48 protein-coding genes (2 of these 48 cut by a window edge) are annotated in these 57,671 nt (G+C 42.6%); 21 read left to right on the forward strand and 27 right to left on the reverse strand.

Annotated features, from left to right (window positions below; genetic code table 11):
• From AK823_RS06510 to AK823_RS06525, 4 genes are all read left to right on the forward strand, one after another.
• Nucleotides 1–72 carry the final stretch of an acyl-CoA dehydrogenase family protein gene (locus tag AK823_RS06510; protein WP_068039123.1) on the forward strand. The gene continues 1,164 nt to the left of window position 1, outside the view, so the window shows 72 of its 1,236 coding nt (coding positions 1,165–1,236); its start codon lies beyond the left edge, outside the window; it ends in the stop codon at nt 70–72.
• A 187-nt stretch (nt 73–259) separates the two neighbouring features.
• The gene (locus AK823_RS06515; protein WP_068327477.1) at nt 260–1,522 is read left to right on the forward strand and encodes a phosphotransferase family protein; all 1,263 of its coding nucleotides are present in this window, start codon (nt 260–262) and stop codon (nt 1,520–1,522) included.
• Between the two features lie 32 nt (nt 1,523–1,554).
• On the forward strand, nt 1,555–2,307 hold the full coding sequence (locus AK823_RS06520) for a histidine phosphatase family protein (RefSeq protein WP_068327480.1): 753 nt from the start codon (nt 1,555–1,557) through the stop codon (nt 2,305–2,307).
• 219 nt (nt 2,308–2,526) lie between these two features.
• Nucleotides 2,527–3,396, forward strand: coding sequence for an SDR family oxidoreductase (locus AK823_RS06525; RefSeq protein ID WP_082785655.1), 870 nt, complete (start codon nt 2,527–2,529; stop codon nt 3,394–3,396).
• A gap of 179 nt (nt 3,397–3,575) precedes the next feature.
• Here the strand turns inward: AK823_RS06525 and AK823_RS06530 are convergent, their stop codons facing one another.
• The 4 genes from AK823_RS06530 to AK823_RS06545 form a co-directional block, all read right to left on the reverse strand.
• Nucleotides 3,576–5,267, reverse strand: coding sequence for an AMP-binding protein (locus AK823_RS06530; RefSeq protein WP_068327483.1), 1,692 nt, complete (start codon nt 5,265–5,267; stop codon nt 3,576–3,578).
• 445 nt (nt 5,268–5,712) lie between these two features.
• Nucleotides 5,713–6,507 carry an iron export ABC transporter permease subunit FetB gene (gene fetB / locus AK823_RS06535; protein WP_068327486.1) on the reverse strand — a complete coding sequence of 265 codons (795 nt, stop codon included), beginning with the start codon at nt 6,505–6,507 and terminating at the stop codon, nt 5,713–5,715.
• Between the two features lie 93 nt (nt 6,508–6,600).
• Complete coding sequence (locus tag AK823_RS06540) at nt 6,601–7,458, reverse strand: ATP-binding cassette domain-containing protein (RefSeq protein WP_068327489.1); 858 nt, start codon at nt 7,456–7,458, stop codon at nt 6,601–6,603.
• Nucleotides 7,459–7,467: 9 nt separating this feature from the next.
• Nucleotides 7,468–8,025: a thioesterase family protein gene (locus AK823_RS06545; protein WP_228138927.1), complete on the reverse strand. Its 558-nt coding sequence runs from the start codon at nt 8,023–8,025 to the stop codon at nt 7,468–7,470.
• Between the two features lie 272 nt (nt 8,026–8,297).
• Here AK823_RS06545 and xthA point away from each other — a divergent pair, with 272 nt between their 5' ends.
• From xthA to AK823_RS06560, 3 genes are all read left to right on the forward strand, one after another.
• Nucleotides 8,298–9,122, forward strand: a complete 825-nt coding sequence (xthA, locus tag AK823_RS06550; RefSeq protein WP_068327495.1) for an exodeoxyribonuclease III — start codon at nt 8,298–8,300, stop codon at nt 9,120–9,122.
• 75 nt (nt 9,123–9,197) lie between these two features.
• Complete coding sequence (gene argJ / locus AK823_RS06555) at nt 9,198–10,421, forward strand: bifunctional glutamate N-acetyltransferase/amino-acid acetyltransferase ArgJ (RefSeq protein WP_068327498.1); 1,224 nt, start codon at nt 9,198–9,200, stop codon at nt 10,419–10,421.
• Nucleotides 10,422–10,773: 352 nt separating this feature from the next.
• Nucleotides 10,774–11,172, forward strand: coding sequence for a DUF4377 domain-containing protein (locus tag AK823_RS06560; RefSeq protein WP_068035642.1), 399 nt, complete (start codon nt 10,774–10,776; stop codon nt 11,170–11,172).
• A 125-nt stretch (nt 11,173–11,297) separates the two neighbouring features.
• On the opposite strand, the gene AK823_RS06565 is transcribed toward AK823_RS06560, so the two are convergent.
• The gene (locus AK823_RS06565; protein WP_275477976.1) at nt 11,298–12,734 is read right to left on the reverse strand and encodes an L-serine ammonia-lyase; all 1,437 of its coding nucleotides are present in this window, start codon (nt 12,732–12,734) and stop codon (nt 11,298–11,300) included.
• Nucleotides 12,735–13,423: 689 nt separating this feature from the next.
• Between AK823_RS06565 and AK823_RS06570 the strand changes: the two genes are divergently transcribed.
• On the forward strand, nt 13,424–14,743 hold the full coding sequence (locus AK823_RS06570) for a solute carrier family 23 protein (protein ID WP_203226603.1): 1,320 nt from the start codon (nt 13,424–13,426) through the stop codon (nt 14,741–14,743).
• A 63-nt stretch (nt 14,744–14,806) separates the two neighbouring features.
• Here AK823_RS06570 and AK823_RS06575 read toward each other — a convergent pair whose 3' ends face one another.
• Entirely contained in the window at nt 14,807–15,739 is a 933-nt protein-coding gene (locus tag AK823_RS06575; protein ID WP_068327505.1) for a DMT family transporter, read from the reverse strand.
• A gap of 506 nt (nt 15,740–16,245) precedes the next feature.
• On the opposite strand from AK823_RS06575, the gene AK823_RS06580 reads away from it, so the two are divergent.
• Nucleotides 16,246–17,436 (forward strand): WG repeat-containing protein, encoded by a 1,191-nt coding sequence (locus AK823_RS06580; RefSeq protein ID WP_068327507.1) that lies wholly within the window; start codon nt 16,246–16,248, stop codon nt 17,434–17,436.
• A gap of 156 nt (nt 17,437–17,592) precedes the next feature.
• Here AK823_RS06580 and AK823_RS06585 read toward each other — a convergent pair whose 3' ends face one another.
• Both AK823_RS06585 and AK823_RS06590 read right to left on the reverse strand, forming a co-directional pair.
• A complete protein-coding gene (locus AK823_RS06585) occupies nt 17,593–18,483 on the reverse strand; it encodes an alpha/beta hydrolase (protein ID WP_227514147.1) in 891 nt (296 codons plus the stop codon).
• A gap of 277 nt (nt 18,484–18,760) precedes the next feature.
• Nucleotides 18,761–18,925: a rubredoxin gene (locus tag AK823_RS06590; RefSeq protein ID WP_058368698.1), complete on the reverse strand. Its 165-nt coding sequence runs from the start codon at nt 18,923–18,925 to the stop codon at nt 18,761–18,763.
• Between the two features lie 284 nt (nt 18,926–19,209).
• Between AK823_RS06590 and AK823_RS06595 the strand changes: the two genes are divergently transcribed.
• Nucleotides 19,210–19,779 carry an adenine phosphoribosyltransferase gene (locus AK823_RS06595; protein ID WP_068327510.1) on the forward strand — a complete coding sequence of 190 codons (570 nt, stop codon included), beginning with the start codon at nt 19,210–19,212 and terminating at the stop codon, nt 19,777–19,779.
• A 133-nt stretch (nt 19,780–19,912) separates the two neighbouring features.
• Here the strand turns inward: AK823_RS06595 and AK823_RS06600 are convergent, their stop codons facing one another.
• On the reverse strand, nt 19,913–20,851 hold the full coding sequence (locus AK823_RS06600) for a transaldolase (RefSeq protein ID WP_068035654.1): 939 nt from the start codon (nt 20,849–20,851) through the stop codon (nt 19,913–19,915).
• 498 nt (nt 20,852–21,349) lie between these two features.
• Between AK823_RS06600 and pheA the strand changes: the two genes are divergently transcribed.
• The 6 genes from pheA to AK823_RS06630 all read left to right on the forward strand — a co-directional run bounded on the left by pheA (nt 21,350) and on the right by AK823_RS06630 (nt 28,667).
• A complete protein-coding gene (gene pheA / locus AK823_RS06605) occupies nt 21,350–22,531 on the forward strand; it encodes a prephenate dehydratase (RefSeq protein WP_068327513.1) in 1,182 nt (393 codons plus the stop codon).
• Between the two features lie 191 nt (nt 22,532–22,722).
• Nucleotides 22,723–23,847: a histidinol-phosphate transaminase gene (gene hisC / locus AK823_RS06610; protein ID WP_068035659.1), complete on the forward strand. Its 1,125-nt coding sequence runs from the start codon at nt 22,723–22,725 to the stop codon at nt 23,845–23,847.
• Between the two features lie 190 nt (nt 23,848–24,037).
• On the forward strand, nt 24,038–26,380 hold the full coding sequence (locus AK823_RS06615; protein ID WP_068327514.1) for a bifunctional prephenate dehydrogenase/3-phosphoshikimate 1-carboxyvinyltransferase: 2,343 nt from the start codon (nt 24,038–24,040) through the stop codon (nt 26,378–26,380).
• A gap of 308 nt (nt 26,381–26,688) precedes the next feature.
• Nucleotides 26,689–27,651: an EamA family transporter RarD gene (gene rarD / locus AK823_RS06620; protein WP_068327518.1), complete on the forward strand. Its 963-nt coding sequence runs from the start codon at nt 26,689–26,691 to the stop codon at nt 27,649–27,651.
• 64 nt (nt 27,652–27,715) lie between these two features.
• Nucleotides 27,716–28,126, forward strand: a complete 411-nt coding sequence (gene folB / locus AK823_RS06625; protein WP_068327521.1) for a dihydroneopterin aldolase — start codon at nt 27,716–27,718, stop codon at nt 28,124–28,126.
• A complete protein-coding gene (locus AK823_RS06630) occupies nt 28,116–28,667 on the forward strand; it encodes a 2-amino-4-hydroxy-6-hydroxymethyldihydropteridine diphosphokinase (protein WP_068327525.1) in 552 nt (183 codons plus the stop codon). The genes folB and AK823_RS06630 overlap by 11 nt, the downstream gene beginning before the upstream one ends.
• A 129-nt stretch (nt 28,668–28,796) precedes the next feature.
• On the opposite strand, the gene AK823_RS06635 is transcribed toward AK823_RS06630, so the two are convergent.
• The 7 genes from AK823_RS06635 to dnaE all read right to left on the reverse strand — a co-directional run bounded on the left by AK823_RS06635 (nt 28,797) and on the right by dnaE (nt 36,927).
• A complete protein-coding gene (locus AK823_RS06635) occupies nt 28,797–29,531 on the reverse strand; it encodes a glucose 1-dehydrogenase (RefSeq protein ID WP_068327527.1) in 735 nt (244 codons plus the stop codon).
• 262 nt (nt 29,532–29,793) lie between these two features.
• Nucleotides 29,794–30,240: a PACE efflux transporter gene (locus AK823_RS06640; RefSeq protein WP_068327530.1), complete on the reverse strand. Its 447-nt coding sequence runs from the start codon at nt 30,238–30,240 to the stop codon at nt 29,794–29,796.
• 53 nt (nt 30,241–30,293) lie between these two features.
• Complete coding sequence (gene cysE, locus AK823_RS06645) at nt 30,294–31,190, reverse strand: serine O-acetyltransferase (RefSeq protein ID WP_068035674.1); 897 nt, start codon at nt 31,188–31,190, stop codon at nt 30,294–30,296.
• A gap of 152 nt (nt 31,191–31,342) precedes the next feature.
• A complete protein-coding gene (locus AK823_RS06650; RefSeq protein ID WP_068327533.1) occupies nt 31,343–31,786 on the reverse strand; it encodes a YtoQ family protein in 444 nt (147 codons plus the stop codon).
• A gap of 101 nt (nt 31,787–31,887) precedes the next feature.
• Nucleotides 31,888–32,760, reverse strand: a complete 873-nt coding sequence (locus tag AK823_RS06655; RefSeq protein WP_068327535.1) for an RNA methyltransferase — start codon at nt 32,758–32,760, stop codon at nt 31,888–31,890.
• Entirely contained in the window at nt 32,760–33,158 is a 399-nt protein-coding gene (locus AK823_RS06660) for an Hpt domain-containing protein (protein ID WP_082785656.1), read from the reverse strand. Before AK823_RS06660 ends, AK823_RS06655 begins: the two co-directional genes overlap by 1 nt.
• A 55-nt stretch (nt 33,159–33,213) precedes the next feature.
• Entirely contained in the window at nt 33,214–36,927 is a 3,714-nt protein-coding gene (gene dnaE, locus AK823_RS06665; protein WP_068327538.1) for a DNA polymerase III subunit alpha, read from the reverse strand.
• A gap of 414 nt (nt 36,928–37,341) precedes the next feature.
• On the opposite strand from dnaE, the gene AK823_RS06670 reads away from it, so the two are divergent.
• Nucleotides 37,342–38,472, forward strand: a complete 1,131-nt coding sequence (locus tag AK823_RS06670) for a restriction endonuclease (protein ID WP_068327541.1) — start codon at nt 37,342–37,344, stop codon at nt 38,470–38,472.
• 120 nt (nt 38,473–38,592) lie between these two features.
• Here the strand turns inward: AK823_RS06670 and AK823_RS06675 are convergent, their stop codons facing one another.
• The 5 genes from AK823_RS06675 to AK823_RS06695 form a co-directional block, all read right to left on the reverse strand.
• Entirely contained in the window at nt 38,593–40,041 is a 1,449-nt protein-coding gene (locus AK823_RS06675; RefSeq protein WP_068327544.1) for an alanine/glycine:cation symporter family protein, read from the reverse strand.
• An 89-nt stretch (nt 40,042–40,130) separates the two neighbouring features.
• Nucleotides 40,131–41,627 (reverse strand): aldehyde dehydrogenase, encoded by a 1,497-nt coding sequence (locus tag AK823_RS06680; RefSeq protein ID WP_068327548.1) that lies wholly within the window; start codon nt 41,625–41,627, stop codon nt 40,131–40,133.
• Nucleotides 41,628–41,738: 111 nt separating this feature from the next.
• Complete coding sequence (dapA, locus tag AK823_RS06685) at nt 41,739–42,605, reverse strand: 4-hydroxy-tetrahydrodipicolinate synthase (protein ID WP_068327551.1); 867 nt, start codon at nt 42,603–42,605, stop codon at nt 41,739–41,741.
• A gap of 104 nt (nt 42,606–42,709) precedes the next feature.
• Nucleotides 42,710–43,957: an FAD-dependent oxidoreductase gene (locus AK823_RS06690; RefSeq protein ID WP_068327561.1), complete on the reverse strand. Its 1,248-nt coding sequence runs from the start codon at nt 43,955–43,957 to the stop codon at nt 42,710–42,712.
• 113 nt (nt 43,958–44,070) lie between these two features.
• A complete protein-coding gene (locus AK823_RS06695; protein ID WP_068327563.1) occupies nt 44,071–45,105 on the reverse strand; it encodes a proline racemase family protein in 1,035 nt (344 codons plus the stop codon).
• 308 nt (nt 45,106–45,413) lie between these two features.
• On the opposite strand from AK823_RS06695, the gene AK823_RS06700 reads away from it, so the two are divergent.
• The gene (locus AK823_RS06700; protein WP_068327565.1) at nt 45,414–46,226 is read left to right on the forward strand and encodes an AraC family transcriptional regulator; all 813 of its coding nucleotides are present in this window, start codon (nt 45,414–45,416) and stop codon (nt 46,224–46,226) included.
• Nucleotides 46,227–46,265: 39 nt separating this feature from the next.
• Here the strand turns inward: AK823_RS06700 and glcF are convergent, their stop codons facing one another.
• The 5 genes from glcF to AK823_RS06725 form a co-directional block, all read right to left on the reverse strand.
• Nucleotides 46,266–47,477 (reverse strand): glycolate oxidase subunit GlcF, encoded by a 1,212-nt coding sequence (gene glcF / locus AK823_RS06705; protein ID WP_068327568.1) that lies wholly within the window; start codon nt 47,475–47,477, stop codon nt 46,266–46,268.
• A 12-nt stretch (nt 47,478–47,489) separates the two neighbouring features.
• Nucleotides 47,490–48,548, reverse strand: coding sequence for a glycolate oxidase subunit GlcE (gene glcE / locus AK823_RS06710; RefSeq protein WP_068327571.1), 1,059 nt, complete (start codon nt 48,546–48,548; stop codon nt 47,490–47,492).
• Complete coding sequence (locus AK823_RS06715; protein WP_068327574.1) at nt 48,545–50,026, reverse strand: FAD-linked oxidase C-terminal domain-containing protein; 1,482 nt, start codon at nt 50,024–50,026, stop codon at nt 48,545–48,547. Before AK823_RS06715 ends, glcE begins: the two co-directional genes overlap by 4 nt.
• A 52-nt stretch (nt 50,027–50,078) precedes the next feature.
• Nucleotides 50,079–52,007 carry a gamma-glutamyltransferase gene (gene ggt / locus AK823_RS06720; protein ID WP_068330197.1) on the reverse strand — a complete coding sequence of 643 codons (1,929 nt, stop codon included), beginning with the start codon at nt 52,005–52,007 and terminating at the stop codon, nt 50,079–50,081.
• 426 nt (nt 52,008–52,433) lie between these two features.
• Nucleotides 52,434–52,958, reverse strand: coding sequence for a Spy/CpxP family protein refolding chaperone (locus AK823_RS06725; protein ID WP_068327577.1), 525 nt, complete (start codon nt 52,956–52,958; stop codon nt 52,434–52,436).
• Nucleotides 52,959–53,230: 272 nt separating this feature from the next.
• Between AK823_RS06725 and AK823_RS06730 the strand changes: the two genes are divergently transcribed.
• Nucleotides 53,231–53,917: a response regulator transcription factor gene (locus tag AK823_RS06730; protein WP_068327579.1), complete on the forward strand. Its 687-nt coding sequence runs from the start codon at nt 53,231–53,233 to the stop codon at nt 53,915–53,917.
• Nucleotides 53,918–53,931: 14 nt separating this feature from the next.
• Nucleotides 53,932–55,605 carry an ATP-binding protein gene (locus tag AK823_RS06735; protein WP_068327581.1) on the forward strand — a complete coding sequence of 558 codons (1,674 nt, stop codon included), beginning with the start codon at nt 53,932–53,934 and terminating at the stop codon, nt 55,603–55,605.
• A 101-nt stretch (nt 55,606–55,706) separates the two neighbouring features.
• Here the strand turns inward: AK823_RS06735 and AK823_RS06740 are convergent, their stop codons facing one another.
• Nucleotides 55,707–56,363, reverse strand: a complete 657-nt coding sequence (locus tag AK823_RS06740; RefSeq protein ID WP_068327584.1) for a hypothetical protein — start codon at nt 56,361–56,363, stop codon at nt 55,707–55,709.
• 343 nt (nt 56,364–56,706) lie between these two features.
• On the opposite strand from AK823_RS06740, the gene AK823_RS06745 reads away from it, so the two are divergent.
• Nucleotides 56,707–57,671, forward strand: the 5' portion of a protein-coding gene (locus AK823_RS06745) for an acyl-CoA dehydrogenase family protein (protein WP_068327588.1). The gene runs 187 nt beyond the window's last position; the window shows 965 of its 1,152 coding nt (coding positions 1–965); its start codon is at nt 56,707–56,709; the stop codon falls past the right edge of the window.

Genomic DNA, 57,671 nt, shown 5'->3' on the forward strand with positions numbered 1-57,671 from the left:
CCTGACGAAGTGCACAAAACTATGATTGCCAAATTAGAACTAAAGCGTCAAGGGTTTCGCCTTAAACGCTAAATAATAATTCGCGAGTAATTAAAATAGCCTAAGCAGGAATAAGTTTAATTTAAGAACAATAGATGACCGACTTTGAAATAGTTTCTTGAAACCATTTAAGTTTAAAATAATTTTCAAGGTCGGTCTTTCTTAAAAATATTATTATTAATAAGTGGCTACTAAGCGACCACATGATAAGGAATATCACATGGCAACAGATAACAATAATATGACGACCAATAATAAGGTGTTAGATAAAGGCGGACCAGTACGAGAAGGTGAGGCGCTTGATGCACAAGCAGTTAGTGACTGGTTGCGTGCTCAGGGTGTGGATATCACAGGCGAGCCTACCGTTACGCAGTTCTCAGGCGGTGCTTCAAATTGGACATATCGTCTACAATATGGCGGTGATAAAGGCCAAGATCTCATCTTACGCCGTCCGCCAAAAGGTACCAAAGCCAAGTCTGCCCATGATATGGTACGTGAATATACCGTACAGAATGCGCTGATGGATGCTTATCCTTATGTACCAAAGATGGTAGCTTTGTGCACGGATGAAGATGTAATCGGAGCAGATTTCTACGTCATGGAACGTATGGAAGGTATTATTCCGCGTGCCAATTTACCAAAAAAGATTGAACTTAATCCTACGCAGACGCGTGAGCTATGTACCAATGTGATTGATGCCTTGATTGAGTTGCATCAAGTTGATTATCAACAACATCCTGACTTAGTAGCGCTGGGTCGCGGTGTCGGCTACTGCGAGCGGCAAGTCAGTGGCTGGGATAAGCGTTATGTGAAAGCCAAAACTCTTAACGTGCCAAGTTTTGCGCTAGTGCGACAATGGCTTGGAAAACATACGCCTGCCGACAGCACTACTTGTGTTATTCATAATGATTGGCGTTTTGACAATGTTATCTTAGATGCCGCTGATCCTACCAAAGTTATTGGCGTGTTAGATTGGGAGATGGCTACTTTAGGCGATCCATTGATGGACTTGGGTAGCGCATTGGCTTATTGGATTGAAGAAGATGATAATATCATTATGCAACAGTCACGCCGTCAGCCGACGCATTTAGAAGGCATGATGACACGTGATGAAGTGGTTAAATATTATCTTGAGCGTACTGGTCTACAGATAGAAAACTGGACGTTTTATGAGGTATTTGGGTTATTTCGCTTAGCGGGTATCGTGCAGCAAATCTATTATCGCTATTATCATAAGCAGACGCAAAATCCTGCTTTTAAAAACTTCTGGATTATCGTCCATGTCCTGCATGCTAAGTGTCTGAAGCTGATTGCAAAGCATGAAGGCGATGCGCTATTTATGACTCATGTACAGCCACATTTGCAAGATATGGGCATGGATGCTGCTACCATCGAGCAGTTACCAAGCCCTGTACGAAACGTTATTAAAGGTATATTGCCAAAAGGCTATTTTGATCAAAAAGCTAATTCATCTGAAAAATAAAACTTTAGAATATAATAAAAGGTAATAGTGTTATGACAACTATCCTGTTGGCACGCCATGGTCAAGCATCGTTCGGACAAGAAAACTACGATCAGCTCTCAGAGTTGGGTAGTACGCAGGCGCGCTTGCTTGGTCAGCATTATGCGACCACACAGCGCCGTATCGATGCGATATTTACAGGCAGCCTATCACGGCAACAGGATTCTGCACGCTACTTTTGGGAGACCTATCATCTTTCTGTAGCTGCTAGCGATGCTAAACCTGCATTGGATCTGTCGGCTCCTGATAGCTATGTCATCGATGCATTCAATGAGTTTAACCATAAAGATGTCTTTATCAAGTCTGACCCGGCTTTTACTACTCAAGAAGCTGTTGCCCAAGAGCTTGCTAAGTCTGATACACCAAAGGCTCGTTTAGCTGAATTGTTTAATCTTGCAATGCAGCGCTGGCATGCTGGCGATAATGATTCAGACTATCTGGAAAGTTGGCCGCAGTTTAACGTACGTGCACAACAAGCACTTGAGCATGTACGCACGCAAGCTACGCAACTGAGCCATTTAGAGCGTGATAGCACTATACTAGTCTTTACTTCAGGTGGAGTAATCGCTGCTATTACTGCTCATTTATTGCAGCAAGGCAGTCAGACGGCCTATCAATTGAATAGAAGTCTTGTCAATACAGGCGTTACCTCTATTACCTTAAAAGAGCAAGCCCCGCGTTTACTATCTTTAAATGAATATAGTCATTTATTTGCTGATGGTAAGCGCTATGTTACTTGGCGCTAATCGCGTTTTATAATTGGTTTTGAGGACTCTAGTTACTACGGTAAGTATAATAAAGATATAAATAACTGAATAGTTTAGCCAGTTGAGCTATAAACGCGTTATTACTTGTTTTGATACACAACCGGCACCCATCTGCTCAAACATATCTACTATAATAGGTATTTTTTAGAAACACTCTTTTATATTTATATTAATGCACTGATAGATAAGGGACTGCTTATGCAAAATAAATTAATAAGCCTAGTAACGCAGACGGCTAAGCAAGGCAAGGATCAGGCATTAAGTGCCATTCAACCGGCACGCTATTTAAAAAGTTTGACCACATCTCAAGTTGGAAAAGGTAAAACTGTTTTGATTACAGGTGCCAGTTCAGGTCTTGGCGAAGGGATGGCACGGTTATTTGCAAAGCTGGGCTACAATTTAGCTATTTGTGCTCGTCGTACCGATCGTTTGGATCAACTTAGAGCTGAGTTGACAGAGCTGTATCCTGAGATAAGAGTGGCTTATCGTGTCCTAGACGTCACTGACTATGACGCAATATTTAAAGTGTTTGATGCTTTCGCTGAAGATTTTGGTCACATAGATCGGGTAGTGGTCAATGCTGGAGTAGGTGAGAGTCGCCGTATTGGTAAAGGTCGTTTTGAGACCAATCGCCGTACCGCTGAGATCAACTTTGTCTCTGCATTGGCACAGTGTGAAGCTGCGATGAAAATCTTTCGCGCGCAGAATAATGGTCACTTAGTAGTGATATCTAGTATGTCGGCGATGCGCGGTTTACCTAAGCATATGACTACTTATGGGGCGAGTAAAGCAGGTTTGGCATATTTAGCTGAAGGTATTCGTGCTGATATGCTACTGACTAAATTGCCTATTAAAGTCTCTACTATTTATCCAGGCTATATTCGTACTGAGATTAATACCAATGCCAAACCGCTACCTTTTGAAGTCGATGCAGATACTGGTACTAAAGCTATCGTGGCTGCCATTGAATCTGGTGTTGCACAAGCATGTGTACCAAGCCTACCATGGTCAATCGTAGGGCAGGCGATGAAGCATTTGCCACTTAATGTAGTCAATAAAATAAGCTAGTCGGTTAACTGTTAAATAACACTTATTTAGACAGTAAAAAACCCTCTGCATTATCGTGTAGAGGGTTTTTTTATAGCAATTTTTTATAAAATTTGATCTTCATCAAGCTTTGTAATTTTTAGCCTGAGTTTTAAAAATATGCAGCAATGCATTGCATTGTACGCATAGCTTAGATTGGCTTAGGCATTGTCTGATACATGCTTTTCACGTAATTTCTGACGTAATACTTTACCAACGTTACTTTTTGGTAGTTCACTAACGAATTCGATATGGCGCGGACATTTATAACCCGTTAAATTATCTAGCGCAAAATCTTTAATCACATCTGCAGTGACATTATTGTCTGCTGGTACGATATAGATCTTGACGGCCTCACCTTGCTGCTCATCAGGAATGCCAATCACGGCACAATCGACAATACCATCACAATCAAGCATGACCGACTCAATCTCATTAGGGAAAACATTGAAGCCTGAGACCAAAATCATATCTTTTTTGCGATCAAGCAAAGTAAAGTAGCCTTTTTCGTCCATACTGACGATATCACCAGTACGAAAATAGCCATCTTTGGTAAAGCTCTCACTATTATCATGATTGAAATAACCAGAGGTCACATTAGGACCTTTGATACACATCTCGCCTGCCTGATGCACACCAACGCGTTTATTTTCATCATCGACTATAATAATATCAACGCCAGGACCTGGAACGCCAATTGTTCCATTAAATTTACGATCTGTCACTACGTTAGCTGTACCTACAGCAACGCCTTCCGTCATGCCCCAACCTTCAATCATTGCGCAACCTGTGGTTTCTAACCAGCGCGCTGCTGTTTGCTCAGTCGCTGCCATACCACCTGCCTGCGTGATACGTAGTGAGCTAAAATCTAGCTGTTTAAAGTTCGACTGATCGAGCAGTCCTTTAAATAAAGTATTGACCGCAGGGAAGATATGGAAGGGCTGCTTTGATAAGGTTTTGATAAACCCTGGCATATCGCGCGGGTTAGGTATCAATATAAAGGTATAGCCCGAACGCATACCTAATAGGCTGAGCATAAAGGCAAAAATATGATAAAGCGGTAGAGCCATAACCATATTGATATACACCTCGTTCATATTTGAGGTGACAGGGCGGTACCACGCTTCTGATTGTAGGGCAGCTGCTATGATATTGCGCTGGGTCAATACTGCTCCTTTTGATAATCCCGTGGTGCCACCGGTATATTGTAAAATGGCTTTTTGTTCTGATGCCATTGTTGGTGCTTGAAATGGTAACGCTTTACCTTTTTTAAGGACATCAGGGAACTTGGTTACTTCATGCTTAGGATCGTTAAGCTTATATTTAGGGACTAAGCGTTTAACCTGACGAATAACAGTATTGACCAACATGCCTTTTAGACCCATCATGTCGCCCATTTTTGATAGGACAATACGATTGATAGCGGTCTCATCCACCACTTGTTCAAGAGCTTGAGCAAAATTATCAACGATAAATATGACTTTAGCGCCTGAATCATTTAATTGATGGCGTAATTCACGTCCAGTATATAAGGGGTTGATAGGGGTACAAACATAGCCTGCGCGCAAAATACCAATCATAATTGGCAAATACTGCGGTACGTTTGGCATCATTAGCGCCACAAGACTGCCTTTAGGTAGACCTTGCGCTTGCAACCATGCAGCGACTGCCAATGATGCTTTATCGATATCGTCATAAGTATGAGTAACGCCCATGCAAATACTCATAGGATGCATACGATAGCGATTAAAACACTCCTCATATAGCTCTATTAAGTTGCCATATTTATCAGGGTCAATCGTTTTGGGTACAGTACTAGGGTAATGATCCAGCCAAGGTTTATTCTCTGTCATTTTGAGCGTCCTTAAAATGTATCGATTGCTATAGGGAGAAGGCTTAGAAGAGAGCAGTTCTATCCCTGTCAATAATACAAATTAGCGCTGATGCGACCAATATGGCGCTGATTGCGATAATATCCTTATTTTTTGACGGGCTGCTAAGATACTTTAGTCGTTATATAACCTGAGCTTAGTTTTCTAAAATTTATTATATAAAAACTGTCATATAAAAATTCATTAAGTAGATTCGACTATTAAGTAAACTTGGTCTCTGAGGAAAAATACAATCGAGTTTTATTATCATTACTAAAATTAGTATTGAAATAATGTAGTTGTATAATTTAACATTAGACTAACATAGCTGTAATTGATGTTTATATTGCGGTAGGAATACTAAACAGTATATAAAAAAAGTAGACAATTATATTTATATATGGTGCAAGATAAAGAAGACCAATGGTCACTGGGGTAGGATGAATTGCTTTCTGCGGTTAAAGAAACGTCTATAAATGAGAAGTGCGCTTATCGTACAGCCAAGTGTACTGCTTACACAGATTAAAAACATGGTCACTATCTGATAGCGTACGGCCTGGGTAGGATCTGCGCCAGCGAGTATCTGACCAGTCATCATACCTGGTAGACTGACGATACCGACGACTAGCATAGAATTAAGAGTGGGAGTCATACCATTGACGATTGCAGCACGTATCTGCTCGTGCACAGCTTCAAACGGATAGGCAGATAAGCTCAACATCATCTCAATACGTCCCTGCTGCTCGTGAAACGATTCGACAAGTTGATTGCTGGTCAAGGAGATAGCAGTCAGAGAATTACCTAGTATCAGACCCAATATTGGAATAACAAATTGCGGTGTATACCATGGCTCTACCCTCAAAATAAGGCCAATGGCGATGATGGTAACCAGTACAGCTGATGTGCCGACTGCAATAAGAGTGTCAGTAAACAAACCTTTATAAGTGCGTTTGACTCTATTTTTAGCAGCTATTCCTGCGATGAGAGTCATGATGGTTAAAATTAATAATACTTCATACCATTGTTCACGCGCAAAAATCCAAGCGAGTATCAGTCCAATAAAGCTGAGCTGGACTACTGTACGAATAGCCGCGATTAAAAGTGTTTTAGTCAGTTTTAGGCGTAGTCGCCATGACACGATTAGCACAATGACAATCAAGCTGCTGGCAAGTGCAATGTCACCGTAAGTCAGTAAGATTTGGATATCATCTGTACGAATCATATGTGCTCGTCATAAAATCAATTAATGGTGAACAGGAGAGAGCGAATAAAGGTTGGAGCAGTCAGGCTTATAGAGAGTAAGTTAGTTATGCTATTAAAATATCTCAGTTAACACGCCTGCTTGCATATGCCAATGCTTATCTGCTAATGGCATAATATCTTGCGTATCATGAGTTATCCATAATAGAGTGCGTTGAGGTTTTGATTGTAACCAGCTGATTAGTAAATGTACAAGCTTCGCTGACGTATCAGCATCTAAAGCCGCCGTAGGCTCATCTAATAGCAGTACTTGTGGATTTAACTGTAATAAGCGCAGGGTATTAACCAATTGTCGCTCACCACCTGATAAATGACTGGCCTCCTGCTGTAAAAAGTCTGCTGTACGCTCTAGATACGCAAGCTGCCCTATATGCCAGTCGATATCAAATTGGTTATGCTGATGCGCTTGTAGTCGGTAAGGCATTTGCAGATTTTCAAGGACGCTACCTTCTAGTAGCTGTGGATGCTGAGCAAGTAGAGCAACTTGCGCGCGCCACTGGGTAGGTGAGGTACCATGAATGCTACGATAGTCATTGCTATTATCCCTACTAGCACCTTTATGTTTGCTACCATTTTGGCATAACCAAACATCGCCTGTGGTGATGGGTGATAGTCCGGCTAGAGCTCTTAATAATACAGATTTACCACTTCCAGAATGGCCGGTTAATACTGTCACTTGTCCTTCTTGTAAGGTGCCACTAACGCCAGTTATCAACTCTCGTTTATGAGTAGATAGAGAGTTGTCCGAGCCTGATTTAAGTTTGCTTTTTATCGCCGTCAGCCATTTTTTAGGCGTTGCAGGCTCACTAGCTACAGCAGCACTTTCTTCACCGCTCGGACTTACCATTGTAGAACGTTTGCTATATACCCAGATATTTTCAAAGGTGAGCAAAGGCTTGTTATTGACAGTCATAGGTAGATATCATTGCTCATTAGCGTGGTGGGTAATAGCTTGCTGAATACTATTTTGAAGATTCTTTGGTACTCTTATTGGCCGTATGGGCGCAGCACTAGCTGGGGTAGTAGAGTTAGTAGTTGGATCTGTTGGTTCTGGTTTTGTCTGATTTTGGACGCAAGCAATGACGATTTTAGCGCTGCTTAATAAAGTTTCTGCAGAGGTACGGTTTTTTTGATCCGCCTCCTCTGCCACACGACGATGAATACTTTGATAGAATACAATACTGGCAGGTTTTAGCTCAACTTTATCAATGCGTACATCAATGATTTCATCTAAGAATATAGCTTTTTTATACTGTAATTGTGCCTGACTCACTACAAAATGCTGAATTTGGCCATCATCAGAATGCATAAAATAGCCATTTAATCCAAGCTTGCTGAACCAGTCGCGGCGGCAGTTTTCAAAAAATACTAAGTGATTGGCATGATAGACTATACCGCCAGCGTCAGTATGGTTGATATATACATGGTAATCAGTAGAAAATAGCGGTGTAGCTGTAGAATTTGATGTTTCTGTAGTCATAATTTGGCTCATATAGTTTGGCTGATAGAATTGTTCAATAAAAGTGCTTCAATACTTACTAATGCATACAATATAAAAATTATTAGGATCAAAGTATTAAATTGGTGTTTATGTCATAACGACCAATAAAGTAAGATTTTCCACTGTAGCCTAAGATTTGAGATCACGCAACAGATGAGACAGCTTAGGTCTGTTATCATAGCTATTTATTACCGCATTATATGCAGAAATTTATCAAAAATAATTAAACTCGAATCAATATAGGATATCGCATGACCCGTTTTGTTAGTTTTAATATCAATGGTATTCGCGCTCGTCAACATCAGCTTGAGGCGGTGCGAGAAGTAATCGACCCTGATGTGATGGGGTTGCAAGAAACTAAGGTTCATGATGACCAGTTTCCCCTTGAAAATGTAGAGAGCCTTGGTTATCACATTGAGTATTTTGGGCAAAAAGGACATTACGGGGTGGCATTATTATCTAAGGTTGCGCCTATATTTGTACAAAAAGGTTTTCCTGGAGAAGATGAGGAAGCGCAAAAACGCTTTATCCACGCACGCTACGAATTGCAAGGACGCGAGATTGATGTGCTTAATGGTTATTTTCCGCAAGGTGAGAGCCAAGATCATCCGACTAAATTTCCAATGAAGCGCGCCTACTATGCTGATTTGATAGCTTATATTGATACGCTAAAGGCAGAAGGGCGCTCGCTTATTATCATGGGCGATATGAACATTGCGCCAGAAGATATAGACATTGGCATCGGTGAGGCTAATGCTAAACGCTGGCTCAAAAATAGAAAAACTTCATTTTTACCAGAAGAACGTGAATGGTATACAGAGCTGATGTCACGTGAGCTGACTGATACCTATCGTCTACACTATCCTGAAAGCACTGAGTTATATAGCTGGTTTGATTACCGTAGTCGCGGTTTCAACGATGACCCCAAGCGTGGCTTACGTATTGATCATATTCTATGTACCCCTGACTTAACTAGCCAGTGTGTCGATGCAGGTATCAGCTATGAGTTACGTGCAATGGAAAAACCTTCAGACCATGCACCCATCTGGTCAGCGTTTGATTTAGGTCAAGACTAGTGCGTGCGCAAAAGTAATACTGATAAATGCATCTCTAATAAATAACTCTAAAAATTAATTAATAAGGATTGAGCTATGGCTGTCGGAAACGTTGCAGTACCCAATACTATTTATCCCATTGACGGTATCAAATTAAGTGCTACCGCAGCGGGCGTGCGTTATAAAGATCGCGATGATTTAGTGGTAATCAAAATTATTGAGACTGCAACCAGCGCAGTTGTGACTACTAAAAACACATTTTGCGCTGCACCCGTACGTGTATTGCGCGAGCACTTTGCCAAGACCAGTCCGCGCTATTTAGTGACCAATACAGGTAATGCTAATGCGGGTACAGGTGCTGATGGCAAACGTCGCGCAGAAGAGATTTGTGCTGCCTTAGCTAGTAAAGCTGGCGTAGATACCAATACGGTATTGCCGTTTTCTACTGGCGTGATAGGCGAGCCGTTAAATAGTGAAGCGGTCATTGCAGGGCTAGATAAGGCTTTAGCCAATTTAGGTGCTGATAACTGGTTGGCAGCAGCTAACGGAATTCGAACGACTGATACTATCCCTAAGCTGGCTAGCCAAAAAGTAGATGTTGCAGATACTAGCTATCATATCACTGGTATCTCAAAAGGTTCAGGCATGATTCGTCCTAATATGGCGACGATGTTAGGTTATGTCGCAACCGATGCCAATATCACTGCTGACCTATTGCAAGAAATGCTGATTGCTATTAATGAGCAGTCTTTTAACCGCATTACCGTCGATGGTGACACCTCGACCAATGATTGCTGCGTATTGATAGCAACAGGCGCTGCCAGCTCACAGGTAATCGACAGCCCTGAACATCCGCATTATCAGTCTTTATTTAGCGCTCTAACTGAAGTGTTTGTACGTTTGGCACAATTAATTGTGCGTGATGGTGAGGGTGCAACGAAATTTATGACTGTAAAAGTTACTGGTGGAAAAACGACTCAGGAATGCTGCGATGTGGCTTATGCAGTCGCGCATTCACCATTGGTAAAAACAGCATTCTTTGCGAGCGACGCTAACTGGGGGCGTATCTTAGCGGCAGTTGGTTATGCAGGTATTGAGGATTTAGACACAGAGCAAGTCGATGTATATCTAGATGAAGTTATGATTTGTCAAAACGGTGGTGTAGCGCCTAGCTATACGGAAGAAGCGGGCAAGACAGTCATGAGTCGCCCTGAAATTACCATTCATATTGACTTAGCACGTGGCGATGCTAGCGATACTGTCTATACTTGTGATTTATCCTACGATTACGTCAAAATTAATGCTGACTATCGTAGCTAGTTTGAGTCTTTCACTAAAGTATGTTTCGTTATCAAATACCAGTCATAAGAAAATACCACAATCAGCAGTTAGTACGATTAGTTAACATCAGTTGCAAATACTGACGTTACGTTACAAAGCAGTTATAGAGGCAGAGCTTACTCACGACCTATACTAATTGCAGTACAACAATAAGCAGTACTGCCTATGTTTGGCTATCTAATTTAGCTTTTACTTAGCAGTACTCATTATTAATGCATTTATCTTGAGATGATATATCGTACCTCCTTATTTATATTAATAACAAATAAGAGGTGGATATTGAATTGATAAGGTAGTAACGATTTAACTATAATTAATTGGGGATATAATAATGAAAAAGTTAGCAATTGCAGCATTTGCAGCCACTTTTGCATTGGCAGGTTGTTCTACGATGGGTTTAGATGACGAGCGTACCATGGTTGTAGAAGGCCAAGCGGTAAATGTCAAAGTAGTTAATATTCCAAGCTTCAAAGTAGAAATCGCACCACGTAAAGCGCTTTGTGAGCGTATGGATACTACTGGTAATACAGTCGAAACTCAGTGCCTACAATATCGTCAGAGCTATCAGAAGAACTACAACACGTTAAACGGTAACATCCAAGGTTTTACGTATGAGCCAAACTATCGTTATATGCTAGATGTACGTCAAGAAGCGCTTGCTGATACCGCGTCTGGTGTGGTTAAGCCTGTTTGGATCTTGAATGAAGTAATTTCAAAAACTGCTGAATAATCATTTCTGATTGCAGTTATTGAATGGTTAGTAAGATTTCATAGAAAAAGCCTCTAATTCGTTAGAGGCTTTTTTTGTGGCGTTTATCGAGCTTCGATTATAAGCTTCGATGCTAAAATTTTATTTTAACACTGGCTATAGTTAACACTGACGCCGTGGGTGGCAGTAGGTATACGATTGTCGGCATAAACAGCTAGGCCGCCGCGCGCTGTTTCTTTGTATTTATCCGACATATCAGCACCAGTTTGTTTCATCGTTTCGATAGCTTTATCTAGTGAGACAAAGTGCTGACCGTTACCACGGCAGGCAAGACGAGCAGCATTAATAGCTTTTACTGCGCCCATCGCATTGCGCTCGATACAAGGTACTTGCACTAGACCGCCAACAGGGTCGCAAGTAAGACCTAAATTATGCTCAATCCCAATCTCAGCGGCATTAAGACATTTGGCAGGGTCACCGCCCATAATCTCTGCCAATGCAGAAGCGGCCATTGCACAAGCAGAGCCAACTTCGCCTTGACAGCCAACTTCAGCACCAGATATTGAAGCGTTTTGTTTGATTAAACTACCAATTGCGGTAGAGTTTAATAGAAATTTGCGAGCACCTTCTTGACTGTAGCTCGCCAAAAAGTCGCGATAATAGCACATGACGGCAGGAATGATGCCAGCAGCGCCGTTGGTTGGAGCCGTTACGACATTACCGCCATTGGCGTTTTCTTCATTAACTGCTAGGGCATATAAATCAACCCAATCCATTGCTGCAAGCTTATCGTTTTTTGTACTCGGCTGATCTTTTTCTGCACACAGCTGTAAGTGCAGCGCTTGAGCACGGCGTTTAACATCTAAGCCGCCTGGTAATATACCGCTGTTTTGACAACCTTGCTTAACGCATTCTTGCATCACTTCCCAGATAGAATCTAGATAGGCAAAAATTTCTTCTTTATCACGATAATGGCATTCGTTTGCTAATACTAGCTCACTAACACTTAAGTCATGTTGACGACATTGCTCAAGAAGCTCTGCTGCCGTATTAAAAGGGTAAGGGACTATATCAATCGTTGGTGTACCATGATCCTCATCTGGATTATGAGCATCATCGTCATTAATAACGAAGCCACCGCCGACTGAGTAATAAGTTTGCTGGTAATGAGTATCGTCTGCCAATATGGCACGAATCGTTAGCGCATTAGGATGGTAGGGTAGGACAGTATCATCGTACCAGTAGATATCACGCTCTGTGTCAAAGGCAATGACGTGCGAACCTGCAACATTCAGCTCTTTATCTGAAAAAATCGGCGTAAGATATTGGCTGGTCAATCGCGTATCAATAGTACTTGGGGTGTGTCCAAGTAAGCCTAAGAGAATGGCTGTATCGGTAGCATGACCTTTACCTGTCGCAGCGAGTGAACCATATAGTTCAATCTCTAATCTCTTGATATCAGTCAACTCAGATTGCTTACTCAAAGAAGCCAAAAACAAGTTAGCTGCTATCATAGGACCTACGGTATGTGAGCTTGAAGGGCCAATACCAATTTTAAATAAATCAAATACACTAATCATAATAAGTTACCAAAACAGTAAAAGTGAGTGAGCATGGTTTTTCATTTTAAAAACCTAACCTTTTAAAAACATTGCATTCTAAATAGCTTTATAACATAAACGCATTTGCAGCCTAATTCATAGTGCTAGCATAATAGATATGACAGGCAACAATAGATGTAGGGTACTGCTTAATAAGTTTGGAGCATCGTCTATGAAAATTTTTAAACGCAGTAGTACGGATGACGGGAGAATAATAGCTTTTGTTTATTATTAAATTCCGTTATGATGCTCGGCATCGACGCTTATGTAACATCCTGTAAATGGTTGCAGCTATCATAAATATCAAGAGGCGAGCAACCGATGCGGTAGATTTAGTAGAACATATCTGGACTCAGACATCTAGCAAAATATGACAAATTTGTATAAACAAATTCCCTTTATCAATTATTTTGATGATGAGAGTTGAGCTGAATAATTATCGCTAGATGAATTGGGTAGTATGGTGCGATATACTGGATAGGATGGTGTTTGCGTCATTAATTCTTTATTCATCCTTTTTAGCTATTATTCTCGGCCACATAGGACACGCGCGCATGGCAACCCCCTCAGAAGACCCCTCTAAATCAAAGCACTCCTCTCAATCAAACAATAGCTCGCAAGAACAGAATCCTTTAACGGCGCTAGAAGCAGCTGGTATAACTCCCCCTACTATGAAACTAACAGATAATCCAGACTTTGATAATGGGCGTTGGTTCCCTACATGGCGACCTTACCGTGGCGATCTTGACCACAATCCTGTCGGTATTAACGAGTATCTACCACCTTCTAAGAGTATCTTGCTTGGTATTCAACATACCTTTGCTATGTTTGGCGCGACCGTCCTTGCGCCGCTATTAATGGGTTTTGATCCCAACCTAGCTATTTTGATGTCAGGTATCTGTACGGTGATGTTCTTTATGATTACCGGTGGGCGCATGCCTAGTTACCTAGGCTCAAGCTTTGCTTTTATTGGTCCAGTAATTGCTGTCACTGCTTATGCAGGCGTAGGCTTCAATAGCAATTTAGATGTCGCTTTGGGCGGCATTATGGCCTGTGGTATTATCTATGCGCTAATAGGTTTATTGGTGATGAAGACTGGTACGGGATGGATTGAGCGCCTGATGCCACCTATCGTCACTGGCGCGATTGTAATGATTATCGGTCTTAATCTAGCACCAGTTACTATCCAAGGCGTATCGGCCAATCAGTTCGATGCATGGATGGCGGCACTGACTGTGCTACTAATCAGTAGCGTGGCAGTATTCACACGCGGGATGCTGAGACGTTTGTTATTATTGGTTGGTTTGGTATTATCGTATATCGCCTATTTTGTGATGACGAACGTGCTAGGTTTTGGCACGGCGATTGATTTTACTAGTGTGGCTGCTGCTTCATGGTTTGGTTTGCCAAGTATTCATGCACCGCGCTTTGAGATGAGCGCTATTATCTTGATTGCACCTGTAGCATTTATTCTTGTCGCTGAAAACCTTGGACACTTTAAAGCAGTAGAGGGAATGACCAAATCACGCGTTACTCCTTATATGGGTCGCGCGTTTTTTGCTGATGGCGTGGCAACGACATTCTCAGCAGGCTTTGGCGGTACTGGTGTAACGACTTATGCTGAAAACATCGGCGTAATGGCAGTAACCAAGGTTTATAGTACGACTATTTTTGTCATAGCGGGTCTAGTCGCTATTTTACTAGGACTATCACCAAAGTTTGGCGCTATTATTCAGACTATTCCTCCAGCATTATTGGGCGGCGCTTCTATCGTAGTGTTTGGCTTGATTGCTATTGCTGGCGTGAAAATTTGGATAGACAGTCATATTGATTTTAGCAAAAACAGCAATCTAATTATTGCTGCGGTCACTGTGATTATGGGTACAGGTAACTTTAGCCTGCACCTAGGTGGTTTTGATTTGGGTGGTATTGGTACGGCAACTTTGACGGCTATCGTGCTTAATGCATTGTTTAACAGCCAAAAAGATTAAGACGTAGCTCATTATTACTTAGCTATTCTTACACTTAGGTGTCTTTACATTACCTAGCAGCCTTTACTTATATTTACGTTTATAAAATCTTGAGAAAAAACGATAACGACGCAGCGCGCGTGGCTTAGGTTTGACTGAACCTAAGTAAATGGCGAACATAGTCAGTAGCGCGCCGCTCCATTGTAAAGTGTTAATAGGTTTGTCCAGCCAGCTATAATCAATAATCAAAGCGGCAACCGGTTCAGTTAATAGCAGCAACCCGGTCAGTGCTAATGACAGTTTAGGAATAGAGTAGGCAATCAGTCCCCATGCCACGCATTGCATCACCGCGCCGTAGACCAACACCCAACCAAGCTCTGACCACGTGTTAGGCATTATATTGCCCATATCAAAAACAAACATTGGCACTATCATAGCGAACACTCCACCAATGCTAATCAATTGCATTAATACAAATATGGGCGTTGGTTCTGTGTCGTGAGTCTTACGAATAAAGGTCATGGACGCCGCTAGCATGGCACCTGATACAATCCCAGCAATAAAGCCCCAAGTAGCGTCACTATTGTGGGCAAACTCAGGGCTACCAATCATTGCCACTCCCAGCATCGCTAGGCACAGACTCAGCAATTGCAAGATTGACTGGCGCTCGCTAAAGTATAAAAAACCAATTGCAGCTAAAAAGAAAATCTGCAAACTATTAAGTAAGGTTGAAATACCGGGGCCAACAGCATAAATACTCTCATGCCAAAGCGCTAAGTCTAATCCTAAAAATACTCCCGATAATAAGCCGTAAAAGATTGCACGCCTTGAACGTGGCATCCGCTGACCAGTCAATTTAGCCAATACCGCAAATATGACACCTGAAATAGCAAGACGCCAAAACGCCATTGCCCAACCGCCAATATCGACATGGGCTACGATTAGGCTTCCTAAGCCAAAAATAATACAACCAATCGTTAAGCCGATGGATGCACAACGTGAAGAGGCAACAGCCATAAGTTGTCCTTATACCGCGATTATGGGTTCAGATAGGCAAATAAAAGTAACGCTCAGGCTATCGTGACTGTAGCGAAGAATTCTAAATTTACAGATTAAAAGAACAAGATTAAAACATTGAGCTTATAGTGGTGTTATGAACTAGGTATATATTTAACAACGGACTAAAAAGCGGTTTTAGGATGTACAATTGTAAACGGTTTAGGCAGTGAGATAAATACCATAAGCACTGATTAAAAATAACGACAATGCTTAGCTGTGAATGTTCAGCACGCCTTAATACATGACAGAATTTTGACAGTGTATCTATATCGCAGTTACATCCTTACAGGACTAGTGTTGGTTAAAACGGTCCCATTTGCTAATGTAATAGCTTGTAATCACAACTATTAATCGCTTATTATCCTATTGTCTTTCGCACTTCTATTTTTTGCACGTTTTATTGTCATTACTCGCCTTTGATATTAATTGTCATCGGCATTAATACTTTCAGCTTAGGTTTGAATATGTCTCAAAGATCTATACAGAAATGGCCAATAGCAGGGCAAATATTATCAAAACGCCAGTCTCTGCCGCTATTAGTATCTACTTTATCACTATTACAAGCGCCACGACTATACTTGATGGCTGGTGTATTGTTAAGTACGATATTTGTTATGCCGACAGCCGAAGCAGCCAGTTGTAAAACACCCAAAAGCTACTATAAAAACGTTGCTTGTACAGCTGCTAGTGGTTATTTCTTGGCGGTAACAGATTTTGGAGCACCGGTTGCATTAATCGATAATAAAGGCAAAAGGGTCGTTGATCTATCACGCTATCAAAAGGTCGATGCTGATAAGTTGTCAAGCGGTCTATTGCCTGTACTACGCCACGGCCGTGTCGGTTACATTAATATGCAAGGTCGTGAGGTCATTCCTACTATTTATGATATGTTCAAGGGTAATGGCGGCTGGGCGCGTCCAGTATCTGAAGGACGTATCGTTGTAAAAAGGAATGGCGACTATGGCGTGATCGGTACAGGCAATCAGACGATTGTACCATTTACATCTACGATCACTGACATTGATGATTATCGAGGCGGGGTAGCACGCATACGTAGAAACCAGTCAACGAGCTGGCTGGACAAAAACGGCAAAACTACTAGTGACCCTAATGCGAAAAATGAAAATAATGAGGCTATGTCTGCTTCAAATAACGCATCACCAAATAATGCAGCGTCGAATAATGATCCAATGTCTGCTGCTCAAATAAAGTCACCAAGATCTACGCCTTTTACAACCTTGCAACCGGATCAGCAAGATGGACGCTGGGGGTTTGTTGATGATAAGAATGTCACTATGATTACTTATTCATTTGACGAAGTACGCCCGTTTTCTGAAGGTTTAGCTGGCGTGCGTGTAAATAATAAATGGGGCTTTGTGAATTTAGGTGGTGAGTTGGTTATCCCATTTCGATTTGATAATGATGGCCTGATTACGGATAGTGTTGATAGTACTAAAAACAAGAGTAGTATTGAGACCGAAACTGATAATGAAAACCTAAATGTTAGTGAAAGCGAAGATAGTATCAGAAGCACAATTAATACTGAAAGCGAGTCTGCATTCATATTTAAAGACAATAAAGCTTGGGTAGGTAATCTTCAAGATGGCAGTAAAATTTGTATTGATAAAGAAGGTAGCAACGTTAGCTGTGGATAAATCTGTATCAATCAAATATTAGCTGATGTTAGGGAGTATTTAATACTCTCAAATCTTACAAAGCAAAAAAGAGTTTAAAATGCATAACTAGTTTATGCATCTTAAACTCTTTTTTTTATTTATCTGTATTTCTAAAAACAGCTCTTTGAAGTCTATTTAACCTAGTAAATGGTTACGAATCAAATCAACGAGATAGGGCTGATAGTACGCTGGAATATCATGTGCCATACCTTCGATTAAATGAAACTTAGCATTGGGAATGGTTTTGGCCACTACGCGACCTTGCGAAGCGGGCAGTAAGCCATCAGCGCTACCATGAATGACTATAGTCGGAGCTTTAACTTGCTTACTAAAGCGGCTAATAGAGCCTGATGCCAAGATAGCATTCAGTTGTTGCACAGTGCCCAACGGATGGAAATTACGCTGATAGCGAATCTTGGCAATTTCACGTACCGTGCGCACATTAACATGTCCTGGCGTTCCTACCGTCTTCATAAACCAAACGCTATGACGCACGATATCACGTTCTGAGTGACTCTCAGGACGATTAATCAAGGTATATAACTGCTTAGGCTTAGGAGGTTTTAAGAAGGCGCGGTTGGTTGTCGTAAACATCAGTGCCAAACCCTGCACCAAACTTGGATAACGCGCTGCAACAATCTGTGCAATCATGCCACCCATTGAGGCGCCAAGTAAATGCGTGCTACCGAGATTCAAGGCTTTAATCAGACGTGCGGTATCCTCGGCCATATCGGTCAAATTATAGGCAACCTGTTGGCTCTTATTGGACAGGCCAGTTTGCAGACGCAGCATCATTTTAAGTTGGCTAACACGCGGTAGACCTTCAATCTGAACTTTAGAAGACAGACCAATATCACGATTATCAAAACGAATCACAAAAAACCCAGCATCGATCAGACGTTTAATAAAATCGTCCGGCCAAAACACCATCTGTGAGCCAAGGCCCATAATCATAAGTAGCGGCGGATTCTCAGGATTACCGCCAGCTTCGACGCATAGGTTGATGCCATCACCGATATCTAGCATTGCTTGATAAAGATGATCACTGAGATCTGATACTCGCCAATTATGCTTGCCAAGTTTTTCCCAAACAGGTGTAGGATAGCTAGATGTTGCATTACTAGTTACGTTACTAGATGCTATATCAACAGGTGCTAAAAGGTTGCCAGAAATCTCGGGCAAACCTGTCACCTCAGATTCGCCTATAGCTTGTGTGCCTGTAGGCTCATGCTGGCTGGGATGTTTTGGGTCATTAGAGTAATTTGAATTCGTCATGAGATATCCTAGTTAGAGTTCAGTGAACCTAGACTTCCATCATCTCAAAATCCAACTTACCAACGCCGCATTCAGGGCATGTCCAGTCATCAGGAATATCGTCCCATTTGGTACCAGGCGCAATACCTTCTTCAGGGCAGCCAAGCTCCTCATCATAGATCCAGCCACACACAATACATTCATAACGTTTCATACATAATCCTATCAATTGTTACTAATTTTATAGCTTGTTAGCAGCCCGCAAAAACGCACGTAGTTTATCATATAACGACACTTTACGTAGTTAAGTTTACACTTGTATATTGAGATAAGTAAGCATTTATCAAGTTATAGATTGCTTTTTATTGCATTTAATTGACTGTCCTCTATCGAGTTTAACCGTCAGAATAAGCCTGACTATGCTATGATAGCCGCCGCTAACTGCTGAATTTCACGCATTATTTATTGCCGTTATATCATTTTAAATGAAGGGTTATTATGAGCGCTATCGCCGCCACTACACCAGCTAACATCCAATCTGAGCAGTTTAACGTGCTTAATACTGACCATCCATTTTGGCAAATTATACGTACTGTACCTGACTTCCCAAAAGTTGGCATTGATTTTTATGATATTACACCGTTACTGCGCAGTCATATCAATGAGGTCATTGATGCGTTGCTAGCAGCGTTGCCTGAAGGACTGATGGACGAGGTGGATTGTTTAGGTGCTGTCGAGGCACGCGGTTTTGTATTTGCAAGCTTGCTTGCTGGTCGCTTGGGTAAAGGCATGATATTGCTACGCAAGCCAGGTAAACTACCACCACCAGTTGCAAATAAAGCATATGCGCTAGAGTATGGTAAAGATACCCTAGAGATGCAAAATAACTTGCCACCTGAGCGCGTACTATTAGTTGATGATATCTTGGCAACTGGTGGTACGCTAACGACCGCTTATGAATTGTGTAAGTCAGCTGAGCATACGGTAGTAGGCGCGTTAGTATTACTCGATTTGGTTGATTTGCATGGTGAGTTTCCAGTGCCTGTTTATACAGTTTTAAGGGCTTAAATATAGCTCTTAAAATACGCAAAAAGCGCTCCAACTTAATTGTCAGGGCGCTTTTTTTAAATGATACAACAAGATAGATTTTTAATTCAAACAGTATTAAATTATGGTGCTATTTTTTATTTAATAACTAACTTTAGCGCATTGCCGTTAGGGTTTGAGCTAACTCATCACGTGCACCGATAAAACCATCAATGCCTTTTGGCAGTAAGTTCTGAGTGACTTTATCTTGTTGATAAGCATTACTAAACTCTTCATGGGTTAGGCTTACCTTTTTCATCGCATCCAAATCCATTGACATGCTAGGCGATAGCTGGCGAGTAACAGTGACGTCCATTGCGGCGAGCTCATCAATAAGGTTTGGTGCAATAGTTAATAAATCACAACCTGCTAGCGCGATTATCTGCTCAACCGAGCGAAAGCTTGCACCCATGACTTGAGTATCATAGCCGTGCTGTTTAAAATATTGATAAATGAGCTTCACTGACTGTACGCCCATATCATCAGAGACAGGTACATTTTGGCGACTTTGCTGGCGTTTTTGCCAATCTAAAATGCGGCCAACAAAAGGTGAAATTAGCGTCACGCCTGCATCAGCACAAGCGACGGCTTGGTGTTGGCCAAATAACAAAGTCAGGTTGCAATGAATACCTTGCGTTTCAAGGTAGCGCGCTGCCTCAATCCCTTGCCATGTGGCAGCCATTTTAATCAATACACGCTCAGAATCGACGCCTGCTTTTTGGTAAGCTTCTATAAACTCTAGCGCTTTATCAATGGTCGCTTGCGTGTCATAAGATAAACGCGCATCGACTTCTGTAGATACGCGACCTTCAATCAATTCTAAAATATCACAACCAATTTTAATGGTAAGTGCGTCAATGACTGCATCTACGTTACCATCATGCCGACTCATTGTCTCTGAGAGCATCGCTTGGTTGTCAGGATTAATAAGTGCTTTAGTTATGAGGCTTGGATTGGTGGTCGCATCGATCGGTTTTAGTCGCGCAATGGCGGTAAGGTCGCCTGTATCTGCGACAATAGTGGTCATGGTACTAAGTTGTTGTAATGCGCTCATCATACATCCTTATGGAAACGGTTAACGGTGGCTATTCTCATAATAGCGATACGGCCAATATCTAGTATGAAACTGTAGCATAGTTTGCTGCGTAATTTCGAATGATAGTGAGTTTTAGGCTATTGTATTGAACAGATGTGCTCAAAAATTACAGGCGGGGTTACTCATTATAAGAATTTTGCGCCATTTAGCTCATTTACGCATGGGCACTTTGCATGGTTTTTGCTATAGTAGAGGCGGTCATCTGATTACCTATCAAATATACTCATAGTTAACTTGTAAAAGGTCTGCTATAAAGGCTAAGTTATACAAACCGAATTATAAAAACTGAGCTATAAATATAAATAAGTTATCGTTAATCGTATATGGCGATAAGGTCAGATGAAAGGTAGAGAAAAAGATAGGGAAGAGATACCTCAAATATATTAGTAAAATGCTAAATTCGTTAGCATTTGAGATATTAGTGATACATAACAGTTATAAAAAGGATGGGCGGTAATGAGTGAGCAGTCATCAGATCAAAACATGGACAATCTAAACCCAACTGCCGCAGGCGCTAACGATACCTCGACTGATCAAGAGTTTTTAAACCATCTGCGCCAAAGTATCGACGCGGTAGACTCTGAAATTCATACGCTGATTAATGATCGTGCCAAGCTGGCTCAGCAAGTGGCAACTGTTAAAAAAGAGCATGTGGCAAAGAGTGGTGTTGCCGCTGATCGCAACCCTATCTTTTATCGTCCTGAACGTGAAGCACAAGTATTAAAAGCCGTCATGGAGCGTAATACTGGCCCAATCGCTGACGAAAAGATGGCGCGTTTGTTCCGTGAAATTATGTCAGTTTGCTTAGATTTAGAAGCGCCACAGCGCATTGCTTTCTTAGGTCCAGTTGGTACTTTCACTCATGCTGCTGCTCTAAAGCACTTTGGTAAAGCTGCTGATACGGTACCAATGACGACTATTACTGATGTGTTCCGTGAAGTTGAAGCAGGTACCGCTATGTATGGCGTGGTACCCGTTGAAAACTCCTCAGAAGGTGTGGTCAACCATACCTTAGATGGTTTTTTGTCTTCAACGTTAAAGATAATTGGTGAAGTTGAGCTGCCCATTCATCAAAACTTCTTAGTCGCTGAACACACCAAAGTTGAGAGCCTAAGTCGTATTTACTCGCATCAGCAGTCGCTAGCGCAATGCCGACATTGGCTCGATGTAAATTTCCCTAATGTTGAACGCGTTGCAGTATCGAGCAATGGCGAAGCTGCTCGTCGTCTCAAAAACGAATGGCATTCAGCTGCCATCGCGGGTGATGTAGCCGCTGCCGAGTATGATTTACATAAGCTTTACTCAAATATTGAAGACAACCCTAGCAATACCACACGCTTCTTAATTATTGGTCATGAGGCAATTGCCCCATCAGGACAAGATAAAACCTCTATTGTGGTCTCAGCTTATGATAAAGCTGGTGCATTGATCGAAATACTTAAGCCGTTGTCTTATCATGGTGTATCAATGACCAGTATCGAGACCCGACCTGAACGTCCTAACAAATGGGCCTATGTCTTCTTTATTGATATGGATGGTCATATCCAAGATCCAAATGTTAGCGCTGCTATTGCTGATATCCGTCCGTTGGTGAAGGATGTGCGTGTACTAGGCTCATATCCGAAAGCAGTGCTATAGTTTCTCCACTATAAAAGAGTTACAGCGTTAAACTCGCTTGAAATGTTACATGTACATTTGCAATTGGTCGCCTTGTAACTCTTTTAAATTGAAGAAACTATATAAGCTAGGTTAGGTAAACCACTCTTTGTTATTAGTTCATCATTGGTATTAATACGTAATAGATGAGTCACAACATCTAAGGATAGATCATGCAGTCTACTAAATCGACAGTGTTAGAATTATCACCCTTGACTCCGGCTTATGACAGTATCTTAGAGCTGGCACCGTATCAAACTGGTAAGCCAGTTGAAGAGTTGACTCGCGAATATGGCGTTTCTGATGTGGTAAAGCTGGCTAGCAATGAAAACCCAATAGGATGCTCGCCACAAGTTACGCTAGCTATTACCGAACAGCTAGGAAAGCTGGCACGTTACCCAGACGGAAATGGTCATTATTTAAAGCAAGCGCTTTCTGACTTCACTGATGTAAATATAGAGTGTATTACTTTAGGCAACGGCTCTAATGACTTGCTTGATATTTTGGCACGCAGCTTTGTCAGTGCTGATGATGCGGTAGTGTATAGTCAGTATGGATTTATCATCTATCCGATGGTGACAAAAATGCAAGGGGCGACAGGTATAGAAGTACCTGCGCATCGCTTTGGCCATGATTTGGATGCCATGCGTCAAGCAGTAGAAGATAATCCTAATACCAAGATGGTTTTTATCGCCAATCCCAATAACCCAACAGGCACTCTGCTTCAGCATAGAGAACTGCATAAGTTTGTTGCAAGCGTCCCAAGTTCGGTGTTGGTAGTATTGGATGAGGCCTATATCGAATATAGCCCTGAAAGCAATAACCGTGCGCTGTTAGATGAGTTTGACAATGTGGTTATTGTGCGTACTTTTTCTAAAGCTTATGGGTTAGCAGGTTTGCGCGTTGGTTACGCACTCAGCTCAGCCGCCGTGGCTAATTTGCTCAATCGTATCCGTCAACCGTTTAATGTCAGCCGCGTTGGCTTAGCGGCTGCTGTAACGGCTCTTTGCGATCAAGGTTTTATTGAAGAGACGATTAAAACCAATCAAGAGCAAATGCTTTGGTTAGAAAAGCAATTTGACGCGTTGGGACTGGCATTTATTAAATCGCATGCCAACTTTATTATGATTGAGATTGAGGATGCTGCTGATATCTATCAAGCATTACTTGAGCAAGGTGTCATCGTACGCCCACTTGCTGGTTATGGTCTCAATGACTGGTTACGTATTACTGTAGGCATCGCAGAAGACAATCTACGCCTCATTGATACTTTACGCTCCATCTTAACCAATGACTAGGTAAATACAGTTTACGTAGTGCGTTTTGAAATTTAATAAATAGTCTTTATAGCTTCATGATTAAATGTTCAATTCACTCTAATTATTAATTAAAAATATTATTTCTGTCATTCAATTTTTATAACGCTAATCTAAGCCTATGATTAAACTTGCGTAGGTGCATGGATTGGTTTGTTCAACGAGAAAAGCCGTGAATAGCCAGCAAAAAAATCAGAATAATAACAAACAACAGCATTTAAATGCTCAGTCGCCCTTATTTAAGCAAGTTTGTGTGATTGGTCTAGGGCTAATCGGTGCCAGCCTTGCTCAAGCAATCAAAGATAATGGTCTCAGTGAGCGTTTGGTGGCAGTAGATAGGCATGCGCCAAGTTTAGAGGAAGCCATTCAACATGGATTACTCGATGCTGGTAGCTCTATACTTGGTGACGTGGTTAATGGTAGTGATTTGATAGTCATTGCCGTACCGGTACAGGCGGTACAAGCGGTATTTGTTGATATTAAAAACGCAATGGATAGGGGTCAGCTCGCCACAGATTGCATCATCACCGATGTTTGCAGTACCAAAGTCAATATCATTGAGGCGGCTAAAACTGTATTTACAATACTGCCTACAGGTCTTGTGCCTGCGCATCCGATTGCTGGTGCCGAAAATTCAGGGTATCATGCTCGCCGCGCCACACTATTCATTAACCATAGCGTCATTATTTGCGAGCTACCAACGACGAGTCCTGTCGCAGTTATTAAACTTCGTCAGTTATGGGAAGCAGTAGGCGCCACGGTCATGGCAATGGCAGCTGACCATCATGATGCGATATTGGCTCATACCAGTCATTTGCCGCATTTGCTAGCGTTTAACCTTGTTGAGCAGTTGGCAAGTCATGATGATAATTTAGATATGTTTCGCTATGCAGCAGGTGGCTTTCGCGACTTTACCCGTATTGCCGCCAGCGATCCTAAAATGTGGCATGATATATTTTTTGCCAATCAAAGCGCGATTGTTAGCGCCCTTGATGAGTACAGCGTCTATCTACAGGACATACGCCAACTTATCATTGATAAAGATTCAACCGCCCTGATGGGACTTTTGGGCCGCGCGCAAGCCGCACGGCGACATTTTGGCCATATGTTAGCCAGCACCCCTTATACGGATACCTCTGCTATGTCAGCTTCTTACCTTATCTCTCCTAGTAACACCGTCACAGGCACTATTGCTATTCCTGGTGACAAGTCTATCTCCCATCGCAGTATTATGCTTGGTAGCCTTGCAACAGGGGTGACCAACGTTACTGGGTTCTTGGAAGGGGAAGATGCGCTCGCGACCTTACAGGCATTCCGTGATATGGGCGTAAGCATTGAAGGACCTGATAAAGGTAAATTGACTATTCATGGCGTTGGTATGAATGGCTTGAAACCAAGCAAGACCCCACTCTATATGGGCAACTCAGGCACCAGTATGCGCCTGTTGTCTGGTATTTTAGCCGCGCAAGCGTTTGATAGTGTGTTAATCGGCGATACTAGTTTAAATAAGCGCCCAATGGAGCGTGTCGCAGCACCACTTAGAGAGATGGGTGCAGTTATTCAAAGTACCGGCCATAGTGGCACAGCGCCGTTAAGTATCACTGGGCGTGATAATGTCGGTAAGCCGCTTCAAGGTATTGAATATGATATGCCAGTCGCGTCTGCACAGGTAAAGTCTTGCTTATTATTAGCAGGATTGTGGAGCGAGGGTACAACGACCGTCACTCAACCTGAAGTTAGCCGCGACCATACCGAGCGTATGCTGTCAGCCTTTGGTTATCCAGTAAACGTAGACGGTAACCGTATTAGCGTCGAAGGCGGTGGTACGCTCACAGGCGGTGATATTGCTGTCCCTGCTGATATCTCATCTGCGGCCTTTTTTATGGTAGCTGCTGCTATCAGTCAAGATAGCGAATTGACCTTAACGCAAGTTGGTATTAATCCTACGCGTACGGGTATTATCGATATCTTAAAGCTTATGCAAGCTAATATTAGCTTGAGTAATGAAACTCACGTTGGTGGCGAACCGGTGGCCGATATCACTATTCGTAGTTCAAACCTAGTGGGTATTGAAATTCCAGAGTATCTCGTGCCACTAGCGATTGACGAATTCCCAGTATTGTTTATTGCTGCCAGCTGTGCGCAAGGTCGTACGGTGTTAACTGGTGCGAAAGAATTACGCGTTAAAGAGTCTGATCGTATTGCAGTAATGGCAGAAGGGCTACAAACCCTTGGTGTTGATTGTACTGTCACTGAGGATGGGCTAATCATCGAAGGGCAAGGTATTCAAAGTCAAAATGGTGAAGTGAATAACAACCAACCTGTATTTGGTGGCGGGCATATCACCTCGCATCATGATCATCGTATTGCGATGAGCTTTGCCGTTGCTAGTCTACGTGCATCTCAGCAAATTACCATCGAAGGGGTCGAGACGGTCAATACCAGTTTCCCAGGATTTGCTGAGCTTGCCAATCAAATCGGTATGTCTATTCAAGTCGATCATGGCGATGCGTAACCATATCCAAAGTTAAGGTTTTATTTTGCTATTATCAAAAGTACTTAGACATTAATTAGATGTAGCAAAATATTAAACCTACTAAGAACAAACCTAAATGAGGGTTAATTTAAGATATTTTTAACCCTTGTAAGTTATTTTAATAATGCGGTTGTCGTTAGCAATGTGTTGATACCTAGATGGGTATTAACGCATTGCTTTTTACTTTCTATCCTATATGTAGTAACCCTGCGTTCTTACCAATAAGTTTTTATTGTCTATAAAAGCTAGGTGAGGTCGCGCTTTGCTCTAATAAGTTGTCTTACCTTATGACTACCCAAAATGAAGTCAAAAAACCAGTAGTCCCTATTAAAACTACGAGAAGTGGTATCGTTACTGCGCTGATCGCTTTTTGTATATGGGGTGCATTTCCTTTATATTTCAAACAATTAGTGGCTTATGATGCGACAGAAATTATCGGTCACCGCATTATTTGGACGTTTGCTTGTTTGTTAATCGTCGTGGTCGTGACCAAGCGCTGGCAGTGGATAGGTATCTTAAAGCAAAACCCAAAGTGGATAGCATTAACCTTTTTGTCAGGTATTATTATTGCGACCAACTGGCTTACTTACGTATGGGCAGTCAATCATGACCAGATACTTGAGGCAAGTTTAGGATATTTTATTGGCCCGCTAGTTGGCGTTGCGTTGTCGATGATTCTGTTCAAAGAGCGCCTGCGTACTTTACAATGGGTAGCGATTGGTTTTGCGCTGTTGTCTGTGGTTATTCAAGTGGTCATGCTCGGTAACTTGCCATGGCTATCACTCATTCTTGCATTTAGTTTCAGTACTTATGGCACTATTCAGCGCCAAACACCGCTAACTCCTGTTGATGCAATGTTCGTTGAGACCACGATGCTCGTACCCATCTTTGTTTGGTGGTTTTGGCAATCTGATGTGGTCAGTAGCCAGCTGAGTTTTTGGTTTACCCCAAGTATTTGGTTGCTCATGATCGCAGGTCCAATTACTTTGATACCGCTATTGCTATTTAATAGATCAACTAAGCTAGTTGCTTATAGTATTTTAAGTTTTATGACTTATTTAACGCCAACTTTTATTTTCCTCCTAGCTGTGTTCTATTATAAAGAGCCCTTTGATTTACAGCGTTTAGCAGTATTTGGCTTGATTTGGCTGGGTCTGTTATTATTCAGCATTGACTTATGGCGTCATCGCCCTAGTAAAGCGCTAAAAGCAGCACGTTTGCGTGAAGAGGCTTTGCAGCAAGTTAAATAAAAACTTGAGTGCAAAATTAGAATTAGAAACCTGAACTAAAAAACTAGCAAGCAAGGATGAAAGCATGTTTCATACCGAATCTGATGTGGTATTTGTAAAAGGCCTAAAAGTAGAAGCAGTAATCGGTGTCTACGCGTGGGAGCGCGCTATTACGCAACCGCTACTAATTGATATAGCGCTTGAGACCGATATCAGTCGTGCTGCTGCTTCAGACGATGTCAATGATGCGCTGAATTACAAAGCGGTCTGCGATGACGTTAGCGAATGGTGTCAAGCTATTAAGGCGCAGTTGCTTGAGCATCTTGCTGGGCAAATTGCTGATAAGCTACTGGCAAAATACAACTGTCATAAAATAACCTTAAGTATTGCTAAGCCAACTGCTATTAAGCAGGCTGATGCGGTTGGGGTGCAAATTACTCGTTATGCAAATACGATTGAAGACCAGCCGATTAAAGAAAAGGCTAATGATGCATAAAGCACTCACTGGTTTGAATCTTGAAACACTAAAAAAGCGCCCGCCTGAACAGTTGCAAGCACAGTCTGTGACGGCGGTGCTATTGGCTTTGGGTAGTAATTATAAAGCGGAGTACTATCTGCCACGTGTACGTCAAAGTCTAGCGGCGCTAGGCGACATACAGTTGTCTACTGCGTTTCAAAACCCTGACTTTACATCGACCAAAGAGCAACCCAAACCCGACTATACCAATCAATGTGTTTATCTTGCGCTCAAATCTGAAATGACTTTACAACAGCTGCAGCAGGTTTTTAAGCAGTTTGAATGTGACTGTGATAGACAGCGTTTGACTGAGCCAACAGCACTCAATCAGATAAAACAAGTCAGCATGGATATCGATATTCTGCTGATAAAAACGGTTCTTAATGAAAATAGCCTAAGCAATAAAACAACATCTGAATGGCCAGAGCAGTGGATAGTAATGGCAGATCGATATCCATTTAAGGCACATGAAAGAGCAGGGGTTGAAGAGTTGATTCTGAATGGATTTTTAAAAGGTTAAAAGCTGCTGAGATGCTGTTTAAAGCAAGGAAGGATTTATCGAAGGATGACGTTTTTCTTAAAACATCTCAAAATAAAAGCTGGGCAAAATGCCCAGCCTACAAAATTAAAGTGGTTTAGCTCTCAAAACCTACTGCGCCGTCAAACCACCATCAACGATAAATTCTGAGCCGGTTGAATAACTAGAGTCGTCAGACGCTAAGAACAGTACCATGCCGCTGACTTCTTCTGGCTGAGCAACACGTCTCATCGGAATGGTTTTGGCAAAAGCGTCTACGGCGTCTTTGGTATCGCCTTGCATAATCATCGGTGTGGCAATAACGCCTGCGTGAATGGAGTTAACGCGAATGCCGTGAGGTGCGCACTCTAATGCTGCCGCTTTGGTCATACCACGTACCGCAAATTTAGAATCAGTATAACCAATAGCGCCACCAACCAAACCGTTAATCGATGAGATATTAATAATAGAGCCTTGCTTGGCATCTTTCATCGTTGGAATGACTGCTTTCATGCCTAAAAAGACCGATACTTGGTTGATTTCTAGAATCTTACGATAGTCGTCTAAAGAAGTATCCAAGATAGATTTGTGAGTGGTGATACCCGCATTATTTACTAAGACATCAATCTTGCCGAACTTATCTTGAGTCGCATTAACGACCTGTGCCCAATCCTCTCCATTAGTGACATCATGTTTGATGAATAGCGCATTATCCCCAAGCTCTTTTTCCAATGCTTCACCTTTTTCGACATTAATGTCCGTTAATACAACCTTAGCACCTTCTTCCATACACAAACGCGCATGAGTCTCGCCCATACCTTGAGCAGCACCAGTGATGATGATAACTTTATCTTGTAAACGAGCCATTATGTCTCCTAATTGGTTAAATAAAAGTCAGTGAAGTAGTCAGCAAGTATAAAACATAGTGATTTAATCTTCGTTAGTAAACCTTAAAGAGTTGTCTCAAATAAGTAAAATTATTAAATTTTTTTGAAAGGTTTGAAAGGTTTGAAAGGTTTGAAAGGTTTGAAAGGTTTGAAAGGTTTGAAAGGTTTGAAAGGTTTGAAATTGAGGGTTGGCAGTAACAGTATAAATAATAGATGTAAAGATTGTTAGCACTACATCTGCGTTAAGCGGATTTTTCTGCAGCTATAGCTTGATAGGGAAGCGTGAATACCTTGTCAAAAAGTAAAGTGAAAACAAAGGTATATACTAAGAAGGACATGGTAAGAGAAATTTCCATAGTAAGAGCAGTCCATATGCCAACGCCATACCAAAACATATAAAGCGGTAAACAAACTAAAGTAAGCCCACCTTCAAAGAATATCGCATGGACACTACGTATCTTAAAAGTACGAGCTTTGATTTTATTGCGTCGTTCCCAATATTCAAAGAGAGTGTTGTAAATGAAATTCCAAACAACAGCGGTAATGGCTATGATAACAGCGAGTATTAATGACTGCTTTGTATCACTACCGCTTAATACGACTAAGATAAATGTTGTCAACATGACAGCAAATATCTCAAAAAGTGTGACATACAGCACACGGCGTTTGATAGGACCTAATGTAATCAATTCAAACTCCAGTGTTCTTTTTTAAGCTTTGAGGTTTGATAGAAGGCTATCAACTACTGTTGCTTATCTCCTGCCTCATCCACGTCTTCTCTATCAATGACATCTAGATCTTCTAGACATAGTTTGTCATATTCTTTTTGACAGAAATCAGGATCAATTTTGCACATCGCTTCTTGCAGCTGATCTAAACGTCTTTCCGACTGCTGGATATGATCGAGCATTTTAGCGAAAGCTTCAGCGACTGGATCTTGTGAGGAAGGGTCAATACCATAAGCTTGGAAGGCAGTTGCGCGCGCTGTACTTTGCGTAGTGGTTTTAGGTTGAGCTGCTTGTGCCGCTTTTTCCTGCTGTTTTGCATCGTCTACTTTGGTGGTGATTGGATTGCCTTTTTCATCATGATGTTCTGAAATCATGCGAGCTGCGCTACCGACCATTGTTGCCCCTGCTGGAACTGCCTTGACTACCACTGCATTAGAGCCAATTTTGGCATTTTTGCCAACCGTGAATGGTCCCAAAACTTTTGCTCCAGCACCAACAATGACACCATCTTCTAAGGTTGGGTGGCGCTTACCATTATTCCATGATACGCCGCCAAGGGTGACGCCATGATATAAAGTGACATCATTGCCAATCTCAGCAGTCTCACCGATGACGACACCGACACCATGGTCAATAAAGAAACGTTTACCAATTTTGGCAGCAGGATGAATCTCAATACCGGTAATAATACGAGAGCCATAAGATATCACTCGAGCAGCAAGTTTCTGCTCGTTTTGCCATAGACAATGCGCACCGCGATGCAAAATAAGCGCATGAATGCCAGGGTAGGTTAAGATAACTTCCAGACTGTTGCGAGCAGCAGGGTCACGATTGAACACCGCATCAATATCTTCTTTTAGGTCTTGTTTGATGCTGGCGAGCGATTTGAATAAGGCGGTTGGCAATGACATAAATCATCCTATCGTATTTTTTTTGATTACAATCTCTTTAGTTATAGCATTTTCGCAGCACAAAACATAGCGATGAGTCGTAAGTAAAAACAGATTGCGCTTAAACAAAATATAAACCAGTGGGGCTTTATTTACAGGCAATCTTTTATCATTCAGCTGCCACTGGTGACGTATTTTAACAGCTCGACAACTTGCTCAGGCGTTTGCGCCCATGCCATGGCCGCTGCATCAACCTCTTTTAATGGGTGAATAATATCTTCAGCGTGCAATGTAATATAAGGCTTGCCTAGTGCGGCACAGTAGCCAGCATCGAATGCTGCGTTCCACTGCTTATATTTATCGCCAAAGCGAATGATAGCAATGTCGCATTTTTGGATCATGTTTTTGGTGCGAATAGCATTAACCTTTGATGACTTATGATCGCGCCAAAATCCATTCTCCTCTCTACCAAGCACATCACCGGCGGCGTCACTGGCTTCGTGCTCAGTCACTGCTGATGTAAAGGTAATAGCAAGACCATGGTCTTTCACGCCTTGCATGATTTTCTGTCGCCAGTCGGTGTGTATTTCTCCGGACAAATAAACATTCCAATTCATTATTGATTCCTCTTTATTATTAATCCATATGACTTGCAAAAAAGTACTACTGCTGCTAATTCCGAAAAACTCAATGCCCCAAACTTTGCGCCTTAGAAGATTTAGTCTTTTGCAAGTTTGGCAATTAACGCGCTTAGTAGTTGATATTCTTTTTGATCGAGCTGGATACGTGAGCCAAGTCGAGACAAGCGCGAGGGCAATGATTTTAAGTTTTCACTGTCAGCCAATTTGCGTTGAACCATTAGTGCGGTGGTACGCTCAGTAAGCTGCTGCAATTGCTGCTGGGTAATCGCTGGCTCATCCCATTGCTGGCGCGTATAAGTATTGAGCATAGGTTGTCCTATCGTTTCTAGACTATCAGTCACATCTAATTTATCATAATCGGCTTCGCTATCAGTTTTAATATGTGTTTGTGCATAAGCAAAGATAAAGCTGGCAATCACTTGGACAGCTGATGCCACATTAAGTACTGGATAAGCAGGATTGGCGTCAATCTGAACATGGTAATCTGCATAAGCCAATTCTTCGTTGGTTAGACCGCGATCTTCACGACCAAACAAAATAGCGATGTTAGGTTTATCAGTAGAAAAAGTGGACTGCCTATCAATAAAATCGAACATAATTTTGGCGGCTTGCGTGGGCGTTACTACAGGGCGCGGCAAATGACGACTGCGACTACTGGCGGCAAAGACCAGCTGACAATCTGCTATCGCAGACTCTAGTGTTGGCGCTATCAAAGCTGATGATAGCAGCTCACTACCGCCTGCTGCATGAGAGACGCTGGTTTCATCAATCGGTAGCTTAGGATCAACGACTGTCAAACGAGATAATCCCATGGTATGCATCGCGCGTGCGGCTGAACCAATATTAGCAGGCAAGGTGGTATTGACCATGACGACTTGTAAGCAAGACAGGTAATCAGTAACAGTAGATATTGATGGGGTAGGCGATGCTGGTAAGGAAGAAGTGCTCATTAGTAACTCATTCTTTTATTAATCTCTTGTTCAGCGTACTGCAATGCCAATGATATGTTTTCTATAAGAGCTGCTTGCTGGTTAATCTTTCGCTCGCGGCAGTATTCTTGCAACTGATCACTGAGCGCTACCAATTGAGTCGCACCTATATTCGCACTAGCACCTTTAAGAGCATGAGCGGCTTCAAAACCGTTAGCATTATCATCGGCTGCTTGTGTCGCACGTAGGGTTACAATACGCTGCTGACTGTCAGTAATATAAGTCTGTATTAACTCTGCAAAATCTTCTTCAAACAGATCACGCATATCTTCAAATTGCTCATGATTAATAATGTCATTGTCTAAACTATTATCTAAGTCATTGTTCATAATATTGTTTTTAACATCAGCTCCGGTCATAATTCCATATCCAGTAAGGTCAGAGTGGGGGTTTTAATTTGTTATATTTATAGTACTAACTATAATGAAAATATATATTTTCTTCGTTAATCATGCTTTTTAGCTGCTGTAAATTATCATCGTTAGGATAGACACGCCAATGCTCCGATAGCCCCACATTAGCAATGCCATATTCTTCGTAAATACTCAGTCCAAGCGGTAGACAGTTATCATTGATTGAGGCATCGGTATTACTCAGAGCATTATTAACATAGCTGCTGCCATTATTAAGCACATCCTGATTCATATCATTCTCTAGCGCCAATAAGTCATTGCCGTCTTCATCGTACAAACTGCCACCCATTGCAGGGTCGTAAACGGCACTGTTACTATTGCCGTCTTGTTCGTCCTGATCATTGTTATAAGCTAAGCGTGGCGCAGGTATGATACCCGCTTGCGCCGATTTAAGAAGTGGTTGCAAGCGTGTCAGCAGATTAATATCACTGCCGTGGACTTTGATACTGATTTTTTTCAGCCAACGCAAGCGCGCATCAACCATACTCATTGCATTATCAAGGCGGGCAAATAGACGACCATCGCGCTCACGAATGCTGCCTTTGATGATGACCACTTCATCCACCTTTAACTGTTCTTTGACGCGGTTAAAACGTTCAGCATAGCAGCTAACTTCCAGTCTTGAGGTTCCGTCATCTAAGATAATCACATTACGATTACCAAAATTGGCGATATCAATAATTAATCCGGCAAAATAGCAACTGCCGTTATAGCCAGTGTCCGTTAGCTTATCGAGACGTGCGCCTGAGGTATAGCGTTTGATCTCATCTAAGTATTCATTGATTGGATGGCCAGTTAAATACAGTCCTAAGGTGTTTTTCTCCGCTTTTAAACGGTGCTTATCACCCCAAATTAATTCTGGGGTCATGACCAATGGCGGTGCAGCAACCACACCATCCATTTCACCAAATAAGTCCATCATACCAATCTCGCGGTTCTGACGGTCTTGTTCAGCGGCTTGTACGGCGCTTGGTAATTGACTCATTAACGCACCGCGAATCTCGTAAGCTTCATCGGCTGGCAAGTCAGGACGTAGGGTAGCCGCAAAATCATCAAAGCAGCCGGCACTGACTAATGCTTCAAGGGTACGTTTATTAACTTTTTTGATATCGACGCGACGGCAGAAGTCATATAAATCTTTAAACGGACCTTCACGGCGACGCGCATCAACGATAGACTCAACTGCACCTTCACCAACGCCTTTAATCGCACCCAAGCCATAAATGATATTGGTCGGGGTATCGGCGACGAAATGCCACTCACTGCGGTTCACCGATGGATTGACCACGGTTAACTCAAAGTTTTCACGGCAATCATTAATAAAGAACACGACGTTGTCGGTGTTGTTCATATCGGAAGTTAGTACTGCTGCCATAAACTCAGCAGGGTAGTACTGTTTTAGATAAGCGGTTTGATAAGCTAATACCCCATATGCGGCAGAATGCGAGCGGTTAAAACCGTAACCAGCGAATTTCTCCATCAGATCAAAGACGCCACCCGAGGTAACTTCATCGATACCTTGCGCCGTGGCGCCAGTGACAAAAATATCGCGCTGTTTAGCCATCTCTTCAGGTTTCTTTTTACCCATCGCACGGCGTAACATATCCGCACCGCCCAAGCTATAGCCTGCCATCACCTGCGAGATTTGCATCACCTGTTCTTGATAGACAATAACGCCGTTGGTGTTTTCTAAAATCGGTTCCAGATTAGGATGGTCGTAGATGACTTCCTCACGACCATGCTTACGGTCGATATACATCTCTACCATGCCAGCATCGAGCGGACCCGGACGATAGAGCGCACACATGGCGATGACGTCTTCAATGTTGGTCGGTTGTAATTTCGCCAGATACTTTTTCATACCCATACTTTCAAGCTGAAAGACGGCAGTAGTCTTAGCATCTTGCAAGAGCTTGTAGGCTTTTTTGTCATCTAATGGCAAGTCTTCTAACACCAACGCTTCTTTGCCTTCTTTAGCACGGCGCAAGTTGATGTTTTCTACCGCAGCATTAATGACGGTTAAGTTACGTAGACCCAAAAAGTCAAACTTCACCAGACCAACCGCTTCGACATCATCTTTATCAAACTGACTGACACGGTGACCATCGTCATCACAATAAATGGCGCTAAAATCGGTAATTTTATGCGGGGCAATTAGGACGCCACCGGCATGTTTACCGACGTTTCGGCAGACACCTTCAAGCTTAATTGCCATCTCCCAAATCTCAATGGCATCTTCATAATCCATATTGTCAGGGTTGGAGATTAAGTCTTTAAGCTGCGGCTCTTGCTCGAGCGCTTGGCTGAGCGTGATACCGGGGGTTTTTGGAATCAATTTAGATAGTTTGCTGGCAAGAAAGTAAGACTTACTTTGTACCCGCGCCACATCTCGTACCACCGCTTTTGCCGCCATGGTACCAAAGGTGATAATCTGCGAGACCGCTTCACGACCATAAGTTTGCGCAACATAATCAATAACGCGGTCACGACCTTCAATACAAAAGTCAATATCGAAATCGGGCATTGAGACACGTTCAGGGTTCAAGAAGCGCTCGAATAATAGATCGTAATGGATAGGGTCGAGGTCGGTAATGTTTAACGCATAGGCGACTAACGAACCAGCACCAGAACCACGACCCGGTCCTACCGGTACGCCATTGGCTTTTGCCCAGCGGATAAAGTCCATAACGATTAAAAAGTAACCGGGAAAGCCCATTGATAAGATAACTTCGAGCTCATACTCTAAGCGTTCATCATATTTTTGGCGAATATCCTGCCAATTGTCACCGCGTTCCTCAATCGGAAATAGTTTATCCAATCGATTATTAAGACCCCGTATTGACTCCGCGCGAAAAAACGATTCAATCGTCTCGCCTTCAGGCACAGGAAAATCGGGCAGGACGTTAATACCAAGGGTCAAGGTCACATTACAGCGAGTTGCCAAACGCAAAGTATTGTCAATCACCTGTGGAAGATCAGCAAATAAATGCTCCATCTGCGCTTGGGTCTTAAGATATTGCTCATCTGAATAAGTTTGCGGACGATTGAGGTCAGCGAGCACGTAGGAGCCTGCGATACAAACGCGCGCTTCATGAGCATCAAAATCGTCTTGCTCTAAGAAGCGTACGTCGTTATGGGCAATGATAGGAATATTATGTTTGGCACCTGAGTGGATAGCAGCCTGAATGAAGGCATCTTCCCCTGAGCGATTGGTACGCTTGATGGCAAAGTATAAACGATCATCAAACTGTGCTTGCCATTCTGTCAGCAGCTCATCAGCTTTTTCTGGCATAGAGCCGACTAGCGCTTGACCGACATCTGACTTTTCGGTGAAGAGAACGATAACACCTGCTGCGTGCTCTAAAATATGGCTGCGTTTAATGACAGGCACACCATGATTTGCAGCGTCAGCGCGCCCTTCAGTGAACCCAAGCGATACGATACGGGTAATGTTTTGATAACCCTCGTTATTCATCGCTAGCAGGGTTAGCCGCGTGTCTTCATTCTCCATGATGACTTCGCTACCGATAATCGGCTTGATACCAGCGCCAAGGCAGGCACGATAGAACTTCACCGTGGCATAAAGGTTGGATAGATCAGTTAACGCCAGCGCGCGTTGATTATCCGCCGCCGCCGCTTTGATAAGCGGCTTGATGCGCACGATAGAATCGGTGATCGAATATTCGCTGTGAATACCAAGGTGTACAAATGCCATAGAGGACTCTTACTGATACGATCAAAAGGAAATAGATTATTAAGAAAATAAATTTATTATTATCAATGCTTTAATTGGTATTTTAGAATTAATTGGAAGTAAGTAAGACGTCGATAGCCATATTTATTCCTTTTAAATTTAGCTGCTAATAATAGCATTATTTGGTACGTACAGCCACCGATTCAAGGGTATGAATCGGTGATTATGAATTAAACAATCGTTAATCATACTTAGCGAAATAATCAATTCTATTTTCCAGCTTACTCTAAAGTCGTATATTCAACATTAGAGAATCTATGAGTGAATATTTATATGCACAAATATGAATATAGACTTTTGTTCTTAATTCATTGTAATGCAAAGTTAATTTGACTATATTGTGCATGTAATCAAATAGATAAAAATGGTAAGACTATGAGTAATATTACAAAGTTACCTGCATTTGGTGAACTGCTGAATGCTGGTATACAAACAATAAAGAATCTGAGCACGCGCAACACGATTGGTAGAACTGTTTTTTATCGTGAGTTTGAAAAGCTGGCACAGATAGTAGCGGATCATAAAGAAATCAACTTCATAAGTAATCATAACGTGCGTCATGAATGTCATGAAGGTTCGCCTTGTTATGATGAAATTGTTGATTTGGTCTTATTATGCTTATCTGCAACAGGTTTAATAAAAGAGGATAGGTTTAGTTTAGTGCCTAATTTAAATCAAAACTTCGCTAATTTTATTACTTTCGATGAAAAAGTAACGCCCAAAAATATTATACGTTTAGATCCTTTTGGTAAGACTTATTTTTGGTTATCGGGTAATAACTTTACCCAGTATGTTAATGAAGGCATACCTAACAATGATTATATTGCTAATTTGAAGCGTTTCGACAATAAGGCGTTTGCAGATTTAAAGAAAGTAAATATTGCTGCTTATGGTAAGAATGGGGACGTGCTTATTAATCATTTAATTGATGAGACTCAAAGACGAACCTCTATTTTTATGAATAATTATGCAGATGCTACAGTGGGTAATGACTTTGTCAAAGTTACTCCTGATATGATTATGGCACAAATTGAAAGTCTGTCGCCCTTACAGTTTGAATGGTTTTGTCTCAAGCTAATTGAACGTTCTTTAGAGATTGAAAGCCCTGAGAGTAATTTGACGTCACGTCATACTGGTCGCTCGAATGATAATGGTATTGATGGTCTTATCATTCAAGATTTTCCAGATGGTGAAGTACATAATTATTATATTCAAGCTAAGTTATATAGTGCTGGTAACAATATATCTAACGGTGATCTAAGAAACTTTGTAGGTGCTTATCCGCCACAAAAAACCAATCATCATGGCTTATTTATTACTACAACAAGCTTTACCAAGCCCGCTCAAGATTATGCCAATTCTACTGATTCCCATAGCCTTATCTTAATTGATCAAATGAACTTAATAGAGCTAATGATGCAACATAAAGTTGGTTTGAAGGAAGTTAATGCTAGACCAAAATTACTATTAGATAATGACTTTTTTGGAAAGATAAAGCTATATTGATTTGTCATTGTTGGTTGAAGCATGATTTTCTGTGCATTAATAATATTAAAAAAGCCTTCTATATCATAATGATGTAGAAGGCTCTGATAGGCGAAAGATTTACGATTATTTAGCTAATATTTAACGCTTATCATGTTTATCACTATACTCTATCCAGAAGTCTGCATTTTCAACGCCTGCTTTTCTAGGGTCAAAGACAGGATCGAGTCCTAGCTTCATTTGCTCGTCATAGTCTTTTAACACTTTTAGCGCCGTTTTGCTGAGTAAGACGATGGCGATGAAGTTAAGGTAACACATACTGCCGAAACCAATATCGCCTAGCGCCCACATCATACCTACTGACTGTATACTACCGCTAAAGCAAACGATTAAAAATACAATTTTTAGTAATGGTTTTAAGATAGGATAGCGCATCTTGCTGTCTAGATATACCATCGTTGTTTCAGCGATATAGTAATAAGCAATCAAGCAGGTAAAGGCAAATAAGAAGATGGCAATAGCGACGAAGCCACTACCATATTGGGTAAATACCGTTGAGACTGCTGCTTGGGTAAATGCCGTTCCAGCTGCAATGCCTGGCATGTTTTCAACCAGCACCAAGCCTTCTGCGGGAATGACGTTGTACATGCCTGTCGATAAAATCATTAGGGCTGTTGCGGTACAGACGAGCACAGTGTCAATGTAGATAGAGAAACTTTGCACTAAACCTTGCTTGGCAGGATGTGAGACTTCTGCTGCCGCTGAACTGAAAGTGGCTTCGCCTGCACCAGCAACGTTTGAGAATACAGCACGGCGCACACCCCAAGAGATTGCTAGACCGACAATACCGCCAAAGACGGCATCCATACCAAACGCACTTTTGAAGATAAGCGCGAACATGGCTGGTAGGTTTGAGGCGTTAAACACTAAGACGATGATCATCATCAAAACATAGCCGATCGCCATAATAGGCACGACCTTGCCAGCGAAGCTTGCAATACGTTTTATGCCACCAAATATGATAAATGCTAACAGCGCAACGATAATGAAACCAGTTGCAACAGGTGGGATATTAAAAGCAGTATTAAAAGAATCAGCGATGGTGTTGGCTTGTACGCCAGGCACCAAAATACCATATGATAGGCAGGTAACAGCCGCAACGACAATGGCAAAAGGCTTCATTTTGAGCCCACGCTCGATATAAAAGGGTGAGCCGCCACGATACTGGTCATCAACGGTATGCTTATATACCTGTGCAAGTGTTGACTCGATAAAGGCACTGGCACCGCCAAGCAGACCCATGACTATCATCCAAAATACTGCGCCAGGTCCACCAGCTGCGATTGCGGTGGCAACCCCTGCAATGTTACCGACGCCGATTCGGCCTGATAAGGCCATACTAAAGGCTTGGAATGAGCTAATACCTTGGGTTGATGTTTGCTTGTCAAACAACAGCCTAACCATCTCTTTGAGATAGCGAAACTGGACACCGCGAGTCATCACGGTAAAATAAATGCCGACACCGAGTGCTAAATAAACTAACGCATCGCTCCATATATAGCCGACGATGGTATTAATAATCGCTTCCATGGCCTTACTTCCCTGTAAGTATGTGACTAAAGGCTTAAATCATTTAAGCTGTTTTTTTTATTGATGACTGTACTGACTGAACACGCTTGCTAATTAACCAGCCAAATAGTCTTGGTCTGTGCGTATTGTGATAAGGCTTCTAAACCATTGTCACGACCGCCAAACCCTGATTGTTTATAGCCACCAAATGGCGTCGTGATATCACCTTCTGAAAAACCATTGATTGAAACCGTACCCGCTTTGATGGACGATGCCACACGATAAGCGCGCTTGATGTTCTGTGTATAAAAAGAAGCGGCGAGCCCATAGTTGGTTTCATTGGCTAATTTGATGGCTTCTTCTTCCGTCTCAAAGCTTGTCACCGCCAGCAAAGGACCAAAGACTTCTTCCTTGAACAAAATCATATCGGCTGTAACATCATCAAAAATAGTGGGTTCAATATACCAGCCGCTACCTAAATCTTCACGAATGTTGCCACCTGCAATGATCGTTGCGCCTTCATCTTTTGCGGTCCGTAAATAATGCGAAACCTTGTCAAAATGTGCTTTTTCTATCATAGGACCAATGGCGGTATCAGAGTCATAAGGTGATCCGACCTTCCAACCTTTCAGACCATTTTTTAGTTGCTCAAGTAACGCTTGTTTTTGACTGCTGTGGACTAATAAGCGTGAGCCGCAACTACAGTTTTCACTCATATTCCAAAACGCGGCCGATAAGATATCGTTAATAGCGGCGTCATCAAGTACGGCATCATCAAAGACTATTTGTGGGCTTTTACCACCGCATTCTAAGACGATCTCTTTTAGATTGCTTTGGGCCGAGTATTGTAAGAACAGACGTCCGACCTCTGTTGAGCCGGTGAACGACACCATATCGACATCCATATGTTGACCAAGTGCTGCACCGACATTTTCACCAAGACCGCAGACCATTTGCAGCGCTTCTCTGGGCACGCCAGCTTCATAGGCAAGCTCGGTTAAACGGTAGGCAGATAAAGAGGTCAGCTCAGCGGGTTTAACAATGACGGAGTTGCCCATAATAAGAGCAGGGGCGACTTTCCAAGCGTACATTTGGGCTGGAAAGTTCCAAGGTAATACCGCACCAACGACACCAATTGGCTCTTGCACAATAAGTCCTAAAGCTGCGTTACCTGTCGGCGCGACTTTACCAAATACCTTATCAGCTGCTTCGGCATACCATTCAAAAGTCTCAATAGTCGCTGGCATGTCAGTGTTTAAGCATTCGGTAATCGGCTTGCCCGCATCCACACAATCTAATGCTGCCAGCTCTTCGAAATGCTCATGCATTAGTGCACACCAGCGCTGCATAACAGCCTTACGCTCAGCTGGGGCCAGACGACGCCATTCACCACTTTCAAAACTATCGCGGGCGATTTGCACGGCAGTATCGACATCATCGCTAGTACCCGAGGCAATCTGACCGATAACACTATTATCAATAGGCGTGTAATTGTCTAAAGTCGCTTCTGATAAATTATCAGCCGCTATTAAATGTCCAGCCCACAGCTGTTGCTGTTTTGCTTTCTCAAATACTTGCTCTTTAGTAGCTTGTTCTTTAGTGCTCATTTTTCTAATCCTTGTCTGCTAAGTTTGATGCCATCGATTCGAATTTTGAATACGGCATCAAATTTAGCGTTGGTTATCCTTAACTTTGTTTTTACTAAGCTGAGCTGAGTGCTATTTAGACAGTAGGGCTAAAAACTCTGCTTTTTCGTCTTCTGGCATGTCAGTTAATGGCACGCGCACTGAACCGACATCCATGGTGCCGTTTAAGCAGCCCGCTTTGGCCTTTTGGTTGTAGTTGCCAGATTCCATAGAATGAATAGCAGGATAAATCTCGCTCATAATTTGCTTGGCTTTATCCCAGTCGCCTTGCTGGGTGGCGTTAAATAATGCAACTTGCTCTGCTGGGAACACGTTCGCTGCGCCCGCAATCCAGCTTTTTGCACCCCAAAAGAAGAAATCAACGGGCTGATCATCACAGCCACAAACCACATCAAAGTCATCAAAATTAGCTTGCAGCATGCGTAGCGCATGACTAAAGTCGCCGCTACTTTCTTTTACGCCGACGATATTGGGGTGTTTAGCTAAATGAGCAACAGTGTCAAATTCAATAGCAACGCCGACACGATCAGGGAAGTTGTACATAATAATCGGCAGCTCACTGGCATCCGCAACTTTTTCGAAGTGAGCAATGATGCCATCTTGCTCAGGTAAGCTATAAGGGGTGGCAGATAGCATAAGGCCGTCATAACCTAGTGCTTTGGCTTGTGCGGCAAGCTCAATAGAGTGGTCAGTCGATAAACTATTGATACCAGCGATTAAGGTGACTTTATCCTTTGCGGCTTCGGCGATAGTGGTCAACACCAGCTCGCGCTCGTCTGCCGAAAATGTATAGTATTCACCTGTAGTACCACAAGCAACGATACCGGCTACGCCTTTTTCAATAAAGGCTTCGACCAGTATCGCTAATTTTTGCGCATCAATGTCGCCGTTGTTATCAAAAGGGGTGACGATTGGGACTAAAATTCCATTTATATTCATGAGACTATCCTTATTGGTGTTGATATTGTTGGTGATTTAATGGTTAATGATTCAATGATGAATCGGTTGATTTTTGCTTGGTTCATAACCGTTTAATAAATAGCTTATTTAAAGCGAGCCAGTTGATACGGTTTTGGATCGATAGTATGGTCTTCATCAAAATAGTATTCGGCAATCATTTGCGCACTAATGACGGCTTGCGTTAAACCTAAATGCTGATGACCAAAGCTTAAAAATACACGCTCGATTTTGTCGATGACGGGTAAGGAGTCTGCGGTTGATGGACGAAAACCCATCCATGACACGCTATCGCTAGCATCTAACGGCGCTTTTAACATAGGCTGCGCATGTTGTAGAAGTATTTGTGCTCGCTGCATATTGGCAGGTGCGTCAAGTCCTGCGTACTCCACCGTACCCGCCAAACGTAGTCCTTCTTGCATCGGGGTCATGACGAAGCGCCGATCCAAACTCGATACGGGAATCTGTAAGCGCGCGCTTTCATGAGGTAGCATCAAGTGATAACCACGTTCGGTATCTAAAGGGATGTTGACGCCTGTTAGTTGCTTGGCCAAGGCTTTAGAGTGGGCGCCTGCTGATAGCATCACTTTGGACGCTGTCATATCACCTTGACTGGTCGTTAAATGAATACCCTCTGCATCACTGGTCGCAGCAAGGACGCGGCAATGTTCAATGACATGACCACCTAGCTGTCTAAAGGTATTATGAAGCTGATTAATGACGGCTTTTAAATTGGTGATATGTCCTGTATTTGGGAAAAATAACGCTGCTAACTGGTTATCCTGTAAAGCAGGTTCACGCTCTAATAAAGCCTCTTTGCTCAGCAGCTCATTGCTCACATCAATGTCATTGAGACGCTTACCGTGTGCTGTTAATAGCTCAAGACTACTTGTCTTTTCAACCGTTAATAACGAACCCTTTACTTGTATCCAATCGCCCAGTTGCCACTGTTCAGCAAAGCTTTGCCATGCTTGCAGGCTGTTTTGATTTAAGCTTAACAACGCTTGATGAATCCGCTCAAATGGCTCAGGGCGCATATTCATTAGCAACTGCATTGCCCAAGGCATTAAACGTGGCAGATAGCGCCAATCTATACGTAGCGGTCCAGTCGGATTCAATAACATGGCGGGTACATGACGGAGCATGCTCGCATCAGCAATAGGGAATACTTGCTCGGTAGCGATATGACCGGCGTTACCTAATGATGCGCCTTGACCCACTTCATTGGCGTCGAGCAGTGCGACCTTTACGCCTCGCGCTTGCAACGTCACCGCAGCCACTAGACCGATAATGCCGCCACCAATGATATGTAAGTCGAAGTTTGAGGTAGTCATAATTTTTCTCGATTACGTTCTTCTGATTAAGCACTCTTAATAGTGTTTACGCGTTTATCAATATATATGTCACTAATAAATCATTTCGCTTAATAAATAATGCTACGAATCAGCTAAGATGGAATTCCCCATTTAAAAGGATCATTTTCTTGCACAATGAGTGTGGTTTCAGCACAAACATAAGCATGACCACAAATCGTTGGGATAATGGTCTGTTCAGGATAAGCCGTACCAGCTGCATTATTGAGTTTAGTACTAAGATCAGTATTGAGCTCAGTATTAAGTTCAGTATTAAGTTCAGTTGCATACTGATAACTGCCAGTAAATACGCTGCCGACTACGCCTTGTTGCTGCCAAAGTTGTTCAGGTGCTAGACGGTTGTCAGCAGCTAGGCAAGCAAGTTTGGCGCTAGTACCGGTACCACAAGGAGAGCGATCGTAAGCTGAACCTGGACACAAAACGAAGTTTTTACTATCGACTTGCGTATCATCGCTATCGGCAAATAACTCGATATGGTCAATCTCGCCGCCGTTTTTGCCAGTGATATTAGCAGTGATTAATGCTTGCTTAATTTGCATGGTTACTTGAGTCAGTTTTTCGACATTATTTGCTTGAATGTCTTGTCCATGCTCACTGACTAAAAAGAACCAGTTGCCACCCCAAGCGATATCACCACGGATAAGGCCTAATTCAGGAACTTGAACCTCAACTTGTTTTTTATAACGATAAGAAGGTACGTTTTGTACACTGCAGCTGTCATCATCATGTAAGGTTGCTTTAACCAGACCTACGGGAGTCTCTAGCCAATGTACGCCTGCTGATATCTTTTGTTGATAAGCTAATGAGACGATAACGCCAATCGTGCCGTGCCCGCACATGCCCAAATAACCAGCATTGTTAAAAAAGATAACGCCTGCTGTGGCTTTAGGGTCAGTTGCAGGAAGAAGTAGCGCACCGACGAGGACATCATTGCCGCGTGGCTCTAAGATGATACTTTGACGCAGATGATCGAAGTTTTGTTTGAAGTATTGCAGCTTGTCTTGAATAGTCTCACCGACCAGCTCAGGAAAGCCGTCATAGACCATACGAGTGGGCTCACCGCCCGTATGCGAGTCAATAATTTTAAAATTAAATAATGTAGAAGACATGACCGACGCCCTAATTCATCCGTGAGAAAGTTACATTCCGTTTTTTATGCATGAGACCTAATGGTTTTAACTTAATAGCCAATAGTTGGCTCTTATTTGCTAAGGTCTATGTATAGAGTGGACTTTTTTAGAGAGAGCGTCTTGCTGTTTTTTCATGGATAAATGCGTATTTCTGCATAGTGGCTCAGTGTACACTAGAGAAGTCTGTGCCTAAAAATTGATAGTAATAGAATAGATATACGTGAAATAGTCTGTAAATTATGAATGTTTGGCTGAGTTTAAAATTGATATGACAAGGATGACATACGATGACAGAGGTAACAACAGATGTAATAGAAGATACAGCGCTTGCTATGCTTACCACGTCATTGCAGCAGAATATGACTGCTTACTATCCCGACAGTAGCGAGGCTTTTATTGGTAATGTCTCATTATTGCTGCCGCTGCTGAATACTTTGACCAATGTGGTGTTTTTTGTGAAAGATGACCAAGCACGTTATCAGCTGGCAAACAAAACTTTGTTAAAACGCTGTCAGTTGAGTCAGCACGAAGATATCGTAGGGTTTACCACAGAGGAGGTGTTTTCGCATCGACAGAGTAGGGATTATATTTTGCAAGATATGAAGGTATTACGAGAAGGCAAGTCTATCGTTGATAACTTAGAGCTGCACAGTTATGCGTCTGGTCAGTTAGGTTGGTGTATTACCAATAAACTGCCCATTTATAATAAGAGTCAACAAATAATCGCGATGGTTGGTATTTCGGTCGATATTGATGAAGATAACGAGCGCGTTTTGCGTAAACACGCTCGCTTGGCTGAAGTGTCTCAGTTTGTACGAGGGCATCTTGATCAGAAAATCAATATCGCCCAATTGGCTGACTTGGCTAATTTGAGTGTATCGCAGCTAGAGCGTACCTTTAAGGCTGTACTGAATATGTCGCCATTACAGTTTGTGCAAAAGCTGCGCTTAGAATATGCGATTAAGCTCTTGGCGATGCCTGATATATCAGTTACTCAGATATCGTTGAACTGCGGTTATAGTGATCACAGTGCTTTTAGCCGTCAGTTCAAACAGTTCACAGGAATGTCGCCTACTCAGTTTCGCCAAACTTACCTATAATTAAAAAACTAACTTAATAACTTATTAATTTGGATCTAATTACTGCGGATCCAACAATTCAATCCAGTGCTTCACTGGTATGCTTGATCGGCTACTTAGATGTAGTTGGCAACCTATGTTAGCGGTCACTATCTGCTCTGGATGACCAATCGTCAAGTCCGCAAGCTTATTAGTTAGTAATTGCTCACTCAGCTTAGGCTGGAGTATCGAGTAGGTTCCAGCAGAGCCGCAGCATAAATGTTTGTCTTTAGTAGGCGTGAGCTCAACACCTGCCTGTTGCAAAATCTGTTCAACTAAGCCGCTCAACTGCTGAGCATGTTGCAATGAGCAAGGACAATGTACGGCTGTTTTGCGCTCTTTATCTTGCAATTGTAGCTGACTCAAATCTTCCTTAACTAATATTTCCCCAAGATCACGGGTAAGCTCGCTAACCCGTTGTGCTTTAACGGTATAATCTGGATCATACTGTAGTTTTTCGCCATAGTCTTTGACCATCGAGCCACAGCCAGAAGCACTGACAACAATGGCTTCTACGCCCGCCTCAATATGGGGCCACCACGCATCGATATTGCGGCGCATGAATGCCAGTCCCTCTTCATGGGCTGGCATGTGATAACTGACGGCACCACAGCAACCAGCTTCGGGTGCGGTAAATAAGCTAATACCTAGTTTATCGAGTACCCGAGCGGCCACAATATTGGTATTTGGAGTTGCTGAGGGCTGCGCGCATCCTGCTAATACCAACATCCGGCGCGTATGCTGCTGGGTCGGCAATGCGCGCTTAATTTGTTTAATCGGTACTTGTTGCTTTAAGTCATGAGGCAAAAAGGATCGAACCAACTGTCCTAAGCGTAATAAAAGCCCGAAGCGACTGGGATAGGGCAGGACTTGGCGTATCAACCAGCGCAGTAGCTTCTGCTGTAGTGGTCTCTCTAATTGCTCCTCCATGATGCCGCGGCCTATTTCAGCTAAGCGCCCATATTTTACGCCAGAAGGACAAGTGGTTTCGCAACTACGACAGGTTAGACAACGGTCTAAATGCGTTTGCGTTTTTTCGCTAACGTCACCGGTCTCAAGCAACTGTTTGACTAAATAAATACGTCCACGTGGGCCATCTCTTTCGTCGCCCAATTCTTGATAAGTAGGGCAGGTCGCATTACAAAATCCACAGTGTACGCAGCTGCGTAAGATAGCATCGGCTTCTTTGATTTCCGGATGATCTAGATACTTCACATTAATTTGGGTACGCATAATATTTTCCTATTACATCCAACTATAGAGACGACCTGGATTAAAAATACCCATCGGATCAAAAGCATGTTTGAGCCGTTGATGCAGTCCGCGCAGTGCCTCGGGTTGAGTATGAAATACCTCTTGTAGTCGATCACCACCACTATAAAGACTCACTTGACCGCCCATACTGTTGGCAAGTGCTTCCAATGATTCAGTATCGAAATCACCGCGCAGCCAACGTTGGCTGCCACCCCAATCCACCAGCCACTCTTTATCTGGAAATACATGCTCAGCATTACTATTGACTGAAAACCGCCATAAAGGCGCATGACCTGAAAAGTAGTCTAACTGCTGCTCGCGTAGCTGCGTCCATAGGGTGTCTGATTCTTCTAGAATTTTACCTTGCCACTGCTTAACGGTGCTCTCGACTGCACTACGCGCGCCCTCTAAACGTAAATAAAGATGATTCTCAAACCAACAAGCGCCCGTCAAAGGATTTGGTAAACCTGCCAAACGGTTCATCTCTTTGATAGCCTGCGTTGCCTCCATTTCACGTTTGAGAGTCATAGTAGCAGCAGGTTTGGGCATGACCTTTAAGCTGACCTCGCTAATGACACCTAAAGTACCCATCGCTCCAGCCTGCATTCTTGAGACATCGTAGCCAGCTACGTTTTTCATCACTTGACCACCAAAGCGCAGCGCTTCGCCTCGACCATTAATCAGGCGAATACCGAGGACGTGATCTCTTACCGAACCATTCCAAGGACGTCCTGGTCCTGACAGGTGACATGCTAGCGTGCCCCCTAAAGTCGCCTGCCCATCAAATAGCGGCGGCTCAAACGCCAATCTCTGATTGTGTTCACTCAAAGCGTTATTAATCTCAGTTAACGGAGTACCTGCTCGTGCAGTCAACACCAGCTCAATCGGCTCGTAATTCACAATACCACTGTGCTCAGCAATTTTAAGCGGGACGCCCTCGGGCGTGCGACCCATAAATTCCTTGCTACCACCGCCAACTATTTGTAATTTGCTACCATCACTACTGGCCTGTTTAATTCGCTCAATCAGTTCAGCACTTATATCTTTCATGCCGGTGCTCCCTGTTGTGGCGGCTGACTCACTGAATCGTCCATTATCTTATCAAGCGACCGATATTCCTGACAATTTTTTAGGACAGGAATGCCTTTACCTGGATTAAGCATACCATCAGGATCAAAAGCAAATTTAATAGCATGAAATTGGCGTAATTCCTGCTCATTAAATTGCACACGCATTTGGCGGATTTTTTCTATACCAACACCGTGCTCACCAGTGATACAACCACCTACCTTGACACAAAGCTCTAAGATACGAGCGCCAAATTCCTCAGTTTTTTCAAGCTGACCAGGCATATTGGCATCGAATAATATCAGAGGGTGCAAGTTACCATCACCCGCATGAAAGACATTGGCCACGCGCAAATTATAGTGCTCGGAGAGTTTTTGCATTTCAGTCAATACATGCGCCAGTTGGCCGCGAGGAATAGTGCCATCCATGCAATAGTAGTCGGGTGAGAATCGGCCTACCGCTGGAAAGGCAGACTTACGACCTTTCCATAACAAAGCACGTTCCGCCTCGCTCTGAGAAACTCGAGTTGAGGTGGCTCCCAATTGGATAAAGAGCTGTTCAACTTCGATGATTTGTTCTTGAACCTCAATTGCCGTACCATCTAATTCACATAAGAGCAGCGCCTTAGCATCGGTAGGGTAACCCGCTTGCGCAAATGCTTCGGCCGCTATAATGGCATAGCTATCCATCATCTCAAGCCCCGCTGGGATAATCCCTTTAGCAATGATTTCGCCTACGGCATCGCCTGCCGTCTGTACGTTATCAAAACAGGCCATAATGACCTGCGCCTTTTCGGGGCTGGGTAATAATTTGACCATGACTTCAGTAACTATTCCTAACAATCCCTCAGAGCCAGTTATCAAGGCCATAAGATCAATGCCGTTACTATCAAGTCCTTCACTACCAATGCTTATCAAATCACCTTCGACCGTCACCATTTCTACTTTTAATAAGTTATGTACCGTGAGCCCATACTTGAGGCAATGCACGCCGCCGGAGTTTTCGGCGACGTTGCCTCCTATCGTACAAGCAATTTGGGAGGAGGGGTCCGGACCATAATATAAGCCATGTACGGAGGCCGCCTCACTAATGGCTAAGTTACGTACGCCTGGCTGCAAGCGTGCCGTGCGGGCTAGAGGGTCTATCTCGAGAATATGCTTAAAACGAGACAGTACTAACAGCACGCCATCAGGATTTGGCATGGCACCGGCACAAAGACCTGTGCCTGCTCCGCGAGCTACTACTGGAATCTGATAACGATGGCAAATACGCATGACTTCTTGTATCTGCTCGACCGTATCTGGCAAGACGACTAACAGCGGCATATCACAATAGACAGACAGCCCATCACACTCAAAAGGCTTTTGGGTTTCCTCATCACTGATCACATATTCAGGCTCAATAAAAGCGCGAAACATGCTCGCCAACGTGGCTTTATCAGGTCTTTTGCTCTCAATCATATGGCTCTCCTTAGCGAAATGAATGAATTTTAATACCTAATCTAATACTCAATCAATATCCAACCACTGCCGCATCGACGATACGCGGATCAGAAGAACCGTAAACACCCTTAGGAGTCAACATAATTGATTGTGTTGAGCCCATTGCTGCTTGCGGGCTAACCGTATGGCCCATGGATTCTAGTTTTTTAATCGTATCGACATTGAGCGCCTTTTCAATACGAATCTCATCAGGTAACCATTGGTCATGAATACGCGGAGCATGAGTGGCCTCAGCGATATTCATATCATGGTCGATGACATTTGAGATGATTTGGGTAACGGTAGTAATAATACGACTACCACCCGGGCTACCAGTGACGATAAAAGGTTTATTGTCTTTAAATACCAAGGTAGGACTCATAGAAGATAATGGACGCTTATTGGCTTCAACGGCATTTGCCTCACCGCCTAATAGCCCATAACCATTAGGCACGCCAGGCTTGGCAGAAAAATCATCCATCTCATTATTAAGCAAAATGCCTGTACCTTCAGCGACAAGGCCAGTGCCGTAAGAGAAATTAAGCGTATAAGTATTGGCTATTGCATTGCCGTCTTTATCAACAATGGAGAAATGCGTGGTTTGATCGCTCTCGTAGGGGAGTGGATTATTGGCTTTAATTGTGGCTGCTGGCGTGGCTTTGTTTGGATTAATCAATGTACGCAGCTTATCTGCATACGCTTGAGAGGTTAAGCCGCTGGTCGGCACATCGATAAAGTCCGAATCCCCCAAGTACTCAGCACGATCTGCATAGGCCAATTGCATGGCCTCAGCCATCAAATGGATAGTTTGCGCGCTATTTTGTCCGTAGTCTTTAAGCGGATAGCCTTCTAAGATGTTTAAAATCTGTACGATATGAATACCACCAGAAGAAGGCGGCGGCATAGAGACAATCTCATAACCACGGTAGTCCCCTTTGACTGGCTCGCGAGCAATCGCTTCATAATTGGCCAAATCCTGCAAGCTCATGCTACCACCAGCGTCATTAACGGCTTTGACTAATTTAGTCGCGGTTTCACCTTTATAAAAGCCATCAGCACCTTGTGCAGCAATTAATTTCAGCGAGCGAGCCAGCTCGGGCTGTTTTAGGCGTTCACCAGGTTGATAAGCGCTACCGTCAGGTTTAAAAAATATCTTTTTGGTGCTTGGCCATTTTTGCAGGCGATCGGTTAATGCGGTGAGCGACTCAGACAAGCCAGCGGTAACTTCTATACCATCTTCTGCTAATGCTATTGCGGGCGCCATCACTTGCCCGCGACTCATCGTGCCATGATCTTCTAACGCTTTTAACAGTCCTGCCACTGTTCCCGGCACCCCAACGGCTAAGCCGTGATAACGGGATAAGTCACTGACCGCATTGCCTTCCTCATCGAGATACATATCACGAGATGCGCTACTCGGTGCTTTTTCACGGTAATCAAGAGCCACTGTTTTGCCTTGCTTGGCATCATAAATCATCATAAAACCACCGCCACCGATATTCCCAGCGCGAGGTAAGGTAACTGCTAAGGCAAAGCCAACAGCGACCCCAGCATCAACGGCATTACCACCTTCTTTTAGAATCTTTAAGCCAATATCGGAGGCGAGTGCTTCTTGGGTCGCGACCATACCATTCTTTGCCCATACAGGATGGTGAATAGCATCTTCAGAGTAGATGGCTTCATCGACTTTGGCATTGCTAGTCGTTGATGTAAGCGCATTGGTTTTCGCTCGTGTAATGCGCTTGGTTTCAGACAGTACGGTAGGATTATCAGCCATAATTGCTAGATTAATCGCACTGGTATTAATTGAGGTGTTATTTATCGAATTGGCATCAGTTGGGGAAACGGGTTCAAGTGCGTGAGCAGATACGGACAACAACAACGTACTGCTAATCAGCAACATAGCAGACTTTAGTGTTGTTTTTACTAATGTTTTATTTTGAGGGTTTTGAGCGCGCATAACATCGTTACAAGATTGAGAAGATAGTTTTGGCATCGCAAAGTCCTTTTTACGAGTGGGTAGGAAATCATACTGAAGTACTAAAGAGAACGATTATATAGTTAGATAGTAACGAATATAGCAGCGAGCGCAAAGCTGTTTATCAACTTTTATTTTTTGATATTACTAGGACGTGTCCTCAGTCTGAACGAGTTAACCTCTAATGGGCTAAAAATGGCTATATTTCCGTACCATTCTTACAGAAAGAATTTTTAAAGTTAATTAAAATATCAGATTGATTTGAACGTAAATGTGGAGAACTAAAAAGCGCACCGTTCATACGATGCGCTTTTTTATATTTTTATACCAAGTTTTATGAGACATTAAATATTAATACAAATCTCTCTATTGATGACAACTCAGATCTCTCTTACATGTACATATCTTTTACATGCCTTGGCTTTGCTGTTTGTCATGTCCTTTACGGTTTTGTGAATGCTGACGACCTTTTTCTTGTTTTTCTGACTTGAGTTGTTCCATCTTGGCACGCTGTTCAGCAGTTAAGACCTGTGAGATGGCATGTTGAGTTTGAACGCGTTCAATAAAACGCTGCTTTGCTTTAGCCGCTTGTTGATCAGCCAAACGATTGACAGCTGCATTATTTAAGGTGCTCGCATTGGTTAATGCTTGCATTTGTTGATGCATTTGCGCACGTTCTGCTTTATTTTTTGTACGTTCAGCTTCACGATCGCCGTGCTTTTCTTGCATGATGGCTTTGATTTGTGCCTGCTGTGTGGCGGTCAAATCTAGCTGCGACATTGGGCCTCTCATGCCGCCTTTTTTCATACCATCTTTATGCTGCATTTTGCTGGTCGTTGGTGCTGTATCAGTGGTTGCGTTGACACTTGTACAAGCTGTAACTGCAAATACGCTAGACATTGCTAGTACTGAGCCCATTAATAATTTTTTCATAAAAATATCCTGTATTTAATTCGGTTTGGTTAAATGAACATTAAATTTTTATCTTGCAAGCATGATGTTTAGAGCGTTATAGATAGGTACTGTCAGCCAATCTATAAGTACGCTGTATAAAAGCAATACTTGCTGTTGATATGCGCTATCTTACGACAGTTAAAGGTTGCGAACATTTATGAAGTATTAAGAAAGGTAACGTTTATAGCGTATTGATAAGCACATGCCTGATAATATGGGTGATAACGCTATTAAGGCTCAAGGAGATAGATGTGCCAAATATATTGCTAGGTGATGATGACGAAGAGTTGACCCAGTTATTACAAGAATACTTGCACAATCATGGTATTCAATGCGATTGCGTTCACGATGGTGAGGCAGTCATCCAGAAACTTAAAACCGCATCTAATGATACTTCTGCTTATGATTTGCTGGTGCTCGATATTATGATGCCAAAAATAGATGGGCTTAGTGTGCTACGTCAATTGCCGAATATTAGTGATATTCCAGTCATTATGTTGACGGCAAAAGGTGAAGAGATCGATCGTATTATTGGGCTTGAGCTTGGCGCTGATGATTACATTACTAAACCCTGCAATCCGCGTGAGTTACTGGCACGCATCAATGCCGTTATCAAGCGCACTAATGCGGCGGCATCAGAGCATACTCCGCTACCAGAGAGTCGTTTGCATCTGGATCAAAATCAGCGAATTTGTAAGATAGATGGTGTAGAGCTACAAGTGACGGGGACAGAATTTGATTTGTTAGTCGCGCTACTCAAACAAAAAGGCGAAGTGGTAAGTAAGGCTTGGCTATCAGAGCATGTGTTGCAGCGTGAACTGCAGCCGTTCGATCGTAGCCTTGATGTACATGTCTCGCGCCTACGCAAAAAACTCCAACCTTTCCACGATGAGCCTATCAAAGCTATCCGTGGTAAAGGCTATCAGCTGGTGCTGTAATGACGGACTCATCGATGAAACCTGCCAAGAAAGCTATTAACAATAAAACTCTTAATCAAGCGTCTAAATTCAAAGTGCGAATCACGCTGTTTTGGCGTCTGTTTCTGAGCCTGTTATTAACGATTCTGATCACCTCTATTTTATCTATCGTGGTGGAGCGCTGGCTGGTCGAAAAAGCGCTGAATGCTCGCATGGATGTACAAATTGATAGTTTATTAATTAAGCGTCAAGAGATGGTTGAAGCGTTACAAATGGGTGATTTAACTACCGTTAGGCAAATGTATCGTGAAGACCGATGGCTTATGAATCAAATTAGAGTCTATGACGAGCAAGGCGCTATTATATTTCCGCGTTATCGTGATAGAGATGAGCGTAGACAGGAACATAGGCAGGAACGGATGCCAAATGAAAGGCAGACAATGAGGCCTTCGTCAATGCCACCAATGCAGTCAATGCCTAAGCCTGATAATAAAATGTCTGATAATGAAATGCCTGGTAGCAACGACGATAGAATATTTGATAATGAGCCATCACTTTTAGATAATATCCTGTCACCGATGATACCGAATCGCGCGAATATAGCTAATCCCGATAGTCGTCCTGAGTTGGCTGACGTGACGATCGTCTTACCAGATGAGCAGGCAGTCATTGTACAATTGCGTCCGCATCTGCGTTTTGCCGACGTTGTAGCGCTGCAACGCGGTAATTTTCCGATACGTTTATTACTGATTATCCTCTTTAGCGTCTTAGTTTGTATTTGGCTGAGTCGTACACTGACCCAGCGTATTCGCCGTGTACAAAACACAGTGCACCGTATGATTGACGGCGATTATCAGGCTAATCCAAATCTATCCAAAATGGGAGATGATGAGCTTGGTTTACTCGCGAAAGACGTAGCCAAGCTATCAACACGACTGGCTGAGAGTGAGCTGGCACGCAAGCAGATGCTCAGTGATATCTCACATGAGCTGCGCTCGCCATTGGCACGGCTTGACGTTGCAACTGAGCTGACGCGAGACTTTGCGCCGAATGCCAATCGTTATCTTGATCGTATTGATAAAGAATCTGCGCGGATGAATGAGCTGATTGAGCAAATCATTCATATTCAATCTCTACAAATGCAGCAATATACTATCGATAATTTGGAGAATGAAGAGGTTGATATTTCCGAAATTATCAGTGAGATTGGGCAAGATGTCTGCTTTGAGTTTCAACAGAAAAACGTACACTGGCAATGGCAGCCGGATGATTCATTATTGACAGATTCTTCATTAGTCATGCCTTTATCAGCTACCTCTCCAGAAACTCCTTGGACAGTACTAGGTAACCAAGAACAGCTACACAGTGCACTTGAGAATATCATTCGTAATGCGTTTATGCATACTGCAGCTGATTCAATGGTTATTGCCGAGATTAAGGAAGTGGAGATAGATGGTAAAAGACCTGCTATTCAAGTCAGCATAATAGACGAGGGTGGCGGCGTTGCGAATGAAGATTTGGAGCGCATTTTTCAGCCATTTGTACGGCTCGATTCTGCCCGCCATCGTGAAACTGGTGGTTATGGATTAGGATTGGCGATCGTCCATGCAGTGGTGACAGCGCACAAGGGTCAGATAAGTGTCTATAATCGCCAAGATGGTATTCAAGGGTTGGTGGTGCAGATTGTGTTGCCTGCCTATTCCGCGTGATTTGCACAGCAGTTACCTGCACATCAATAGAAATTGTCTTATCAGCAGAACTTATGGCCATTTAATTGAATGGTCGTTTTAGATAAGCTATTTCAAAAAAGCTATTTAAGTGCAATCGTATAGCTCTGTGGCTTGTCTTGCAAATTGTAAGCTTCAATCGCTTGTAGTTTGAATTCGTTGCGATCGTAAAGGCTAGGATCCTCAGCAGCTCTCGATTCAAGAAGATCCATGATGGAATAATAATTTTCATCTGAGAAATCACCAAAAAGATTTTTGGCGATATAGTTTAAGTACTTTTTATTGTAGCCCTGTATTTCAAACTCCGTATAGTAGCTGTCTTTTTCACGATTGATGACGAGATTATCAGTTATCTCTAGCCGTGATGGACAGTTAAAACATCCTGGAACAAACTGCACATCTTTGATATCGACTTGACTGAGTAAATCCTGTGTTTTGGTTGTTTGACTATTATAATTCACATTGGACTTAGTCGTATATTTGCAGGCCTCATTATCTATTATTCTAATTCGGTTAATCTGATTCTTCTTATTTGTTTCTACATGAAGGCTGCAATCCGCAGATTGTTGATTGCTATAACTGCCTAAACTTTGCTTTTTTAATCCCAAGTTATATTTCTTATTTAGGGTGTTTATGCTTTTACCTAAGGAGCTTGGCGCAATAAAGCTTTGATAATCTGCTGCATGGACAGGTATAGAGATAGTAGCGATTAAGCTGGATATTAATAACGTTTTCTTCATAACTTATACCTAAATTTCGAGAGCATTAGCTGACTTAGTATAACCATCAATGATGCGTTTTAAGCCAACTCTGTAAGCTTAACGCAATTATAGTCAACTTATTATCTGAATGCTATAACCATAAAAAAGCCCCAATACGGGGTTTTTGCGTAATTATGGCGTTAGAGAACGGATTAAGGCAATGATTAAAAACACAATAACAGCACTTGCAATTAACGATACGGACTAGTAATTAGCAAAGTTAATGACCTAGTAGTTCATGAGCTTTGGTTTGGCAGTCATTGTATAAACAAGTATAGTGAATAATCAAACTACCTAGTAACCAAAGACCAAGGATGGATCAATGACTATTGCATGCTTTAAGCCAAAATGGATGGATGAAGAGATCGAAATGCTGCACGAGAGTGCGCTCAAAGTATTTAAAGATTGGGAGGCCCATGATGAGAAGTGGCGTGAAAACGGTATGCTCGATCGTGAGGCTTGGTTAGAAGCGGGCGAGATGGGTTTTTTGTGTGCTTCAATGCCAGAAGAATATGGCGGGGCAGGTGGTGATTTTCGCCATGAAGCGGCGCTGATTTATGCGCAATCTGAAGCCAATCAAGCGGGCTTCGGTGGCTTTTTGCATTCAGGCATCGTCGCCCCTTATATTTTGCATCATGGTACTGAAGAGCAAAAGCAAAAGTGGCTACCCAAAATGGCAACGGGTGAGTTAATCGGCGCGATTGCTATGACTGAGCCAGGCACAGGCTCAGATTTGCAAAACATCAAAACCTACGCAGTCAAAGAAGGTGATGATTATATTATCAATGGCTCAAAGACCTTTATCACTAACGGTCAACTGGGTAATTTAATCATTGTTGCCTGCAAAACTGACCGATCTCTTGGTGCTAAAGGCGTATCGCTTATAGTTGTCGAAACCGATAATGCTCCGGGGTTTGAGCGTGGCAAAAAGCTTAAAAAACTTGGTATGGCATCACAAGATACCTCAGAGCTGTTCTTCAATAACATGCGCGTGCCGCAAGCCAATTTATTGGGTACGGTTGAAGGGTTAGGTTTTGCGCAATTAATGCAAGAATTACCGCAAGAGCGTTTGATTGTAGCACTGGCAGCAATTGGGGCGATGAAATTAGCACTGGACTTGACCATTGACTATACCAAAGAGCGCACCGCTTTTGGCAAACCTGTTTGGAGCTTTCAAAATACTCGCTTTAAGCTAGCAGAATGCAACACGCATTATATTGCCTCAAGCGCCTTGTGTGATGCTGCTATTGAAGCGTTGATCGAAAATAAGCTCACGGTGCAGCATGC

It is taken from the genome of Psychrobacter sp. P2G3 (assembly GCF_001593285.1).
In the GTDB taxonomy this organism is placed as follows: Bacteria; Pseudomonadota; Gammaproteobacteria; order Pseudomonadales; family Moraxellaceae; genus Psychrobacter.

Excerpts from the sequence above, each read along its gene's own strand:
- AK823_RS06515 (WP_068327477.1), top strand. The coding sequence starts at position 260 with ATGGCAACAGATAACAATAATATGACGACCAATAATAAGGTGTTAGAT.
- AK823_RS06520 (WP_068327480.1), top strand. The coding sequence starts at position 1,555 with ATGACAACTATCCTGTTGGCACGCCATGGTCAAGCATCGTTCGGACAA.
- AK823_RS06525 (WP_082785655.1), top strand. The coding sequence starts at position 2,527 with ATGCAAAATAAATTAATAAGCCTAGTAACGCAGACGGCTAAGCAAGGC.
- AK823_RS06530 (WP_068327483.1), bottom strand. The coding sequence starts at position 5,267 with ATGACAGAGAATAAACCTTGGCTGGATCATTACCCTAGTACTGTACCC.
- fetB (WP_068327486.1), bottom strand. The coding sequence starts at position 6,507 with ATGATTCGTACAGATGATATCCAAATCTTACTGACTTACGGTGACATT.
- AK823_RS06540 (WP_068327489.1), bottom strand. The coding sequence starts at position 7,458 with ATGACTGTCAATAACAAGCCTTTGCTCACCTTTGAAAATATCTGGGTA.
- AK823_RS06545 (WP_228138927.1), bottom strand. The coding sequence starts at position 8,025 with ATGACTACAGAAACATCAAATTCTACAGCTACACCGCTATTTTCTACT.
- xthA (WP_068327495.1), top strand. The coding sequence starts at position 8,298 with ATGACCCGTTTTGTTAGTTTTAATATCAATGGTATTCGCGCTCGTCAA.
- argJ (WP_068327498.1), top strand. The coding sequence starts at position 9,198 with ATGGCTGTCGGAAACGTTGCAGTACCCAATACTATTTATCCCATTGAC.
- AK823_RS06560 (WP_068035642.1), top strand. The coding sequence starts at position 10,774 with ATGAAAAAGTTAGCAATTGCAGCATTTGCAGCCACTTTTGCATTGGCA.
- AK823_RS06570 (WP_203226603.1), top strand. The coding sequence starts at position 13,424 with ATGAAACTAACAGATAATCCAGACTTTGATAATGGGCGTTGGTTCCCT.
- AK823_RS06575 (WP_068327505.1), bottom strand. The coding sequence starts at position 15,739 with ATGGCTGTTGCCTCTTCACGTTGTGCATCCATCGGCTTAACGATTGGT.
- AK823_RS06580 (WP_068327507.1), top strand. The coding sequence starts at position 16,246 with ATGTCTCAAAGATCTATACAGAAATGGCCAATAGCAGGGCAAATATTA.
- AK823_RS06585 (WP_227514147.1), bottom strand. The coding sequence starts at position 18,483 with ATGCTAGATATCGGTGATGGCATCAACCTATGCGTCGAAGCTGGCGGT.
- AK823_RS06590 (WP_058368698.1), bottom strand. The coding sequence starts at position 18,925 with ATGAAACGTTATGAATGTATTGTGTGTGGCTGGATCTATGATGAGGAG.
- AK823_RS06595 (WP_068327510.1), top strand. The coding sequence starts at position 19,210 with ATGAGCGCTATCGCCGCCACTACACCAGCTAACATCCAATCTGAGCAG.
- AK823_RS06600 (WP_068035654.1), bottom strand. The coding sequence starts at position 20,851 with ATGAGCGCATTACAACAACTTAGTACCATGACCACTATTGTCGCAGAT.
- pheA (WP_068327513.1), top strand. The coding sequence starts at position 21,350 with ATGAGTGAGCAGTCATCAGATCAAAACATGGACAATCTAAACCCAACT.
- hisC (WP_068035659.1), top strand. The coding sequence starts at position 22,723 with ATGCAGTCTACTAAATCGACAGTGTTAGAATTATCACCCTTGACTCCG.
- rarD (WP_068327518.1), top strand. The coding sequence starts at position 26,689 with ATGACTACCCAAAATGAAGTCAAAAAACCAGTAGTCCCTATTAAAACT.
- folB (WP_068327521.1), top strand. The coding sequence starts at position 27,716 with ATGTTTCATACCGAATCTGATGTGGTATTTGTAAAAGGCCTAAAAGTA.
- AK823_RS06630 (WP_068327525.1), top strand. The coding sequence starts at position 28,116 with ATGATGCATAAAGCACTCACTGGTTTGAATCTTGAAACACTAAAAAAG.
- AK823_RS06635 (WP_068327527.1), bottom strand. The coding sequence starts at position 29,531 with ATGGCTCGTTTACAAGATAAAGTTATCATCATCACTGGTGCTGCTCAA.
- cysE (WP_068035674.1), bottom strand. The coding sequence starts at position 31,190 with ATGTCATTGCCAACCGCCTTATTCAAATCGCTCGCCAGCATCAAACAA.
- AK823_RS06650 (WP_068327533.1), bottom strand. The coding sequence starts at position 31,786 with ATGAATTGGAATGTTTATTTGTCCGGAGAAATACACACCGACTGGCGA.
- AK823_RS06655 (WP_068327535.1), bottom strand. The coding sequence starts at position 32,760 with ATGAGCACTTCTTCCTTACCAGCATCGCCTACCCCATCAATATCTACT.
- AK823_RS06660 (WP_082785656.1), bottom strand. The coding sequence starts at position 33,158 with ATGACCGGAGCTGATGTTAAAAACAATATTATGAACAATGACTTAGAT.
- dnaE (WP_068327538.1), bottom strand. The coding sequence starts at position 36,927 with ATGGCATTTGTACACCTTGGTATTCACAGCGAATATTCGATCACCGAT.
- AK823_RS06670 (WP_068327541.1), top strand. The coding sequence starts at position 37,342 with ATGAGTAATATTACAAAGTTACCTGCATTTGGTGAACTGCTGAATGCT.
- AK823_RS06675 (WP_068327544.1), bottom strand. The coding sequence starts at position 40,041 with ATGGAAGCGATTATTAATACCATCGTCGGCTATATATGGAGCGATGCG.
- AK823_RS06680 (WP_068327548.1), bottom strand. The coding sequence starts at position 41,627 with ATGAGCACTAAAGAACAAGCTACTAAAGAGCAAGTATTTGAGAAAGCA.
- dapA (WP_068327551.1), bottom strand. The coding sequence starts at position 42,605 with ATGAATATAAATGGAATTTTAGTCCCAATCGTCACCCCTTTTGATAAC.
- AK823_RS06690 (WP_068327561.1), bottom strand. The coding sequence starts at position 43,957 with ATGACTACCTCAAACTTCGACTTACATATCATTGGTGGCGGCATTATC.
- AK823_RS06695 (WP_068327563.1), bottom strand. The coding sequence starts at position 45,105 with ATGTCTTCTACATTATTTAATTTTAAAATTATTGACTCGCATACGGGC.
- AK823_RS06700 (WP_068327565.1), top strand. The coding sequence starts at position 45,414 with ATGACAGAGGTAACAACAGATGTAATAGAAGATACAGCGCTTGCTATG.
- glcF (WP_068327568.1), bottom strand. The coding sequence starts at position 47,477 with ATGCGTACCCAAATTAATGTGAAGTATCTAGATCATCCGGAAATCAAA.
- glcE (WP_068327571.1), bottom strand. The coding sequence starts at position 48,548 with ATGAAAGATATAAGTGCTGAACTGATTGAGCGAATTAAACAGGCCAGT.
- AK823_RS06715 (WP_068327574.1), bottom strand. The coding sequence starts at position 50,026 with ATGATTGAGAGCAAAAGACCTGATAAAGCCACGTTGGCGAGCATGTTT.
- ggt (WP_068330197.1), bottom strand. The coding sequence starts at position 52,007 with ATGCGCGCTCAAAACCCTCAAAATAAAACATTAGTAAAAACAACACTA.
- AK823_RS06725 (WP_068327577.1), bottom strand. The coding sequence starts at position 52,958 with ATGAAAAAATTATTAATGGGCTCAGTACTAGCAATGTCTAGCGTATTT.
- AK823_RS06735 (WP_068327581.1), top strand. The coding sequence starts at position 53,932 with ATGAAACCTGCCAAGAAAGCTATTAACAATAAAACTCTTAATCAAGCG.
- AK823_RS06740 (WP_068327584.1), bottom strand. The coding sequence starts at position 56,363 with ATGAAGAAAACGTTATTAATATCCAGCTTAATCGCTACTATCTCTATA.